At 71.3% G+C, this 53498-nt stretch carries 61 protein-coding genes and 1 tRNA gene (1 of these 62 running past the window's edge); 36 read left to right on the top strand and 26 right to left on the bottom strand.

Features of this window, described 5'->3' with window-relative positions:
- Together AB0J42_RS25055 and AB0J42_RS25050 are read right to left on the bottom strand one after the other, a co-directional pair.
- On the bottom strand, positions 1-441 hold the 5' end (the start) of the coding sequence (locus tag AB0J42_RS25055; RefSeq protein ID WP_364298379.1) for an AMP-binding protein. The gene continues 1029 nt to the left of window position 1, outside the view; only the first 441 of its 1470 coding nucleotides appear in the window; its start codon is at positions 439-441; the stop codon falls past the left edge of the window.
- A 7-nt stretch (positions 442-448) separates the two neighbouring features.
- Positions 449-1042 (bottom strand): biotin transporter BioY, encoded by a 594-nt coding sequence (locus AB0J42_RS25050; RefSeq protein ID WP_364298377.1) that lies wholly within the window; start codon positions 1040-1042, stop codon positions 449-451.
- A gap of 219 nt (positions 1043-1261) precedes the next feature.
- On the opposite strand from AB0J42_RS25050, the gene AB0J42_RS25045 reads away from it, so the two are divergent.
- On the top strand, positions 1262-1825 hold the full coding sequence (locus AB0J42_RS25045; RefSeq protein ID WP_364298488.1) for a DedA family protein: 564 nt from the start codon (positions 1262-1264) through the stop codon (positions 1823-1825).
- 2 nt (positions 1826-1827) lie between these two features.
- On the opposite strand, the gene AB0J42_RS25040 is transcribed toward AB0J42_RS25045, so the two are convergent.
- A complete protein-coding gene (locus AB0J42_RS25040; RefSeq protein ID WP_364298375.1) occupies positions 1828-2430 on the bottom strand; it encodes a hydrolase in 603 nt (200 codons plus the stop codon).
- Positions 2431-2499: 69 nt separating this feature from the next.
- On the opposite strand from AB0J42_RS25040, the gene AB0J42_RS25035 reads away from it, so the two are divergent.
- A complete protein-coding gene (locus AB0J42_RS25035; protein ID WP_364298373.1) occupies positions 2500-3696 on the top strand; it encodes an FUSC family protein in 1197 nt (398 codons plus the stop codon).
- A gap of 9 nt (positions 3697-3705) precedes the next feature.
- Here AB0J42_RS25035 and AB0J42_RS25030 read toward each other — a convergent pair whose 3' ends face one another.
- From AB0J42_RS25030 to AB0J42_RS25020, 3 genes are all read right to left on the bottom strand, one after another.
- A complete protein-coding gene (locus AB0J42_RS25030) occupies positions 3706-4074 on the bottom strand; it encodes a hypothetical protein (protein ID WP_364298371.1) in 369 nt (122 codons plus the stop codon).
- Between the two features lie 84 nt (positions 4075-4158).
- Positions 4159-7608 (bottom strand): tetratricopeptide repeat protein, encoded by a 3450-nt coding sequence (locus tag AB0J42_RS25025; protein WP_364298369.1) that lies wholly within the window; start codon positions 7606-7608, stop codon positions 4159-4161.
- A gap of 105 nt (positions 7609-7713) precedes the next feature.
- Positions 7714-8406: a response regulator transcription factor gene (locus AB0J42_RS25020; RefSeq protein WP_364298367.1), complete on the bottom strand. Its 693-nt coding sequence runs from the start codon at positions 8404-8406 to the stop codon at positions 7714-7716.
- 175 nt (positions 8407-8581) lie between these two features.
- Between AB0J42_RS25020 and AB0J42_RS25015 the strand changes: the two genes are divergently transcribed.
- From AB0J42_RS25015 to AB0J42_RS24965, 11 genes are all read left to right on the top strand, one after another.
- Complete coding sequence (locus AB0J42_RS25015; RefSeq protein WP_364298486.1) at positions 8582-8833, top strand: MoaD/ThiS family protein; 252 nt, start codon at positions 8582-8584, stop codon at positions 8831-8833.
- Positions 8834-8898: 65 nt separating this feature from the next.
- Positions 8899-9564: a DUF2993 domain-containing protein gene (locus AB0J42_RS25010; protein WP_364298365.1), complete on the top strand. Its 666-nt coding sequence runs from the start codon at positions 8899-8901 to the stop codon at positions 9562-9564.
- Between the two features lie 37 nt (positions 9565-9601).
- On the top strand, positions 9602-10114 hold the full coding sequence (locus AB0J42_RS25005; RefSeq protein ID WP_364298363.1) for a sigma-70 family RNA polymerase sigma factor: 513 nt from the start codon (positions 9602-9604) through the stop codon (positions 10112-10114).
- A complete protein-coding gene (locus AB0J42_RS25000; RefSeq protein WP_364298361.1) occupies positions 10114-10971 on the top strand; it encodes a zf-HC2 domain-containing protein in 858 nt (285 codons plus the stop codon). Before AB0J42_RS25005 ends, AB0J42_RS25000 begins: the two co-directional genes overlap by 1 nt.
- Positions 10972-11215: 244 nt before the next feature.
- Complete coding sequence (locus AB0J42_RS24995) at positions 11216-11548, top strand: thioredoxin family protein (RefSeq protein WP_364298484.1); 333 nt, start codon at positions 11216-11218, stop codon at positions 11546-11548.
- A 32-nt stretch (positions 11549-11580) separates the two neighbouring features.
- Positions 11581-11664 (top strand): putative leader peptide, encoded by an 84-nt coding sequence (locus AB0J42_RS24990; protein WP_364298482.1) that lies wholly within the window; start codon positions 11581-11583, stop codon positions 11662-11664.
- A gap of 62 nt (positions 11665-11726) precedes the next feature.
- Positions 11727-12140, top strand: a complete 414-nt coding sequence (locus AB0J42_RS24985) for a DUF4395 domain-containing protein (protein WP_364298359.1) — start codon at positions 11727-11729, stop codon at positions 12138-12140.
- Entirely contained in the window at positions 12137-12976 is an 840-nt protein-coding gene (locus AB0J42_RS24980) for a sulfurtransferase (RefSeq protein ID WP_364298357.1), read from the top strand. The genes AB0J42_RS24985 and AB0J42_RS24980 overlap by 4 nt, the downstream gene beginning before the upstream one ends.
- The gene (locus AB0J42_RS24975; RefSeq protein ID WP_364298355.1) at positions 12973-13272 is read left to right on the top strand and encodes a DUF1416 domain-containing protein; all 300 of its coding nucleotides are present in this window, start codon (positions 12973-12975) and stop codon (positions 13270-13272) included. Before AB0J42_RS24980 ends, AB0J42_RS24975 begins: the two co-directional genes overlap by 4 nt.
- Positions 13273-13417: 145 nt before the next feature.
- Positions 13418-13969 (top strand): sigma-70 family RNA polymerase sigma factor, encoded by a 552-nt coding sequence (locus tag AB0J42_RS24970; RefSeq protein ID WP_364298353.1) that lies wholly within the window; start codon positions 13418-13420, stop codon positions 13967-13969.
- Entirely contained in the window at positions 13966-14919 is a 954-nt protein-coding gene (locus AB0J42_RS24965; RefSeq protein WP_364298351.1) for a methylated-DNA--[protein]-cysteine S-methyltransferase, read from the top strand. Before AB0J42_RS24970 ends, AB0J42_RS24965 begins: the two co-directional genes overlap by 4 nt.
- Here the strand turns inward: AB0J42_RS24965 and AB0J42_RS24960 are convergent.
- The gene (locus tag AB0J42_RS24960; protein ID WP_364298349.1) at positions 14916-15122 is read right to left on the bottom strand and encodes a hypothetical protein; all 207 of its coding nucleotides are present in this window, start codon (positions 15120-15122) and stop codon (positions 14916-14918) included. The genes AB0J42_RS24965 and AB0J42_RS24960 overlap by 4 nt on opposite strands.
- Positions 15123-15127: 5 nt before the next feature.
- Complete coding sequence (locus AB0J42_RS24955; protein ID WP_364298347.1) at positions 15128-15550, bottom strand: hypothetical protein; 423 nt, start codon at positions 15548-15550, stop codon at positions 15128-15130.
- Positions 15551-15685: 135 nt separating this feature from the next.
- Between AB0J42_RS24955 and AB0J42_RS24950 the strand changes: the two genes are divergently transcribed.
- The gene (locus AB0J42_RS24950) at positions 15686-16378 is read left to right on the top strand and encodes a helix-turn-helix domain-containing protein (protein ID WP_364298344.1); all 693 of its coding nucleotides are present in this window, start codon (positions 15686-15688) and stop codon (positions 16376-16378) included.
- Positions 16379-16415: 37 nt separating this feature from the next.
- Positions 16416-17717, top strand: a complete 1302-nt coding sequence (locus tag AB0J42_RS24945; protein WP_364298342.1) for a hypothetical protein — start codon at positions 16416-16418, stop codon at positions 17715-17717.
- Here AB0J42_RS24945 and AB0J42_RS24940 read toward each other — a convergent pair.
- The 3 genes from AB0J42_RS24940 to AB0J42_RS24930 form a co-directional block, all read right to left on the bottom strand.
- Positions 17704-18315, bottom strand: coding sequence for a hypothetical protein (locus tag AB0J42_RS24940; RefSeq protein WP_364298340.1), 612 nt, complete (start codon positions 18313-18315; stop codon positions 17704-17706). The two genes, AB0J42_RS24945 and AB0J42_RS24940, sit on opposite strands and share 14 nt — an antisense overlap.
- 1447 nt (positions 18316-19762) lie before the next feature.
- On the bottom strand, positions 19763-20392 hold the full coding sequence (locus AB0J42_RS24935) for a hypothetical protein (protein ID WP_364298338.1): 630 nt from the start codon (positions 20390-20392) through the stop codon (positions 19763-19765).
- Positions 20389-21042: a hypothetical protein gene (locus tag AB0J42_RS24930; protein ID WP_364298336.1), complete on the bottom strand. Its 654-nt coding sequence runs from the start codon at positions 21040-21042 to the stop codon at positions 20389-20391. Before AB0J42_RS24930 ends, AB0J42_RS24935 begins: the two co-directional genes overlap by 4 nt.
- A 168-nt stretch (positions 21043-21210) precedes the next feature.
- Between AB0J42_RS24930 and AB0J42_RS24925 the strand changes: the two genes are divergently transcribed.
- The 4 genes from AB0J42_RS24925 to AB0J42_RS24910 all read left to right on the top strand — a co-directional run bounded on the left by AB0J42_RS24925 (position 21211) and on the right by AB0J42_RS24910 (position 28175).
- Positions 21211-23151 (top strand): hypothetical protein, encoded by a 1941-nt coding sequence (locus tag AB0J42_RS24925; RefSeq protein ID WP_364298334.1) that lies wholly within the window; start codon positions 21211-21213, stop codon positions 23149-23151.
- A gap of 82 nt (positions 23152-23233) precedes the next feature.
- A complete protein-coding gene (locus AB0J42_RS24920) occupies positions 23234-26194 on the top strand; it encodes an ATP-binding protein (protein ID WP_364298332.1) in 2961 nt (986 codons plus the stop codon).
- A gap of 48 nt (positions 26195-26242) precedes the next feature.
- Complete coding sequence (locus AB0J42_RS24915; RefSeq protein ID WP_364298330.1) at positions 26243-27472, top strand: MurT ligase domain-containing protein; 1230 nt, start codon at positions 26243-26245, stop codon at positions 27470-27472.
- Positions 27462-28175, top strand: coding sequence for a glutamine amidotransferase (locus tag AB0J42_RS24910; protein ID WP_364298328.1), 714 nt, complete (start codon positions 27462-27464; stop codon positions 28173-28175). The genes AB0J42_RS24915 and AB0J42_RS24910 overlap by 11 nt, the downstream gene beginning before the upstream one ends.
- A gap of 3 nt (positions 28176-28178) precedes the next feature.
- Here AB0J42_RS24910 and AB0J42_RS24905 read toward each other — a convergent pair whose 3' ends face one another.
- The gene (locus AB0J42_RS24905) at positions 28179-28541 is read right to left on the bottom strand and encodes a DsrE family protein (protein ID WP_364298326.1); all 363 of its coding nucleotides are present in this window, start codon (positions 28539-28541) and stop codon (positions 28179-28181) included.
- Positions 28542-28593: 52 nt separating this feature from the next.
- On the opposite strand from AB0J42_RS24905, the gene AB0J42_RS24900 reads away from it, so the two are divergent.
- From AB0J42_RS24900 to AB0J42_RS24890, 3 genes are all read left to right on the top strand, one after another.
- On the top strand, positions 28594-29082 hold the full coding sequence (locus AB0J42_RS24900) for an FABP family protein (protein ID WP_364298324.1): 489 nt from the start codon (positions 28594-28596) through the stop codon (positions 29080-29082).
- A 288-nt stretch (positions 29083-29370) separates the two neighbouring features.
- Positions 29371-29784 carry a Fur family transcriptional regulator gene (locus AB0J42_RS24895; protein ID WP_364298322.1) on the top strand — a complete coding sequence of 138 codons (414 nt, stop codon included), beginning with the start codon at positions 29371-29373 and terminating at the stop codon, positions 29782-29784.
- 10 nt (positions 29785-29794) lie between these two features.
- Positions 29795-30733: a glycine cleavage T C-terminal barrel domain-containing protein gene (locus tag AB0J42_RS24890; protein ID WP_364298320.1), complete on the top strand. Its 939-nt coding sequence runs from the start codon at positions 29795-29797 to the stop codon at positions 30731-30733.
- Here AB0J42_RS24890 and dtd read toward each other — a convergent pair.
- Positions 30730-31155, bottom strand: coding sequence for a D-aminoacyl-tRNA deacylase (gene dtd, locus AB0J42_RS24885; protein ID WP_364298318.1), 426 nt, complete (start codon positions 31153-31155; stop codon positions 30730-30732). The genes AB0J42_RS24890 and dtd overlap by 4 nt on opposite strands.
- A 59-nt stretch (positions 31156-31214) precedes the next feature.
- Here dtd and AB0J42_RS24880 point away from each other — a divergent pair, with 59 nt between their 5' ends.
- Positions 31215-32135, top strand: a complete 921-nt coding sequence (locus AB0J42_RS24880; RefSeq protein ID WP_364298316.1) for an asparaginase — start codon at positions 31215-31217, stop codon at positions 32133-32135.
- Positions 32136-32138: 3 nt separating this feature from the next.
- Here AB0J42_RS24880 and AB0J42_RS24875 read toward each other — a convergent pair whose 3' ends face one another.
- The 7 genes from AB0J42_RS24875 to AB0J42_RS24845 form a co-directional block, all read right to left on the bottom strand.
- Positions 32139-33749, bottom strand: coding sequence for a DUF2207 domain-containing protein (locus AB0J42_RS24875; RefSeq protein ID WP_364298314.1), 1611 nt, complete (start codon positions 33747-33749; stop codon positions 32139-32141).
- Positions 33750-33809: 60 nt separating this feature from the next.
- Complete coding sequence (locus tag AB0J42_RS24870) at positions 33810-34544, bottom strand: alanyl-tRNA editing protein (protein WP_364298312.1); 735 nt, start codon at positions 34542-34544, stop codon at positions 33810-33812.
- Positions 34545-34562: 18 nt separating this feature from the next.
- Positions 34563-34928: a DUF2516 family protein gene (locus AB0J42_RS24865; RefSeq protein ID WP_364298310.1), complete on the bottom strand. Its 366-nt coding sequence runs from the start codon at positions 34926-34928 to the stop codon at positions 34563-34565.
- 127 nt (positions 34929-35055) lie between these two features.
- Positions 35056-35499 (bottom strand): hypothetical protein, encoded by a 444-nt coding sequence (locus tag AB0J42_RS24860; protein WP_364298308.1) that lies wholly within the window; start codon positions 35497-35499, stop codon positions 35056-35058.
- Between the two features lie 6 nt (positions 35500-35505).
- Complete coding sequence (locus AB0J42_RS24855) at positions 35506-36057, bottom strand: helix-turn-helix transcriptional regulator (RefSeq protein ID WP_364298306.1); 552 nt, start codon at positions 36055-36057, stop codon at positions 35506-35508.
- A gap of 3 nt (positions 36058-36060) precedes the next feature.
- Entirely contained in the window at positions 36061-36966 is a 906-nt protein-coding gene (locus AB0J42_RS24850; protein WP_364298303.1) for a M56 family metallopeptidase, read from the bottom strand.
- Positions 36963-37319, bottom strand: coding sequence for a BlaI/MecI/CopY family transcriptional regulator (locus AB0J42_RS24845; protein WP_364298300.1), 357 nt, complete (start codon positions 37317-37319; stop codon positions 36963-36965). Before AB0J42_RS24845 ends, AB0J42_RS24850 begins: the two co-directional genes overlap by 4 nt.
- Before the next feature lie 54 nt (positions 37320-37373).
- On the opposite strand from AB0J42_RS24845, the gene AB0J42_RS24840 reads away from it, so the two are divergent.
- Complete coding sequence (locus AB0J42_RS24840; RefSeq protein WP_364298297.1) at positions 37374-37877, top strand: O-acetyl-ADP-ribose deacetylase; 504 nt, start codon at positions 37374-37376, stop codon at positions 37875-37877.
- 82 nt (positions 37878-37959) lie between these two features.
- On the opposite strand, the gene AB0J42_RS24835 is transcribed toward AB0J42_RS24840, so the two are convergent.
- Together AB0J42_RS24835 and AB0J42_RS24830 are read right to left on the bottom strand one after the other, a co-directional pair.
- Positions 37960-38781 carry a class I SAM-dependent methyltransferase gene (locus AB0J42_RS24835; RefSeq protein WP_364298295.1) on the bottom strand — a complete coding sequence of 274 codons (822 nt, stop codon included), beginning with the start codon at positions 38779-38781 and terminating at the stop codon, positions 37960-37962.
- 12 nt (positions 38782-38793) lie between these two features.
- On the bottom strand, positions 38794-39537 hold the full coding sequence (locus AB0J42_RS24830; protein WP_364298293.1) for an SDR family NAD(P)-dependent oxidoreductase: 744 nt from the start codon (positions 39535-39537) through the stop codon (positions 38794-38796).
- Positions 39538-39680: 143 nt separating this feature from the next.
- On the opposite strand from AB0J42_RS24830, the gene mshA reads away from it, so the two are divergent.
- The 3 genes from mshA to AB0J42_RS24815 are packed head-to-tail and all read left to right on the top strand — an operon-like array spanning position 39681 to position 42192.
- Complete coding sequence (mshA, locus tag AB0J42_RS24825; protein WP_364298480.1) at positions 39681-40919, top strand: D-inositol-3-phosphate glycosyltransferase; 1239 nt, start codon at positions 39681-39683, stop codon at positions 40917-40919.
- Between the two features lie 21 nt (positions 40920-40940).
- Positions 40941-41423 (top strand): YbjN domain-containing protein, encoded by a 483-nt coding sequence (locus AB0J42_RS24820; protein ID WP_364298291.1) that lies wholly within the window; start codon positions 40941-40943, stop codon positions 41421-41423.
- A gap of 25 nt (positions 41424-41448) precedes the next feature.
- Positions 41449-42192 carry a phosphoglyceromutase gene (locus AB0J42_RS24815; protein WP_364298289.1) on the top strand — a complete coding sequence of 248 codons (744 nt, stop codon included), beginning with the start codon at positions 41449-41451 and terminating at the stop codon, positions 42190-42192.
- A 1132-nt stretch (positions 42193-43324) separates the two neighbouring features.
- Here AB0J42_RS24815 and phoU read toward each other — a convergent pair.
- Entirely contained in the window at positions 43325-43969 is a 645-nt protein-coding gene (phoU, locus tag AB0J42_RS24810) for a phosphate signaling complex protein PhoU (protein ID WP_364298287.1), read from the bottom strand.
- Positions 43970-44093: 124 nt separating this feature from the next.
- On the opposite strand from phoU, the gene AB0J42_RS24805 reads away from it, so the two are divergent.
- The gene (locus tag AB0J42_RS24805; RefSeq protein ID WP_364298285.1) at positions 44094-45272 is read left to right on the top strand and encodes an ATP-binding protein; all 1179 of its coding nucleotides are present in this window, start codon (positions 44094-44096) and stop codon (positions 45270-45272) included.
- On the top strand, positions 45269-45961 hold the full coding sequence (locus AB0J42_RS24800) for a response regulator transcription factor (protein ID WP_364298282.1): 693 nt from the start codon (positions 45269-45271) through the stop codon (positions 45959-45961). The genes AB0J42_RS24805 and AB0J42_RS24800 overlap by 4 nt, the downstream gene beginning before the upstream one ends.
- Before the next feature lie 60 nt (positions 45962-46021).
- On the opposite strand, the gene AB0J42_RS24795 is transcribed toward AB0J42_RS24800, so the two are convergent.
- Positions 46022-46654, bottom strand: a complete 633-nt coding sequence (locus AB0J42_RS24795) for a copper chaperone PCu(A)C (protein WP_364298279.1) — start codon at positions 46652-46654, stop codon at positions 46022-46024.
- Between the two features lie 238 nt (positions 46655-46892).
- On the opposite strand from AB0J42_RS24795, the gene AB0J42_RS24790 reads away from it, so the two are divergent.
- From AB0J42_RS24790 to AB0J42_RS24775, 4 genes are all read left to right on the top strand, one after another.
- A complete protein-coding gene (locus AB0J42_RS24790; RefSeq protein ID WP_043624891.1) occupies positions 46893-47375 on the top strand; it encodes a CarD family transcriptional regulator in 483 nt (160 codons plus the stop codon).
- A 17-nt stretch (positions 47376-47392) separates the two neighbouring features.
- Complete coding sequence (gene ispF, locus AB0J42_RS24785; RefSeq protein WP_364298277.1) at positions 47393-47872, top strand: 2-C-methyl-D-erythritol 2,4-cyclodiphosphate synthase; 480 nt, start codon at positions 47393-47395, stop codon at positions 47870-47872.
- Positions 47873-48011: 139 nt separating this feature from the next.
- Positions 48012-48299: a GlsB/YeaQ/YmgE family stress response membrane protein gene (locus AB0J42_RS24780; RefSeq protein ID WP_364298275.1), complete on the top strand. Its 288-nt coding sequence runs from the start codon at positions 48012-48014 to the stop codon at positions 48297-48299.
- A gap of 97 nt (positions 48300-48396) precedes the next feature.
- On the top strand, positions 48397-48675 hold the full coding sequence (locus AB0J42_RS24775; protein WP_364298273.1) for a GlsB/YeaQ/YmgE family stress response membrane protein: 279 nt from the start codon (positions 48397-48399) through the stop codon (positions 48673-48675).
- 89 nt (positions 48676-48764) lie between these two features.
- Here the strand turns inward: AB0J42_RS24775 and AB0J42_RS24770 are convergent, their stop codons facing one another.
- Complete coding sequence (locus tag AB0J42_RS24770) at positions 48765-49991, bottom strand: DUF2637 domain-containing protein (RefSeq protein WP_364298271.1); 1227 nt, start codon at positions 49989-49991, stop codon at positions 48765-48767.
- Positions 49992-50101: 110 nt separating this feature from the next.
- Between AB0J42_RS24770 and cysS the strand changes: the two genes are divergently transcribed.
- From cysS to AB0J42_RS24755, 3 genes are all read left to right on the top strand, one after another.
- Positions 50102-51493 carry a cysteine--tRNA ligase gene (gene cysS, locus AB0J42_RS24765; RefSeq protein WP_364298269.1) on the top strand — a complete coding sequence of 464 codons (1392 nt, stop codon included), beginning with the start codon at positions 50102-50104 and terminating at the stop codon, positions 51491-51493.
- Positions 51494-51532: 39 nt separating this feature from the next.
- A complete protein-coding gene (gene rlmB, locus AB0J42_RS24760; RefSeq protein ID WP_364298267.1) occupies positions 51533-52489 on the top strand; it encodes a 23S rRNA (guanosine(2251)-2'-O)-methyltransferase RlmB in 957 nt (318 codons plus the stop codon).
- Positions 52490-52510: 21 nt separating this feature from the next.
- Positions 52511-52583 (top strand) — tRNA-Thr (locus AB0J42_RS24755).
- A 93-nt stretch (positions 52584-52676) separates the two neighbouring features.
- On the opposite strand, the gene AB0J42_RS24750 is transcribed toward AB0J42_RS24755, so the two are convergent.
- Positions 52677-53084, bottom strand: coding sequence for a hypothetical protein (locus AB0J42_RS24750; protein WP_364298265.1), 408 nt, complete (start codon positions 53082-53084; stop codon positions 52677-52679).
- Positions 53085-53498 lie beyond the last annotated feature (414 nt).

Here is a 53498-nt window from a genome sequence, read left to right as displayed (position 1 = left end):
CGGCCCGCAGTCAGGAAGCGACTCGACGAACAGATCCGCCGGGACCCCCTCCCGCAGCGCCGCCTCGTACAGCAGCGGCGTGGCCCCGACCAGATCGGCGGCCAGCACCGCGACCACCTGCTCGACCGGATCCTCCAGGCAGATTCCCACAACCCACCCAGGGCCCGCACCGCGCGCACCAACCTGGGGGTGACCGCCCGCAGCCCGCCCAGAGCCCGCGCCATGAGGATCGGACGGGTGGAGCCCGGCCGCCAGGTGTGCGGTCGTCTTCCCCACCGAGCCGTGCGGGCCGGTCTGGGGGAGTCCGGCCGCCAGGTGGGCGGCCGTTCGATGCATGCGCCGGGTCAGCTCGGCGTACGTGATCTCGCCGTACGGGCCGGAGACCGCGACACGGTCAGGCCGGGTGGCGGCGTGCCGGATGACCTGCGCTGCGACTGGCATGCCGCGGTCAGCCCTCCTCGCCGAGACGTCTGCCCGGTGCGGCGGGGATCGCGGCCGGGTAGGCGCGCTGCACGCCCCGGGTCACCGACGCGGCCACCACCGCCTTGATCACGTCACCCGGCACGAAGACCAGGGTGGACAGGGCCGCCGCCCCCAGGGACAGGTCGCCGATGACCGCCAGCAGCGGAATGCCGAACAGGTAGATGGCCCCCATGCCGCCGACCAGGCACGCTACCAGCAGCCGGACGAAGCTGGGCGCCTGCCCCGCGCGCGTCCCGCGCTCGGCGATCCACCCGGTCACGAACGCGCCCGGCAGCCACCCGATCAGGAAGCCGACGGACGGCTGGGTGAAGACGACCAGGCCGCCCCGGCCACCGGCCAGCAGCGGCAGTCCTACCGCAACCAGTACGAGCAGCACCAGCACCGCCAGTGCTCCCCGCTTGGAGCCGAGCAGCAGCCCGGCCAGCATGACTCCCAGCGTCTGGGCCGTGATGGGCACCAGGCCGCCGAAGAGGTTGACTCCGGGGACCAGCCCCAGCACCGCGATCAGCGCGGCGAAGACGGCCACCCGGGCGACGTCTCCTGGCGTGAACCACTTCATCGCTCCTCCTCCTTGTGGGTGCGGCTTCGATCCCACACCACCCGGGCCCGCCGCCGCATGGAGGGTTGCCACAAGGTTCCATGCCGAGGAATGTCGCAGGTGGATGGGCGGAACGGGGCGCGGAAGGACTACGCGCACCTGTACCGGCTAGAGAGTACGTGCGACGAAGGGATGGAAATGACCGGTCTGGGGGGAATCGCTGAGTGGGTGACCAGTCTCATGGAGACGCTCGGCGCCCCCGGAGCCGGTATCGCGGTCGCGCTGGAGAACCTGTTCCCGCCGATCCCGAGCGAGGTCATCCTGCCGCTGGCCGGGTTCACGGTGAGCCGGGGCGACCTGGTCTTCTGGCAGGTCCTGCTCTGGACCACGGCCGGTTCGGTGGTGGGCGCGCTCGCGCTCTACGGGGTGGGCGCGCTGCTGGGCAGGCGGCGCGTGCACGCGCTGGCCGCCCGGATGCCGCTTCTCAAGCTGGAGGACGTACGCAGGAGCGAGGACTGGTTCGCCAGGCACGGCCGCAAAACGGTCTTCTTCGGGCGGATGGTCCCGCTGTTCCGGAGCCTGATCTCCATCCCGGCCGGCATCGAGCGGATGCCGCTGCCCACGTTCACGCTGCTCACCGCGGCCGGCAGCTTCGTCTGGAACACCGTGCTGGTGACGGCCGGCTACCTCCTGGGCGAGCGGTGGTCGCTCGTCGAGAGGTATGTGGAGATCCTCACGTACGCGGTCATCACGCTGGTCGTGCTGGCCGTGGCGGTCTTCGTGTGGAGACGGGTGCGCGCCTGACGTCACCCGAGGTGGCGGGTGAACCAGAGCCGGGCCAGGCCGGCGACCTGCTCCAGCGCGCCGGGCTCCTCGAACAGGTGGGTGGCGCCGGGCACGACCTCCAGCCGGCTCTCGCAGCGCAGCTCCGACTGCGCCTGCCGGTTCAGCTCCAACACCTGCTCGTCCTGGCCGCCCACGATGAGCAGGGTCGGGGCCCGTACGGCACCGAGACGGGGGCCTGTCAGGTCGGGACGGCCGCCGCGCGAGACCACCGCCGCCACGTCGGAGTCGGGCTCGGCCGCGGCCCACAGGGCGGCGGCCGCGCCGGTGCTCGCGCCGAAGTAGCCGACCGGCAGCCCCGCGGCGGCCGGGGCAGCCCGCAGCCGCTCGGTCGCCGCCAGCAGCCTGCTCGCCAGCAGCCCGATGTCGAACACGTTCGTCCGGTCGGCGCCCTCCTCCGGCGTCAGCAGGTCGAACAGGAGCGTGCCCAGCCCGGACTCGTTCAGCGCGCCCGCCACGTACCGGTTGCGCGGGCTGCGGGCGCTGCTGCCGCTGCCGTGCGCGAACAGCACGACGCCGCGCGCCCCCTCCGGCAGCACGAGCTGCCCGGGAATCTCGGCGTCCATGGGCCTCACCTCCACTCCAGCAGGGTGTCTACCCAGCTTGAGCGGGTGTCTTCCTGCGACGATGCCGTAGTGGGGGAGGATCGATCGCGGCAACTGCTGCCGCCACTCGAACGGATCGTCACCAGTTTCAGGCTGAGCCTGGAGCGGGCGCGCCGGCTGGGCCTGGCCGGGTGGCTGCGGGCCGAGCGGGAGCCGCTGCTGCAGGTGGTGAAGGCGACGGTCGGGTGCGTGCTCGCCTACTGGGTCGCGGCGAACGTGCTGGAGGCCCGGCTGCCGGTGCTGGCGCCGATCGGGGTGCTCCTCACGTTCTCGGCGACCGCGTACAGCACGGTGGTGCGGGGCGTGCAGCAGATGGGGGCGGTGCTGGTCGGGGTGGCGAGCGCCGGCCTGCTGATCTGGCTGCTGGGGGCGAACGCGGTCACACTGGCGGTGCTGGTCGCGGGCGGGCTGATGCTGGGGCGGCTGCTCAACCTGCCGAAGCAGAACATGCAGATCCCGATCACGGCCCTGCTGGTGTTCGCGCTGGGCACCGGCTACAGCACCGAGCGCCTGATCGACCTGCTGCTGGGCGCCGTCATCGGCATCGCGGCCAACGTGATCGTGCTGCCGCCCCGGTACGTGGAGGAGGCGCGGCGGGAGATGGCCGAGCTGGCCGGTGACCTGTCGTCGCTGGCCGCGGACATGGGCAAGGGGGTGCGCGGCGACTGGGGTGAGGAGGAGGCCAGGTCCTGGCTGGAGCGGTCCCGCGAGGTGGAGGCCGGTCTGAAGGAGCGCCAGGAGGTGGCCGAGCAGGCCGCCGAGGCGGCGCGGCTGGTGCCGGGGCGCCGGCGCCGCGAGGACGAGCGGATCGAGCAGGTGGCCGAGGCCATGACCTGCCTGGAGCACGCCGGCCTGCAGCTGCGCGGCATCGCCAGGTCGCTCACCGACTTGGCGGCGGGCGTGCGCGGGCTGCCCTCGGAGGACGTGCACCGGGTGCCGTCGGTGCTCGGCGACGAACTGGTGGCCATCTCCCGGGCGTTCGCCGCGTTCGGCCGCCTCCAGCTCGGCCGGGGCAGCGTCAAGGACCTCGGCCGGCTGCGGACCGCGCTGCGCGAGGGCGTCGAGCACCAGGTCCTGCTGGCCGAGCGCGTGCCCGACACCGAGAACGTCCCGCTCCGGTCGCTGCTCGGCGCGATGCTGGACCAGTGCGCGGTGATCAGGCACGAGCTCGACCCGGAGAACGGGCCGCACCAGGGCGCGTTCCCGGGCTGGCTCATCCCGGGCTGAACCCCCCGGTCAGCCCATCACCAGGGCCGTGACGAACTGCAGCACGTGCCAGGCCACGTACGCGCCCGCCGAGGCGAACGCCCACTCCTTGGCCCTGGCGACCCGGGTGACCAGGCGCAGCGTCTCGACCGGCTCGCGGCGCCGGCGGGCCGACCTGGCCAGGAAGTACGCCCCCGTGAGCCAGGCCGCGCCCGACATCGTCACCAGCGCCGCCGACAGCACCAGCAGCAGCCCGGGGACGGCCGGTTCGGCACTCCCGGCGAGCTGGCGCGCCCACGCCGACGGGACCGCGACGAGCACCAGGGCGGCGATCCGCCTGTCCGTGCGCGCCTGTCGACGCAGCCATCGCAGGTCACGTCGTAGCTGGTTCTTGAGCATCCGGATCACCTCCGCTTTCCGTGGCCGGTGAACCCAGCTAAACGGCAGCGACCCGATCAGATCTGCGACCTGTCCCCGGGAAATTCACGACATCCGTCGGAGATCCTGGCCGGTCTTGCGCGCCTCGAACACGTCGCCCACCTCGTCGAGGGTGCGCAGCGCCTCACCCAGATGGGCCACCGCGGCGGGCACGTCGCCGCGCCGCCACGCGATCAGGCCCAGCGCCCGCAGCGCGCAGCCCAGGTCGCGCCGAGTGCCGCACGCCTGGTGGACGTCCCTGGCCTGGCAGGCGTGCCCGTACGCCTCGTCGGGCCGGTCCAGGTCCAGCAGGATCATGGCGAGCGTGGTCAGCGCCGCCGCCCAGCGGTCGCGCGTACCGGTCTCGTGCTGCAGGTCGGCCGTCTGGCGCGCGTAGGCCAGCGCGGCGGCCGGGCGGCCCGCCGTGTGCAGCGCCTGCGCGACCGAGAGCAGCGCGCTCGCCTTGTCGTCGCGCGTCTCCTCCCTGATCGCCAGCGCCCGCCGGGCCGCGCGGAGGGCGTCCTGGTGGCGGCCCAGCGACAGGTACGTGTTCGCCAGCGTCTCCTGCACGTCGGCCTCCGCCCTGCGGCTGCCGAGCGCCTGCACGATGTCCAGCGCCTCCAGCGCGTACACGAACGCCACCTGCACCTGGCCCTGCCGCCGCCGCACCCGGGCCAGCCGGTTCAGCATCCGCGCCTCCATCGGCAGGTCGCGGATCACCCGGCTGATGGCGAGCGCCTGGGTCAGGTACTCGTCGGCGCGCAGGTAGTCGGAGAGCCGCCAGTGCACCAGCCCGATGTCGCCCAGCGTCTCGGCCTTGCCCTGCTCGTGGTGGAGCTCCACTTGTACGAGGAGCGCCTGTTCGAAGCAGGCCAGGGCCTCGTCGTAGCGGGAGCCGTTGCGGGCGATGCGGCCCAGCGCGCTGAGCGCCCGCCCGGAGCCGTGCTGGTCGCCGGTCGCCGTGTAGCCGGCCAGTGCGCGTTCGGCGTCGCGCCGGGCGTCGTGCGGCAGCCGCAGCGTGTCGTACACCTCGGCCAGGCAGAGCAGCGTCTCGGCCTCGGCGTGCTCGTCGCCCAGCTCGTGGCAGATCGACAGCGCCCCCAGGCCCTCCGACAGCGCGGCGTCCGGCTCGCCGAGGCTCTGCCGCACCCGGGCCATCATGATCAGGCTCTGCGCGGTGCCGCGCCGGTCGCCCAGCTTCTCGCGTACCTCCAGCGCCTTCCCGGCGTGGTCGAGCGCCAGCTCGTGCCGGCCCTGCGACAGGTAGAGACGGGACAGCGCGTGCAGGCTGTCGGCCACCCCGGCCTGGTCGCCGATCTCCCGGTAGCCGTCGAGGGCCTCGCCCGCCGCCTTCAGCGCGTCCTGGAGGTTGCCCGCGATGCCGTGCACCTCGGCCAGGTCTATGAGCGCGCGGGCGTGGCCCGCCCGGTCGCCGAGCGTGGCGAAGTCGGCCAGCGCCTCGCCGATGTAGCGGGCCGCCCGGGTGGACGGGCCGATGTCGCGGTGGATGGAGCCCAGGTGGCTGCGCATCAGCGCGATGGCCCGCCGGTTGCCGATCCGCTGCGCGCACTCCAGCCCCACTCGCTGGATCTCCAGGTTGTTCTCGTAGTAGCGCAGCCCTCGAAGCGGTTCGAAGACGGCGTCGGCGAGCTGCCAGGCGACCCCGTACGCGCCGCTCTCCTCGGCCGTGCGGACCACCGACACCAGCGCCCGCCGCTCGGCCTCGAACCACTCGCGCGGCGTCGCCGGGTCCGCCGCGGTCACCAGATAGTGGTCGAGCAGCCGTACCCTGGCCTCCCGCACGCCCGCCTCGGCGTGCCTGCCCAGCTCCCGGGCCAGGTCCTTGACCAGGTCGTGCACCCGATAGCGGGGGCCGGGCAGCGGCTCGACCAGATACGCCCGGTGCAGCCCCGCCAGCGACGCCAGCGCCTCCCGCACCGGCACGCCGAGCGCCGCGGCCAGCACCTCCGGCGTGAAAGGACCGCCCGGCAGCAGCCCGACGTGCCGGAAGGCGCGCCGCTGCGACGGCCCCAGCGACTCGTACGCCAGATCCAGCGCCGACCGGAACGCCTGCTCCGGGTCGCCGGGGAAGCTGTGCTGCCGGTCCGGGCGGCGCAGCTCCTGCACCCGGGAGGCGACGCTCAGCTCCGGGTTCTCGGCCAGCTTGGCCGCCGAGACGCGCAGCGCGAACGGATGGTACGAGCAGACCCGGGCCAGCTCGGCCAGCCCGTCGCGGTCGGCGGCGCGCGGCGAGTCCTCGCCCAGCATCGCCACCAGCAGCGCCACCGCGTTGCCCGGGTCGAGCACGTGCAGGTCCATCAGGTCGGCCTGTCCGGTGGCGCGCAGCGCCGCCATCCTGGTCCTGCTGGTCACCAGCACCACGCAGTCCTTGCCGCCCGGCAGCAGCGACCGCACCTGGGCCGGGTCGGCGGCGTTGTCCAGGATGAGCAGCAGCCGGCGCCCGGCCAGTCGGCTGCGGTAGAGCAGCATCAGCTCGGCCTCGTCGGCGGCCGGCATGTGCGCGCCGATGCCGAGCGAGCGCAGGATCTGGCCCAGCGCCTCGGCCGTGGTCATCGGCGGCTGGGCGGGGGACTGGCCGCGCAGGTCGATGACGATCTGCCCGTCGGGGAACCGGTTCGCGTGCAGGTGCCCCCAGTGCGTGGCCAGCGCGGTCTTGCCGACGCCCGGCAGGCCCTGGATCACCATCGTGTTCGTCCGGCGGCGCCGCTCCAGCCACTCGGTGAGCAGGTCCAGGCTCTGCTGGCGGCCGGTGAAGTCCGGCACGTCCGCCGGGAGCTGCGCGGGGCGGGGCACCTCGGCGGGCGTCGGCTCGGCCGGCGCGCCCGGCGCGGTGAGGAACGGGGTGATCCGGCCCGACCACGGCGCCGCCAGATGCTCCCAGTCGCCGGCCAGCGTCCGCACCGCCGCCTGGTCGGCGACGCGTAACCGCCGGTAGCCGGTGCGCACCAGCCAGCCGCGCCGCACCCACTGGGCGAGCACCCGCTGCACCACGTCGGGCGCGCTGCCGACCAGGTCGGCCAGCGTCTCCGCCGACAGCGGCGGCGCCGACTCCGAGGCCAGCCCGTACCGGGCGTCCAGGTTGAGCAGCCACACCGCCAGCCGCGTCGCCACCGGCGCCCTGGCCAGCGCCTCGTGCCTGCGCGCCGCCACGTTCCTGGCGAACAGCTCCTGCACCAGCGCGGTCGCCACGGCCGTGCTGGACGCGGCGTGCTCCCGCAGCCGCCGCATGTCGATCGGCCAGGCGCGCACCTCGGTCAGCGCGTCCACCTTGACCTGCTCGCCCGCGTCCCAGAACGCCGGCTCGCCCACCAGATCGCCGGCGGAGCGCAGGTCGTGCACGATCTCACGGTCGCCGCCCGGCACGTACTCCCGGGCATAGCCGTCTTCGATCAGATAGACGCGCCCGGCGGGGCGGAGCGGCGAACACAGCCACTCGCCCCGGCGGTAGACCCGCGGGCGGGCGCCCTCGTCGACCAGGGACCGGAACACGTTCACCCGAACCACCCATCTCGGGACGGCGGTGTCCGCGGCGTGACAGCACGACCCAGGCCCGGGTCGGACCTGTCACAACAGTGCAACCCGGAGAAAGGTCGCTGTCAACTACACCTGTGCGGAATCCGCCCTGTCCGGGACGAAGCGGTAGCCGACGTTGCGGACCGTGCCTATCAGCGACTCGTTCTCGGTGCCGAGCTTGGCCCGCAGCCGCCGTACGTGCACGTCCACCGTCCTGGTGCCGCCGAAGTAGTCGTACCCCCAGACCTCCTGCAGCAGCTGGGCGCGGGTGAACACCCGGCCGGGATGCTGCGCGAGGTACTTCAGCAGCTCGAACTCCTTGAACGTCAGGTCGAGCACCCGGCCCCGCAGCCGGGCGGTGTAGGTGGCCTCGTCGATCGACAACTCGCCGCTGCGGATCTCGTCGGGCGCGTCCTCGGCGTGCGCCTGCGACATGCGCCCCACGGCGATGCGCAGCCGCGCCTCCACCTCGGCCGGGCCCGCGCTGTCGAGGATCACGTCGTCCATCCCCCACTCGGCCGTCATCGCGGCCAGCCCGCCCTCGGTGACGATCACCAGCAGAGGGCAGTCGATGCCGGTGGTACGGATCAGCCGGCACAGGCTCTTGGCCTGCACGAGCTCTTTGCGGGCGTCGACGAGCACCGCGTCGGAGGGAGGGGCGTCGATGAGGGCGGAGGCCTCGGCCGGCGCGACGCGGACCCCGTGGAGGAGTAGCCCCAGCGCCGGGAGCACTTCGGCGGACGGCTCGAGCGCATTGGTGAGCAGCAGCAGGTTGCTCATGTCGGCCTCCCCAAACAAGTAAGGACCCGGGGGCCACGTCGCCCGAGTCCTGTAGGTGAGGATATCCCAGGAGTATGCGGTGTTCCTTCGGCATCCGGCAGGTAAACGCCATGCCGAATGGAACAGCCAGGTAAACAGGAACGCACAATGCCGAAGAAGGATTGGTGAGGTGGCCATGGCCTCGGGAAAGGTGCGCTATTGGGCGGCGGCGAAGGCCGCGGCTGGTGTGGCTGAGGAGGAGTTCGAGGCGGCCACGCTGGGCGAACTCATGACGAAAATCACAGCCGGCCGTGCCGAGCTGGCCCGCGTCGTCAGCAGATCGTCATTTCTCATCGACGGTTCCCCGGTGGGTAAACGGCCTCATGAGGAGGTGGAACTTCACGACGGGGTGACGGTCGAGGTGCTGCCGCCGTTCGCCGGTGGGTGATCGGCCGGGTTAGGTGGGGAATGAGCCGATAAGCTTCTTGACCCCCACCCCATACAGGGAGTGCGATGCGCAAGCTGCTCGTTTTCCTGATCCTGCTGATCGTCCTCCTCGCCGTGCTCGACCGGGTCGCGGTCGCGGGCGTGCAGCGCGACCTCGCCAACCGGATCGCCGCCGCCACCGACGTCGAGGGCACTCCCGAGGTGGAGATCACCGGAATCCCCTTCCTGACCCAGGCGCTCTCCGGCCACTACCAGGAGGTCCGCTTCGACCTCGGCACGCTGCGCTACGGCGGCGTGCCGATCGAAGACCTCAAGGGCGCCGCGTACGACGTGACCGCCCCGCTCGCCGACCTCCTGCAGAACCGGGCCGACATCCGGGCCGGGCGGGTCACCGTCAGCGGCACCCTGACGAACGCGACCATCGACCGGTTCGCCCCGCAGGGCGTCAAGATCAGCGGCAACGGCGACCGGTTCGTCGCCTCCGGCGAACTGGCGGTGGGGGCGCAGCAGGTCAAGTTCACGGCGGAGATGAAGGCCGAGATGACCGACAAGGGCATCCGGCTGCAGGCGGAGAAGATCGAAGGAGTGCCCCAGCAGTTCGCCCGCTTCGTCAGCTACACCATCCCGTTCAAGGGGAAGCTGCCCTTCGACGTGAAGGTGACCGGGGTGAAGAACGTGCCCGCAGGTCTGCAGATCTCGGCCGAGGCGTCTGACGTGCCGCTCCGTGGATGACCGTGAACCACGGCGGCGTCCCGTACGTGATGAGGACGTGAGCTCAGCTGGCACCGCCGACGAGGAACTCGTGAGAAGCCTGTTCGACGAGCACGCCGGGCCCCTGTACGGATACGTGCTGCGACTGACGGGCGACTCGGGACGGGCGGAGGACGTCGTGCAGGAAACGCTGCTGCGGGCGTGGCGGCACCCGGGCGCGCTCAAGGACCGCCCGATCCGGGCCTGGCTGTTCACCGTGGCCCGCAACCTCGTCGTCGACCAGCACCGCGCCCGCAAGGCCCGGCCGCCCGAAACAGGCGACGAGGCGCTCGCCGTGCTCCCCGCCGACGACGAGCTGGAACGCGCGGTCGAGTCGTGGGCGGTGGCGGAGGCGTTAGCCGCACTCCGGCCCGAGCACCGCGACGTGCTGATGGAGGTCTACTACCGGGGGCGATCGGTGAAGGAGGCGTCGGCGAAACTCGGCATCCCGCCGGGGACGGTCAAATCGCGCACCTACTACGCGCTGCGGGCGCTCAAGCTCGCGCTGGAAGAGCGGGGGCTGGCGCCGTGATGACGTGCGAGGAGGTACGGACGGCACTCGGCGCGCACGCGCTGGGCGCCCTCGACCCGCAGGAGGCGGAGGAGGTCGACCTCCACCTGGCCACCTGCGAGGAATGCGGCGGCGAACTCGAGGAACTGGCCGGCGTCGCCGGATTCCTCGGCAAGGTGTCGGAACGGGACATCGAGCTGGTCGCCAGCCCGCCGCGGCGGGTCCTCGAACGGCTCCTGTCCGAACGCGCCCGGCGGCGCAGGCGAGGCCGCGTGCTCATGGCGGTCGCGGCCGCGGCGGCGGTCGCCGTCGTGGGCGGCGTGATCTGGTCCCCCCAGGGCGTTGTCGAGACGACCGCGGCCCAGGAATCCACCTCGCTCAGCGCCCAGGACGCCCCGGAGGACGCGCTCCGCCCGCTCGCCGAGAGCGCCGACGCGACCCCGGAACGCGGCACCACCGAGAGCGCCGCGCCCTCCGCACACAGCACCGCCGAGAGCGACGTGCCGCAGCCGCGCATGGCCGAGGACGACGGCACCGCCCAGCGTGAAGCGGCGCCCACCCCCACGCCCGTCGCCCAGGGCCGCGCGTTCGACGGCGCCGACAAGTCGACCGGCTACCGCGCCACCGTGACCGCCGTGCCCGGCGACCGCCGGACGGCCCTGACCGTGCAGGTCGAAGGGGTCCCCGCAGGCACGGAATGCAGGCTGGTCATCATCTCTCGGGACGGCTCCCGCGAAACCTCCGGCCCGTGGACGGTCACGTACGAGGAGAACACCGTCTTCCACCACGAAACAACCACACCGATCAGCGCCATCACCGCCTTCGAGATCACCACCGACGGCAAGGTCCTGGTACGGGTCCCGGTCACCGGGAGGTAGCGGTCCCGGTCGACGTCCTCCACCTCAGCCGTCTGCTTCCCGCTAGGACCCGCACCGGACTTGGCATCCACCCCTGCGGTGCCGAGGGAGGTCTGGTTGAAGGAAGGAATTCGGGACGCCGGTAGTTGATGTGGTGGTGACCGGATTGTGGGTTGCGCTGGGGACGCTGGCGCTGGGAACGGTGATCGGGGTGGTGAGGGTGCGCGCCGGGGGACGGTTGCGTGACGGCGATCCCGGGAGCCGGCTGGGGGCCGGTGACCTGGGGGCGGAGCTGGGGGAGCGGGCCACGCTCGTGCAGTTCTCGACAGCGTTCTGCCAGCCGTGCCGGGCCACGCGCGTGATTCTCGCCGATGTGAGCGCGCTGGTCCCCGGTGTGGCGCATGTGGAGATCGACGCGGAGTCCCGGCTGGAGCTGGTACGGCGGCTCGACGTGATGCGGACCCCGACCGTCTTCGTGCTCGACGCCCAGGGGAAGATCGTCAAGAAGGCGTCCGGCCAGCCGAGGAAGGCCGACGTGCTGAACGCGCTCGCGGCCGCCGTGTCTCACGATTCGTCTCACAAGCCGGACGAGAAGTGACAGATTTCGAGACGACGAGTAGTCTGCTGGGCATGAACCCCTGGACGGAGCTGCTGACGAAGCGGCGCGCGGTTGATTTCTGCCGCGTCGCGACCGCGCTCTGTCGCGCTGCCTGAGGACGGTCTCGCGCGGACTTCTCATCCGCCTCCCTTTTCGACCCCTTCAGGAGCATCCCACGATGCCTGCCGACCCTAGGGCGCTACGCTTCGGCGCGGCCATCACCACGTTCATCCTCTTACTGGTCCTGGTTACGGGCAGTCTTTGGCTGCTCGCCGCCCAGGCTGTGGTGTTCGCTCTCGGCATCGCGGGCAGATCCCCGTACGGGATGCTTTTCAAGGCGTTCGTCAAGAGCGCTCCGAAGGAGACGGAAGACTCCCGCCCGCCGCGTTTCGCGCAGGGGGTCGGGCTGGTCTTCGCGGTCGCTGGGCTGGCCGGGTTCATCGCCGGGATCACGCCGCTGGCTCTCGGGGCCACGGCCGCGGCCCTCCTCGCCGCCTTCCTCAACGCAGCCTTCGGATTCTGCCTTGGCTGCGAGACGTATCTGCTGATTCGCCGTATATTGCCCGCCGCCAAACTGGAGGTACCACAATGAGCCGCTCCGCCGTCCTGGTGGATGCCGACTGGGTCGAGGCCAACCTCGACACCCCGGGCGTCGTTCTCGTCGAGGTCGACGAAGACACCAGCGCCTACGACAAGGGCCACATCCGTGGCGCAGTGAAAATCGACTGGCGAGAGGACCTGCAGGACCCGGTCCGCCGCGACTTCGTCGACAAGACCGGCTTCGAGGCCCTGCTCTCCGACCGCGGCATCTCCAACGACGACACCGTGGTGCTCTACGGTGGCAACAACAACTGGTTCGCCGCGTACGCCTACTGGTACTTCAAGCTGTACGGGCACGAGAACGTCAAGCTGCTCGACGGCGGCCGCAAGAAGTGGGAGCTCGACTCCCGCGAGCTGGTCAAGGACGTGCCCGAGCGGCCCAAGACCAACTACGTGGTGAGCCAGGTCAACAACGACATCCGCGCCTTCCGCGACGACGTGGTCGGCGCGATCGGCAAGCTCAACCTCGTCGACGTCCGCTCGCCCGACGAGTTCACCGGCAAGCTGATCGCCCCCGCCCACCTGCCGCAGGAGTCGGCGCAGCGGGCCGGCCACGTGCCGACCGCGCGCAACATCCCGTGGTCGAAGGCGGCCAACGACGACGGCACCTTCAAGTCCGAGGACGAGCTGCGCACTCTCTACAGCGAGGCCGGCGTCGACTTCAGCAAGGACACCATCGCCTACTGCCGCATCGGCGAGCGCTCCGCGCACAGCTGGTTCGTCCTGCACGAGCTGCTGGGCCAGGAGAACGTGAAGAACTACGACGGTTCGTGGACTGAGTACGGCTCGCTCGTGGGCGTGCCGATCGAGCTGGGGGAGGCACGATGAGCACACAGGGTTGCGGAGCGCCGGAGCAGACCATCTCGCTGCCGGCCGGGATCGACCTGTCCAACCAGGCGGTGATCCAGGGCAGGGTCACCGGCGCCGGCACCGCCTACGCGCGGCTGCTCGACCACACCGGCGAGTTCACCGGCGAGGTCGTGGTGTCCGACGAAGGCATCTTCCGCTTCTTCGCGGGCCCCGGCGACTGGACCGTGCGCATCATCGCGGGCGGCGGCGTCACCCGCGACGTGCAGGTGCAGGCCAAGCTGGGCGAGGTGGCGGAGCTCGCCGTCGCCGTCTGACCCTCGTACGAGACGACAGGGCCCGCGTCCTCTCCTGGACGCGGGCCCTGCGCGTGTGACCGGGGTGGCCGCGCGCTGAGGCGCGGGTCGTTCGTTTCGGTGCAACCGGAGGGGTCGGCGCGGTGTTCCTAGGGTCGTGAGGGACATGGACTGTCTTGACCCGGTACGCAAAGCGCTCCTCGACGACCTCGACGAGGGGTTCGCCGAGCTGTTCGCCGCGCACCGCGCGCTCGTGTTCACCACCGCGCTGCGGCTCAGCGGCCGGTGGGCCGACGCCGAGGACCTGACCGCCGAGGCGTTCCTGCGCGCGTACCGGGCGCTGTCCGGCTACGACCGCGACCGCATCGCCGCGCTCCGGCCGCGGCCGTGGCTCGTCACCATCCTCATGAACATCTGGCGCAACTGTGCCCGCGCCAAATCCCGCAAACCCCCGCCCGACCTCCGCGAGCAACCCGTGGAAACCCCCGACCCCGGCGAAGGCGTGGAAGACGCGGCCACCCGCCGCGAAACCGGCGACGAACTCCAGGCCCTGCTCGCCCTCCTGCCCGACGAACAGCGCGCCGCCGTCGTCCTCCGGCACGTCGTCGACCTGCCGGTAGCCGAGATCGCCACCGCGCTGCGCATCCCCCAGGGCACGGTGAAGTCACACGTGTCACGCGGCCTCCGCCGCCTACGCGAACTGGGAGGAACCCCATGACACGCAACACACCCGACAACGGAACCGCCCGGACGGAGCCGATCGAACAGCGCGTGTCCGACGAGGGAAAGGTCCGGGCGGGCGAGGGCCCGATGACCGGAACCGCCTGGACGGAGCCGATCGAACAGCGCGTGTCCGATGAGGGACAGGTCCGGGCGGGCGAGGGCCCGATGACGCCGGAGACGCCCGACGCCGCGGGGGCGGGGATGACCGAGGACGCGCTGCTCGCCGGGCTGGCCGGGCTGGCTGTCGACGCGCCTGAGGGGCTGCTCGATCGGGTCGCCGCACGGTGGGTGCGCGTGCACGGGCCGCTCGGGGAGGTGTCCGTGGCGTTCACCGACCAGGGGATCGCGTACGTGCACGAAGGCGCCGAAGGGTTCGCCGAGGCGTTCAGGAAGCGGTTCGGGAGGCCGCTGCTGCCCGCCGAGCGCCCACCGGCGGGGCTGCTGCCTGCCCTGCGGACCGGCCGCGCCGGAACTCTCCGCTTCGACCTGCGGGACGTCGGCGACTTCCAGCGCGAGGTGCTGCTCGCCGCCCGCGCCATCCCGCGCGGCGAGGTCAGACCGTACGCGTGGATCGCCGCCCGCACAGGCCGGCCCCGTGCGGTCCGCGCCGTCGGCACCGCACTCGCCCGCAACCCGCTGCCCCTGCTCATCCCCTGCCACCGGGTGACCCGCTCGGACGGAGCGGTCGGCGAGTACGTCTTCGGCACCGAGGCCAAGGAACAGCTGCTCACGGCGGAGGGCGTCGACCTGGAAAGACTCCGCGACCTGGCGGCCCGCCGGGTGTTCTACCTGGCGAGCGACACGACCGGCGTGGTCTGCTTCCCGACCTGCCACAACGCCCGCCGGATCACCCCGGCCCACCGGCACGGCTTCCGCACCCTCGCCCAGGCCGGCTCGGCCGGTTACCGCCCCTGCCGGACCTGCCGCCCGGACCTGGCCGCCTAGCGGTCCGCGAGGACCTCCTGGAAGGAGCCCACAACCTCCTCCACCGTGCCGAACTCCCGCACGGCCGCCCGTTCCGCCTCCGTACGCCCGAGCCCGCGTCGAGCAGGCCGTCGGGCCTCGGCGAGAAGGTCCCGCTTGAGCCGCCGTGGCCCCCGCAGCGCGCGGCGCAAGCGGGACACCTGGTCGTCGATGTGACCCGCCACCCCGCTCACTCCGTCCGGGCGTGCCGCAGCCCGAGGAACTCCAGCCCCGCGTACACCGCGACCACCGCGGCTCCGGTGAGCATGAACGCCACGCCCAGGCCGCTGAGCGGGATCGCCCCGGCGAGCACCAGGACCACCAGAGCCAGGCACGACAGCGCGTTGCCCGCGACGACCAGCGCCACGTACCGCACCGGAATCCGGGGGTAGCCGGCGATCAGGCCGAGCGCGGTGGCGCCACCGAGCATGGCCACGCCGAACGGCACCGACCAGGAGGGCGGCAGTCCGAACCAGCCGGAGAACGGCCGCCAGGCGGCGAGCAGGGTCACGCCGAAGACGGCGGTGCTCCAGCCGTCGATCCGCAGGATCGTGCGGAGCCGTTCCGCCGCCGCGCCGCCGACCGTGGCACGCGGGGCGGTCGTCGTGTTCATCAGGTCACTCCTCCGTTTCCGGGCGGACCCCGGACGGGCCCGCCCGGAAACGACCATGTCACCGCCCTGATCACGGTCTCAATAACCTCCGAGGTCATGGCGGAGCCCACCCGGTGACGGCCTAGGCTGCCCCGCATGGACCCACGACAGCCGTCACCGGCGGGGACGCTGCTGCGCGAGTGGCGGCGCCGTCGCAGGCTCAGCCAGCTGGACCTCTCGCTCCTGGCCGACACCTCCGCCCGGCATCTGTCGTACCTGGAGACCGGCCGCGCGCGCCCGAGCCGGGCGATGCTGCTGCGCCTGTCGGCCGCGCTGGACATCCCGCTGCGGGAGCGCAACACCCTGCTGCTGGCCGCCGGCTACGCCCCCGCCTACCGGGAGAGCAGCCTCGACGACCAGTACATGGCCTCGGTCCGGTCCGCTCTGGAGACCATGCTGACCGCGCACGAGCCGTACCCGGCGGTCGTGGTGGACCGGCTGTGGAACGTACTGCAGGGCAACCGCGCCATGGCCGTCCTCATGGACGGCGTCCCGCCACACCTGCTGGAGCCGCGCCCGAACGTCTTCCGGCTGGCGCTGCACCCCGAAGGGCTCGCCGCGCGGCTGTCCAACCTGGACGAGGTGCGCGGGCTGTTCCTGGACCGGCTGCTGCGCCAGGTCAACGCCACCGGCGACGCCGACCTGCGCGCCCTGTACGAGGAGGTGTCGTTCGGCGCCCCGGCCGACGTGACGCTGTCGGAGCTGGCGATCGAGCTGTTCTACCCGCTCGACGACTTCACCGCCGGCACGCTGCGCGCCCTCGCCGGCGCCGGGAGCTCGTCCGGGTAGCTGCGGCCGGTCGGGGCATCCCGCTACCATTCCACCGATGTCCGGATCTACTGGCGTGATGGTGCCGCCCCGGTCTGGCCCCGCGCCGGGCAGGCGGGTGCCGTCGCCGTTCTCGCTGCCCCTGCACACGCTGCGGCTGGCGGGCAAGTGCGCGCTGCCTCTGATCCTCTGGTTCTCCGCCGGCGAGCTGGTCCGCTACGTGCTGCTGTACGCAGGCACGGAGGTCGCGTACGGGGACTTCCGCCAGGTCCGGCTCGTGGCCGTGATGACGCTGCTGACCCTGGTGGTGCTGGCGGCGATGACGGTCACCACCGGCATGCTCCACAGCATGCGCGGCGCGCTCTGGGAGATCCGGGCGCGGGCCGCCGACGGGGTCCCGGACGAGCGGTTCTTCCGCACGCTGGACCGGATGGCGCCCGCGTTCGCCGTGCTCTACCTCGCCTGGAGCTTCCACACCGAGGACGCGCGCGAGTTCCAGCAGATGGACATGGTCCGCCACTTCTACGAGATGACCGAAGCCCAGTGGTTCGGCGAGGAGACCTTCGTCGGCAGGAGCCTCGCCGACCTCGACTGGCGGGTGTCGCTGGGGGCGATGGCGGTCACGTTCCTGCTCAAGGAGCTCTTCGCCAAGCTGGTCGAGAGGGGCAGGGGCCGCTTCTACGGGTTCGCCGCCGCCTTCTCCGAGTTCGGCTTCGTCTTCTACGGGCTGAACGCGACGATCGCCTTCGCCGACGCCCGCTCCGAGTGGACGGACAGCCGCGCGGCCGTGGTCGGCACCAGGCAGCTGCTGGAGAACGCGAAGGAGACGGTGCCGGCCTGGGAGGCGTTCACCGAGGCGTTCGCCGCCTTCTGGCCGCTGTTCCTGGACGCCGTGGCGGTGCCGCTGGCCTGGCTCACCGTGGCCATGCTCGTCTTCGGCGCCTTCGCCGACGACCCCCGCTCGCTGGTCAAGGGCACCCGCCTGGAGAAGGGCGTGGACCGGCTGGAAGGCAGCCACGAGATCACCAGAAGGTCGTTCGACCACGTCACCAGCGGCTTCACCGACCGCTGGCTGCCACTGGCCAACTCCCTGCGCATGATCATCAAGGGCGGGGCGCCGCTCTTCGGCATGATGTGCCTCTGCTACGTGGCCCTCGACGTCGGCTCCCGCTACGCCGACCGCGCGGTCCGCACCCTCATCGGGTCCGAGTCCGACTGGACGTGGATGTTCCTCGGCGCGCCGGTCAACTTCCTGCGCGACATGCTGGTGACCGTCCTGACCATGGCGCTCCTCGCCGCCACCTACGACATCGCCGCCACCCGCGCCCGGCTCCGCGGCCGGCCGCTCACCGGCGCTTGAACCTCAGCTCGAACAGGTTGTCCACCCGGACCGCCTCCGAGTCCTTCTTGAACAGGTCCTCCACGGGCGTGTCGGAGCGGTACGTGCTCGGCCGGAACGACAGCTCCACCTCGTCCTTCACAGCCGCCGGGACCACGGCCACGCCCTCGATGCGGTACTCCCTGCCCACCTCCAGCCGGTCGGTCGGCCGGTCGCCCGGCCTCAGCTCCACCACCCAGGTGCGGCCCGCCCTGTCGGTCAGCTTGACCTCCTCGGGCTCGGCGACCATCGTCGCGCTCTCCTCGTCCAGGACCTTCCTCCTGATGTCGACCGACAGCCAGGCGACCTCGGGGCCATACCTGTTCTCCTGCGGCGGGTCGGACTCCGCGACGCTCGCCTTCCACTCGGTGTCATAGACCTCGTACGATCCACCGGCCGGAACGGTCACCCGCTTCGGATACAGCCCCCGCGTGGTGACGGACTCGTAGAACTGATACCCGTCGTACGCGTAGGCGCCGGTGGCCAGCAGGGTCACCACAGCGGCCCCCACCGCCACGACCACCCTCCGCCCCTTCCGCTTCCCACCCGCCCCCGCACCGCCGCCGGGCTCCGCCGCCATCCTCGCGACCGTCGCATCCGGGTTCGTCGGGTCACCGTCACGTGGTGAGGGCTCCGCTTCGCCGTCAGAGCCTGCACGTGGGGACGCCGTTTCGCTGGAGTGCCCGGCGCCTGCGCGTCGGGACCCGGGATCGCCGTCGTGCCCGCCGCCTGCGGGGGACGCCGTTCCACCGCCGCGCCGGGCGCCCGTGGGGGGCGCCGTTTCGCCGTCGTACCCGCCACCCGCGCCCGAGGACGCGGGGTGACCGTCGTGCCCGGCTCCTGCGCCTGAGGGCGTCAGATGACCGTCGCGCGCGGTGCCTGCGCCCGGGGGCGCCAGGTGACCGTCTCGGCCGGACTCGCCCGGCGCGGCTCCACGCGCTCCGGACTCCGCCGAGCCGCCGGCGATTCCGCCCATGCCGAATGCGGCGTCGGCATCGCCACCCGTCCCGGAGAAGCCGCCTCCAGAGGCCCTGCCGACTTCACCGGCTTCCTCCGCCCTCGGTACGGCTCCTGCGGCTCCCGGTACGGCTCCAGCGCCTTCAGAGGCGGCTCCGGCGGTTCTGGGTACGGCTCCAGCGCCTTCAGAGGCGGTTCTGGGTACGGCTCCGGCGGCCCCAGGCGCGGGTCCACCGGCTGCGGGCGCCGCACCGCTCGATTCGGCGCCGGTTCCTGAGGTACTTCGACTTGGTCCGTCGGCCGTGGTTGGTTCGGCGGCTCCGGGCGGGGCGGCTCCGGGCGGGGCGGCTCCGGGCGGGGCTGCGCCGGGCGCGCCCGGAGGGGCCGGGGTGCCTGCAGTTGCCCGAGAAGCCGGGCTGACGCCTGGGACGCCGGTGGGCGGCAGGGGCAGGCTGTCGCGTACGGCCGGGATCGGCTGGGTGGCGGCCATCGGCGGGGTCCGGCGCGGGACGGGAGGCCAGACCTGCTGGTCAGGGCGGACGTTGCGGCCACGAGCGGGACGCATGATGTCGATCTCGGGCTGCCTTCTCGGGGGCCTGTACCCACCCGCAGGGGCACCACCTCCCGGGGGAGCGCCCTGCCCTGAGGGAACGTTCTGCCCAGGGGGAGCGGTCTGCCCTTGAGGAGCTGCCTGACCGGCTTGCGGCTGCCCCGGGCCTGCCTGGGCCCGGGCTTGGCGCCGGGCCTGCCGCGCCTGCCGTCGCGCACGTCCCGGGCTCGTGGGAGGAGCCTGCCCCGCGGGCTCGCCCGGAGCGGGCCGGTCAGAGGGCTGGCCGTGCGATGGAGCGCCTGCCTCGTACGGACCGCCCGTTTCGTACGGACCGCCAGGCTCGTATGGACGGCCCGCTTCGTACGGACCGCCCGCTTCGTACGGAGCGCCTGGCTCGTACGGCGGGGTGGGCTCGGCGGAGGGGTCCTCGGGACGCCGGTGATCCTTCTTGGGCGCGAACCAGTCACGCTCGTCACTGCTCATCGGACTTCCTTCGCTGAAACCCCGGCGGGCATGCGGATCACTTCTCGGCGGTGGAGTAGACGGCCTCGGCCGAGCGGACGAGGTCGCGGGCGCCCGCTTCGTCCAGCCCGAGGTCGATCTCGGCTTCCGGTTGGTAGGGCTCGACCAGCGCGGTAGGGGGCAGCCCGACGACCACGCGCGCCCCCGCGAGCACGGAGGCGGGCACTTCGAAGAAGTACGGCCCGCTGGCCCAGATGTCGGGCTGCACCCATTTCTGCGCCATCGTGGCCGTCCGGTCGATCCGGTCGGTGGCGGCGAACTTGCGGCCGTCGGCGGTCAGCAGCACGGCCGGGCCGAGCTTGTACGGCTGGAGCTTGGATTTGGCGGACATGCTGAGCACGAGGAACACGTCGTCGGTCAGGTGGGTCTGGGCGCCGTGCTGGATGCTCTTGGCCGCGGTGACGGAGTTGAGCCGGACGGTGAACCGGGTGGCGTCGACGTCCTGGCCTCTGCCGCCGACGTAGGTCAGCGGCGCCCGGTACTCGTTGTGGTTCATGTCCAGCGACTGCACGCCGATGGCGGCGCCCAGGAGTACGAGCCCGGCGGCGGCGTTGAGCAGCCGCGACTCGCCCCGCTTCCGCCCGGGCGGCCGGGCGGGGGCGACGGGGCGTTCGGCGGTGGCGGTCATGCCGGGCCTCCGGCCTTGACGGGCAGCGTCACCCTGGCCTTGACGGCCGGCTGGAAGTCGTCGCCGTCCCGTTCGACGACGGGCTGCCATTGAATGGTCTGGTCCTGGAACCCGGGGACGTGCTCGAAGGCGGCCACGTCCAGCGTCACCTTCTCCGGCGGCCGTTCGCCCTCGTCGAGCCGGAAGCGGACCACGACCTTGGTGGTCACCCCCGGGTGGAGCTGCGAGGTCTGGCCTTCCTTGGCCAGCGCGTAGGTGAATGGGCCCTTGCCGTCCTCGATCGGCGGCGTGATCTTGATCAGGGAGTTGGCGAAGCCGCTGCCGACGATGCTTGGCTTCTCGGGCGGGGCGCCGACGTGCATGGTCTCGTCGCCGAGGTTGGTGACGTCGAAGAGCAGCTCGACGAAGCGCTTGTCCTCCTCGAAGGAGAACCCGCTCTCCTCGACCGCGACCCGCGCCTCGACGAACTTGGTGGAGTAGAGGCCCTGGTCGAGCACCGCGCCCTGGCTGAGCGGCTGCGGAGGCTCCTCGACCTCCTCCAGCCCGCCGAGCAGCGCGGTGATGCCGACGGCGGCGACGATCAGCAGGGCGGCGACGGGTACCGCGACCGGCCGTCTGGGCATGCCGCTGCCGCCGGAGGGTTCCGTCATGGTCAGTGATGGTAATAGGTCAGCCTTGTCCCACCCACCCCAATGCGCCCATCGGGCAGGCGGAATTGCCGATAACCCTGCCGCTGCGGGGGTGGTAGCTCATACGCTGTCACGGAACGAAGGGAACACTAACCCTGCTAACGACATAGCGCAGCCGGAGGGGGTCACGTGGCGGACGTGCATCCCGATCACGCGCAGCTCCAGGCCGACCGCATATACCTGGGCTGGCAGTACATCCTGCCGCACGCCGACCCCGGCCCGCCCCCGAAACGGCCTTCACCGGCGGAGGATCCGCCCCCCGCCGAGCAGGACGAGGAGGAGCGGGCCGAGCTGCTGCGCCGCGAGCGGCTGCAGGAAGACATGCTGAACCGGCCCGTCCGGCTGGTGCGCATGTTCATGCTCGTGCTGGCCGCGCTGATCGTGACGCTCGCCCTGGTCGGCTACCTCGCCTGGCAGTTCGCGCTGATCGGCGTGCTCGCCGCGGGAGGTGTGGCCGCCATCTGCGCGTACGCGCTCGTACAGGGAGACCGCGCGGTCCGTTACCGCGTGTCGGAGCAGCAGGCCCGGAACGACCGCCAGCGCCAGGAGCGCGACCGGGAGCTGTTCCGGGCGCAGGAGGAGCACGCCCAGCGCTACCGGGAGTGGCAGGAGGAGAAGGAGCGCTTCGACCGGCAGCTCACCTGGTACGCGGTCGCGGTGCCCGACGAGATCGACCGGGTCGACGTGGCGGGCGGCACGCTGCCCGGCTGGTCGGCGCTGATCACGCTGCTCGGTGCGACCCGCCTCTACAGCGGCGGCCATCTGACGGTGCTCGACCTGTCGGAGGGCGCGATCGCCAAGGACCTGATCGAGCTGGCCCGTAAAGGCGGCGACGACCCGCTGGTCTGGGTGCTGCCGGTCGACCTGCCCCGGCTCGACCTGGGGGCGACGCTCAAGCCGGAGGCGTTCGCCGACGTGCTCGCGCACGTGGTCAGCGTCAGCGAGGAGCACCGCACCACCCGCGACCTCAGCTTCGACAACGCGATCCTGGAGCGGGTGCTGGAGGTGCTGGGCGAGAACGCCACGATCAGCCAGGTGACGGCCGCGCTGCGGGCGCTGGCGCAGGTCGGCGACCCGCGCGAGGACCTGCGGTTAGGTCTCATCACCGCCACCCAGCTGGAGCGCATCGGCACGCTGTTCGGGCGCGGCGTGAGCGACCGGGTGGTGATAGAGCGGGCCTGGGCGCTGGAGTCGCAGCTGCGCAAGCTGGAGACGCTCGGCACGCAGGCGGTCCGGCTGCCGCCCGCCCGGCTCCGCGTGGTCAGCATGGACCGGCAGGCCGGGGTGTTCGGCAACCGGGTGCTCGGCACGTACGTGGCGACCGCGCTCACCCACATCCTGCGCCAGTCGCCCGCCTCCGACCGGCCGTGGTACCACACGATCATCGTGGCGGGCGCCGACAAGCTCCGCGGCGACGTGCTGGACCGGCTCATGGACGCCTGCGAGACGTCCCGTACCGGGCTGGTGCTGACCTACCGCTCGCTCACGCCGACGGTCCGCGAGCGGCTGGGCCGCGGCCACGCGGCCGTGGCGTTCATGCGGCTGGGCAACGCCGAGGACGCCCGGGTGGCCAGCGAGCACGTCGGCACCGAGCACCGGCTGGAGCTGGCCCAGCTCACCGAGACGATCAGCGAGTCGCCGCCCCGGCTGGACGGCGGCTACACCTCCACCATCGAGCAGCTCGACGAGGCCGCCGGGCGGGGCGGCGAGGGCGACCCCGACCTGGCCGAGGACATCACCGAGTCGACCGAGTGGGGCCGCACCGCCGACAAGATCTCGGAGACGGAGCGGGTGCTGCAGCGCTCCCGCGAGTTCCTGGTCGAGCCGCACGAGCTGCAGCAGCTCCCCACCACGTCGGTGATCGTCACCGACGCGACCGCGCAGGGCAGGCGGGTCCGCCTGGCCGACGCCAACCCGGCCATCCTGACCTTCCCCAAGACGACGCTGGCCGAGCTGGAGGAGGTGCGGGAGCAGCCGATCCCGCGGCCAGCCGAGAACGGCCAGGATGAGCCGCCGCCGAACCTCGGCCCGCCACCGGCGCGCCTCGACTGGCGCAAGGACAGGCAATGAACGGCAATGATTCGGTCAATGTCCACGTGATGAGCTGGCCTTCGGCGGGAGTTTACTGAGCAACCGTCTGTGGGGGGATGAGATGCAGCCGAGAGTGTCGCTGAGCGGGCCCTGGTACCGGATCCAGTCGATCGCCGCTCCCTCTCGAAGCTCGTCGGCCGAGTGGGACTTCGTCACCGTGCTGCCCGCCGCGCTGTCGGCGGCGGCGCGGGGCAGGCCGTTCGTCATCGGCTGGCTCTCGCGCGGCTCCGGCGCGCCGCTGGAGCTGATCACGAACGCGGGCCCGCTCTCGCCGCCCCGGCAGCCGCGCCGCTCGCCGGAGGCCCCGGACCGGCAGGCCGGGCCGCAGCCGCTGCTCTTCCCGGGCGGGGCGCGCGGCGTCGAGCTCGACGAGGGCTACCTGGCCGACCTGGCGGACCTGGTGTGGACGCCGTGCCCCGGCCGTCAGGCGCCGCCGCTCGGGGGCCGCAGGGAGCCGGACGCCGACGAGCTGAAGAGGCCGACGCTGTTCGAGGCGACGCTCGTCACGCTGATGTCGCGGCCGTTCGCCTGGCTCGTCGTGGCCGAGCCGACCGACCTGCTCGACGCCGAGGTGGCGCACCTGCGCACCCAGCTCAACGTGCTCAGGCAGTACGGGGACGCGTCCGAGCGGTCCAGGTTCGACGCCGAACGGGCCGAGCGGCGCATGCAGGAGCTCGACGCCTTCCGCGAGGCCGGGCTCTGGAACGTACGGGTGCTGGCCGGCGCCGCCAACCCCGACGAGCTGCGGCAGATCGCGCCCGTCCTGGTCGGGTCGGTGGAGATGAGCCATCACCCGTACCGGCTGCGCAGCGCGCACGGCGCGGTCCACCCGCTGGCGGAGGCGCTGGAACTGACCATGCAGGACCAGTCCGACGGCGCGGCGGCGCCGTTCGCGGCCACGGCGGGGGCGCTGGCGGCGCTGGCCGGGCTGCCCAGACGCGAGGTGCCCGGGGTGCGGGTGCTCGACTCCGGGTTCTTCGACGTGACCTCCGAGGCCGGCGAGGGCGAGCTGGAGCTGGGCGAGATCCTCGACGGGCAGGACCGGCCGGTCGGGACGTTCCGGGTGCCGCTGGCCACGCTCAACCGGCACGCCTTCGTCACCGGCGCCACCGGGTCGGGCAAGTCGCAGACCGTCCGTCACCTGCTGGAGCAGCTCAGCCAGGCCGGCATCCCGTGGCTGGCCATCGAGGCGGCCAAATCCGAGTACGCGGCGATCGCGGGCCGGGTGGAGCCCGCGCAGGTCACGGTGATCAACCCGTCGGCGCCGGACGGCGTGCCGTTCAGCGTGAACCCGCTGGAGCCCGAGCCGGGCTACCCGGTGCAGGCGCACATCGACATGATCAGGGCGCTGTTCATGGCGGCGTTCGACGCCGAGGAGCCGTTCCCGCAGATCATGTCGCTGGCGCTGCAGCGCGTGTACGAGGCGACGGGCTGGGACGTGGTCACCGGCGGCGCGGTCCCCGGCTCGAAGGTGCCGCCGAGCGTGCCGACGCTGGAGCAGCTCCAGCAGCACGCGATGGACGTCATCCAGGAGATCGGCTACGGCCGCGAGGTGCAGGCCGACGTGGAGGGCTTCATCTCGCTGCGGCTGCGCTCGCTCCGGGTCGGCTCGGCGGGGCGGTTCTTCGAGGGCGGCCACCCGGCCGACATCGGCGGGCTGCTGCGCCGCAACGTGGTGCTGGCGATCGAGGACGTGGCCAACGACGAGGACAAGGCGTTCCTGATGGGCACGCTGATCATCCGGATCGTGGAGCACCTGCGGATGCGCGCCCGCCAGGAGAAGAGCACCGAGCTGCGGCACGTCATCGTCATCGAGGAGGCGCACCGGCTGCTCCGCGACCGGGGCACCGGCCGGGCCGCCACGCACGCCGTGGAGCTGCTGGCCGGCATGCTCGCCGAGATCCGGGCGTACGGCGAGGGCATCGTGGTGGCCGAGCAGATCCCCACCAAGCTCGTCTCCGACGTGGTCAAGAACACCGCGCTCAAGGTCGTGCACCGGCTGCCCGCCGAGGACGACCGGCAGCTCGTCGGCGCGGCCATGAACCTCAGCGAGGAGCAGTCCCGCCAGGTCGTCTCGCTGCCGCCCGGCGACGCCGCCGTGTTCGCCGACGGGATGGACCGGCCGCTGCGGGTGCGCGTGCCGCTGGGGGAGTCGCGCGAGAAGCCGCTGGCGAGCCCGCCGCCGCCGATCAGGGGCCGCCGCTCGGCCGCCTGCGGCGCGCCCTGCCGCACCGGGCAGGCGTGCACGCTGGTGGAGCTCCGCGAGGCCGACGTGCTGGCCGACGCGCCGGAGTGGGCGTGGCTGCGCATCTGGTGCGACACGGTCGTGCTGGCGTTCGTCAGCAACCGGCCGCTGCCGGGCGTGCCGCGCGCGCTCGCCTCCGCCTGGTCCGAGCTGCCGGAGCGGCGCGCCGAGTGCCTGCTCGCCACCCTGACCGAGCGGTCGGTGCGGCGCCGCGCCTGGGCGCTGCGCAGCTGGTTCGACCCGGCGCTGCTCACCGAGAAGGCCGCCGCGGCCGCCACCCGCCTGCTGGGCGGGCAGGGCGGCGGCGAGCGCCCCGGCGCCTCGTGGGTGCTGCCGCAGGTGCGCTGGCTGCACGAGGTCGACCGGCTCTTCCCGTACGGGCGGCCCGCGCCCGACCTGCGCACCCCCGCCCCGCCGATGGAGTACGCGATCTTCCACCAGAACGGCGCCGGCCCGGACCGCCACGGCGAGCTGCTCGGCCACCGGGCCAAGGCGCTGCGCCACCACCCGCTGTCGATGGAGATGGACCACAACAGGGAGCTGGCCTGGCGGGTCATCCTCGGCGACGACGAGCTGGAGAGCTTCCGCCGCGACGTGGACGCGGTCGCCATCGGCGTGGAACCGCAGGCCAGGCTCCGGCACGTCGGCCAGACGATGGGCGCCGCCTGGCTGGAGGGGGTGCTGGCCTGGCCGCACCGGTTCGTGCTGCCGTTCGGGCACGAAGGCGCGCCGGAAATCTCGTTCCCCGAGCCGCACCTGGCAGAACAGACTCGGTGATCGCCGGAAGCGGTGTGGCAGGCCCGATCAGGACTAGGATCTGTCAGCATGACCCAGCTTCCACTGCGGGCTCAGCTCGCGAGCGCCCTGGGACGCAGTGCCGCCACGCTGTCCAGGATGACCGGGCGCGGCGACGGCTCGGTGATCGGCGGGCGGGTCGGCCTGATGCTCGAACCCGACCTGCTCCGCCAGCTCGCCCGTGACCGCAAGCTGGCCCTCGTCAGCGCGACCAACGGCAAGACCACCACGACGCGGCTGATCACCTCCGCGCTGCTGGAGCTGGGGGAGGTGGCCACCAACGCGTTCGGCGCCAACATGCCCGCCGGCCACGTCTCCGCCCTCTCCCAGCACAAGAACGCGCCCTACGGCGTGCTGGAGGTCGACGAGAAGTACCTCCCCGAGGTGCTCGACACCACCGGCGCCAGCGTCATCTGCCTGATGAACCTCAGCCGCGACCAGATGGACCGGGCCGCCGAGATCTGGCTGCTGGCCCAGAAGTGGCGCAAAGCGCTGTCCGGCAAGCCCACCCACGTCATCGCCAACTGCGACGACCCGCTGGTCAGCTGGGCCGCCTCCACGGCCGCCAAGGTCACCTGGGTCGCCGGCGGGCAGCGCTGGAAGGAAGACTCCTGGAGCTGCCCCGAGTGCGGCGGCCCGCTGGAGCGCAAGGACGTCGACTGGGCCTGCCGCGAGTGCACCTTCCACCGGCCCGAGCCGCAGTGGGTGCTCGACGACGACGCGGTCATCGACCCGGGCGGCCGCCGCTGGCTGATCGACATCCAGCTCCCGGGCCTGGCCAACCGGTCCAACGCGGCGATGGCGCTGGCCGTCGCCGACGCGTTCGGGCTGCCGGTCGAGCGGGCGCTGCCCCGGCTGCGCGAGGTCAAGTCGGTCGCCGGCCGCTACACCACGGTCGAGCGCGACGGCCGCCAGGCGCGGCTGCTGCTGGCCAAGAACCCGGCGGGCTGGCTGGAGGCGTTCGACGTCTCCGACCCTCAGCTGCCGATCATCCTCGCGGTCAACGCGCGCGGCCCCGACGGCCGCGACACCTCCTGGCTGTGGGACGTCGACTATCGCATCCTGCGCGGCCGGCCGGTCTTCGTGACCGGTGAGCGCCGCCTCGACCTGGCGCTCCGGCTGGAGGTCGCCGACGTGCCGTTCACGCTCTGCGCCTCGTTCGCGGAGGCGCTGGCCATGCAGCCGCCGGGCCGGGTCGACGTGATCTCCAACTACACCGCCTTCCAGCAGATCCGATCGGAGTTCGGCCGTGCCGTCTGACAGCGCCCTGCGCATCGTCTGGATCTACCCCGACCTGCTGAGCACCTACGGCGACCAGGGCAACGTGCTCGTCCTGGAGCACCGCGCCCAGCGCCGGGGGATCCGCACCGAGACGGTCCACGTCCGCTCGTCCGACCCGGTGCCGGAGACCGGCGACATCTACCTCATCGGCGGCGGCGAGGACCGGCCGCAGATCCTCGCGGCCGGGCGGCTGCGCCGCGACGGCGGCCTGAAGCGGGCTGTCGACCGCGGCGCCTCCCTGCTCGCCGTCTGCGCCGGCTACCAGATCATGGGGACGTCGTTCGCCGGCGAGGAGGGCCAGCCGGTCGACGGCATCGGCCTGCTCGACATCTCCAGCGTCCGCGGCCAGGCGCGGGCCGTCGGCGAGCTGGTGGCCGAGGTCGACGCCGCGCTCGGCCTGCCGACCCTGACCGGGTTCGAGAACCACATGGGTGTCACCCGCCTGGGCCCGGGCGTCCGGCCGCTGTCGAAGACGGTCAAGGGCGTCGGCAACGGCGACGGCTTCGAGGGCTGCTACACCGGCCACGTGATCGGCACCTACCTGCACGGCCCCGCCCTGGCCCGCAACCCGGCCCTGGCCGACCTGCTGCTGTCGTGGCGGGTGGGCGAGCTCGCCCCGCTCGACGACACCCGCTACGAGCAGCTCCGCCAGGAGCGGTTCAGCGCCGTCATGGCGCAGTAGCCGTCAGTAGACGAGCGCCTGCGCGCCCTCGGTCATCACCTCCTCGACGAACGTGGGCGCCCCGGCGATGCGCACGCCCTCGATCACGTCGTCGACCGTGATCTCGCGCCGGGCCGCGCACTGCGTGCAGAGCGTCACCTTGCCGCCGACCAGCACCGCGTCGAACAGTTCGGCGAGCGGGACCGCGTGGGGCAGCTCGAACTCCTTGGCCCGGCCGGGCAGCGCGAACCACGCGGACTCGCCGGTCAGCCAGAGGGAGACGGGAACGCCGCTCGCGAGCGCCGCCGCCGCGACGGTGAACGCCTGGTTGCACCGCTCGGCGTCGTCGGCGCCCGCCGTCACCTTGATCACCAGTGATCGTGCCATGCCGCCACCCTAGAACGTCGCGGTCCCGCCACGCGCCACTAGGGTTGCCGGTATGGAGGAACCACAGGTGCACCCTGACCTGGAGCCGATCGCCTTCCTGCTCGGCCGGTGGGAGGGCGCCGGCGTCGGGGGCTACCCGACGATCGAGAGCTTCAACTTCGGCCAGGAGATCGAGTTCGGCCACAACGGCAAACCCTTCCTGACGTACGTGAGCCGCACCTGGCTGCTCGACCAGGACGGCGCCCGGGTCAAGCCGCTGGCCACCGAGTCGGGCTACTGGCGGGCGCTGCCGGAGCGGCAGCTGGAGGTGGTGCTGTCACACCCGACCGGCATCGTGGAGATCTACGTCGGCGAGGTCGTCTTCCACAAGATCGACCTGCACACCGACGTGGTGGCGCGGACCGTCACCGCCAAGGAGTACACCGCGGGCCGCCGGCTCTACGGGCTGGTCAACGGCAACCTGATGTGGGCCTACGACATGGCCGCGGTGGGGCAGCCGCTCACGTCGCACATGTCGGCGGAGCTGAAGAAGGTCGACTGAGAGAAAAAAGAAGGGCCCCCGGCGGCGCTCCGCTCCCGTAAGGAGCGGGCCGGATGGACCAAGGGCGGCGGCGGACGCCGCGCCCTCCGGCTGCCTGGGGCCCCGGTGGTTGCCTCGTATTCGCGAACGACTGCGAGACAACAGCCCGCGTCATCAGCGGACAACCACCTCGCTGGTCCTACTATGACTACCCATTGTGTGGACCACCTCCTTTCCGCGTACCCCCGAAGCTATGCGGTCGTCCTGGAACAGGGCAAGCGATTAAAGTCCGGCCTTAGACTCGATGGCATGACGGAGACGCAGTGGCACGAGGAGCTTCGCGCCAGGGGTTACCGGGTCACGCCGCAGCGCCAGCTCGTCCTGGAGGCGGTCAAGGAGCTGGAGCACGCCACCCCCGAGGAGATCTGCGGCAAGGTCCGCGAGACCGCCCGCGGGGTGAACATCTCCACCGTCTACCGCACGCTCGAACTGCTCGAAGAGCTCGGCATGGTGACCCACACCCATCTGGGCCACGGCGCTCCGACCTACCACCTGGCGGCCGAGGCCGACCACGTCCACCTGGTGTGCCGGGGCTGCGGCGAGGTCATCGAGGTCCGGCCGGAGCTGGCCGAGGGGCTGGTCAGCGGGCTCGACGCGGAGCTGGGGTTCGCCGCCGACGTCCACCACCTGACCGTCTTCGGACGCTGCCGGGAGTGCCGATAGCCTGTGGGGTATGCGTAGCCCACTGCTGGACCTGCCCGGAGCCGTCGCCGCCGAGGCTCCCGACGCCGACGTGGCGGCTCACTACGGCGACCTGTTCGCCGAGCAGCGTGCGCTGGCCAAGGGCGAGGCGGTCGTCGACCGCAGCAACCGCGAGGTGGTCCGGATCACCGGCGCCGACCGGCTGAGCTGGCTCAACGACCTGACCTCGCAGAAACTCGACGATCTTCAGCCGGGCGAGTGGACGCAGACGCTGGTGCTCGACCCGCAGGGCCGCGTCGAACACCACCTGACGCTGGTCGACGACGGCGAGTCCCTGCTGGCCCACGTCGAGCCCGGCACCGCCGACGCGCTGGTCGGCTACCTCGACCGGATGCGGTTCATGCTCCGCGTGGAGGTGTCGCGGGCCGACGACCTCGCGGTGCTGTCCACCTCGACCGAGGACTTCTACGTGCCCCGCGCCGAGCTCGGCGACCACCTGGGCAAGCCTCTGGCGGGCCTGTGGGCGTACGAGGCGCTGCGCATCGAGGCGCACAGGCCGCGGCTGGGGTTCGAGACCGACCACAAGACGATCCCCCACGAGGTGGGCTGGATCGGCGCGGCGGTCAACCTCACCAAGGGCTGCTACCGCGGCCAGGAGACCGTCGCGCGCGTCCACAACCTGGGCCACCCGCCGCGCCGCCTGGTCTTCCTGCACCTCGACGGCAGCGTCGACACGCTGCCCCCGCACGGCGCGCCGGTGGTCTTCGAGAGCCAGGAGGTCGGCACGGTCGGCTCCAGCGCCCGCCACCACGAGCTCGGCCCCATCGCGCTGGCGGTCGTCAAGCGGACGGTGCCGGTCGACGCCCAGCTCCTGGCGGGCGGCGTCGCGGCCGCGCAGGAGGTCGTGGTGCCGCCGGACGCCGGGCGGAACGTCACCATCGACCCGGCGCTGCGGCGGCGCATCCGCTAGACGTCCAGGATCAGCGTGATCGGGCCGTCGTTGACGAGCGACACCTTCATGTCGGCCCCGAAGACGCCCGTCTCGACGTGCGCGCCCAGCTTCCGCAGCTCCTCGACCACGGCGTCCACCAGGGGCTCGGCGACGGGCCCGGGCGCGGCGGCCTGCCAGGTGGGCCGCCGGCCCTTGCGCGCGTCGCCGTACAGGGTGAACTGACTGATCACCAGGAGCGGCGCGGCCACGTCGGAGCACGACTTCTCGCCGTGCAGGATGCGCAGGCCCCACAGTTTGGCGGCCAGCTTGGCCGCCTGGGCTGGCGTGTCGGTGTGGGTGACGCCCACCAGGACGAGAAGGCCGGGCTCGTCGATCGCGCCGACCGTCTGCCCGTCGACGACCACCGAGGCGGAGCTCACCCGCTGCACTACTGCTCGCATGGGATCCCATTCTGGCCCAGACGCGGAACTCCGTAGACTCGTGACGAAAGGGGTGTGTGATGTCGCTGGTCGTGGAGGTCGTCCGGTCCGGGTTCGTGGAGTCGAGGCACGAGGTGCGGATGCTCGCGCTCGACGCCGAGGGCAGGCCCGTGGAGGTGCACGGCGGTGTGCACGTACCGGCCTCGCCCCGGTCGGCCATGAAGCCGCTGCAGGCGCTCGCGATGCTCCAGAACGGCCTGGAGGTCGAGGGTGAGCTGCTGGCGCTGGCCTGCGCCTCCCACGCGGGTGAGCCCTTCCACGTCGAGGGCGTCCGGAAGATCCTGTCGGAGGCGGGGCTGGACGAGTCGGCGCTGCTCTGCCCGGAGGACTATCCGGAGGACCGCGCGGTGACCGACCACGGCCGCGCCTACATGAACTGCTCCGGCAAGCACGCCGCCATGCTCGCCACCTGCGTCGCCAACGGCTGGCCGACCGACGCCTACCTGGACGTGAGCCACCCGCTGCAGCGGGCGATCCGGGCCACGGTGGAGGAGCTGACGGGGGAGCGGACCACCGCCTCGGGCGTCGACGGCTGCGGCGCGCCGCTGTTCTTCATCTCGATGCTGGGCGTGGCCAAGGCGTTCCGGTCGCTGGCGCTGAGCAAGCCGGAGAGCCGGGAGCGGGCCGTGTTCGACGCGATGCGCACCCACCCCGACTGGACGTCCGGCACCCACCGGCAGGAGGCGGCGCTCATGCGGGCGCTGCCGGGCCTGATGGTGAAGGCGGGCGCGGAGGGCTTCCAGGCGTTCGCCTACGAGGACGGGCGGGTCGGCGTCATCAAGGTCGAGGACGGTTCGGGCCGGGCCCGCGGCCCGCTCACGGTCACGGCGCTGCGCGCGCTCGGGCTCACCTCGCCGGCGCTCGACGCGCTCGGCGTCGAGCCCGTGATGGGCGGCGGCCGGCCGGTGGGCGAGCTGCGCGTGCGCGCCATCCACCGCTGACGGTCAGAGGGTGCGGAACTGGCGGGTCGCCGAGATGGCGCCCGACGTGGTCGTGGTGAAGGTGCGCATCGACCCGGCGAACTTGGACAGGTCCCACTCCGCCGGGCCGTGGTACCAGTAGAGGTTGTCGGCCTGCCGCCCGTCGCCGGTCACGGTGGCCACCAGCCGCGACCAGTGCTCCACCCCGTCGAAGATCACCGCGTACGGGAGATAACGGGAGAACAGCTCGACCCGGTCCTTCTCCGGCACGTCGCCCACGTCGCCGGAGAAGAGGAAGTCGCGGAAGCCGAGCGTGTGCGCGAGCGCCGCCGACCCCTTTGCGGTCTTGGCCGGCATGTACTGGCCGCCGACCGCCAGCGCCGCCCCGGCGATGATCCCCGCCAGCCCGAGCAGGCCGTAAGAGGTGAACCAGGCGAGCACGCCCGTGGCCACGACCCCCGCGATCATGAGCACCACGCCAATGGTGGTCCACTGGGTCCGCTCGGTGTCCGGGCGGCGGGCGAACCAGCCCTGCCGCACCACGTCCGCGTAGAGGGCGTCGCGGACCTTGCCGAGATGCGCCGCGAACGTGCCCGACAGCTGCGACAGCAGCACCGCGTCGCGGCCGTCGAAGATCGCCTCGTACAGCGCCCGCTCGTACGGCAGCAGCGTGTGGGCCGGCGCGTGCGGCAGCCGCACCAGCATCCAGTCGGGGGCGTCGTAGGCCTGCCTCGGCTGCTCGTCGATCCGCAGGTAGCCGCGGACGGCCAGATCCACGATGGTCGCGGTGACGTCGACCACGTCGGCCTGCTCGTCGATGAGCGTGCCGATCTGGCCCGGGCGGACGCCGTCGGGCGGGGAGAAGTGGCCGTCGCGCACCGGGCTGACCGCGCCCTTCTCGTGGCCGATCACCCGGGCGTCGCGCCCCCGCGTCCAGTAGAGCAGGCCGACGCCGCCCAGCATGAGCACCAGCAGGGCGATCAGGGCGCCGCCGGTGACCGGGGTCAGCGCGAACGCGTGCGCCAGCGACCAGCGCTGCTCCAGGATCGGCCGCCCGCCGCTGGCGCCCTCGGGGAAGCCCACCACGACGGTGAGGGTCTGGCCGGGCGCGAGGCCCTCCTGCTCGAAGTCGGCCTGGGTGCCGGTGTGGTCCATCGCCGCCGACGTGCAGCCGACGGCGGAGGTCAGGTCGCCGGCGAAACAGGAGAGGTTCTGCACCAGGCCGGGGCCGGTGACCTTGACGGTGGCCCGGTCGACGGGGGCGTTCCAGCCGTCCACCGCGAACCAGCGCAGCTCCTCCGCCTGCCCGGCGGGGGCGACCGCGCCCTTCACGTCGTACTCGACCGTGGCGGGGGCGGTGACCGTCAGCACGCCGTCGGCGTAGCCGCCGCCCTTGACGTTCGCGATCTCGTACAGCCGGTCGTGGGTGTCGTCATGCCGGGTACGGGTGAGGAACGTCCGCTTCAGCTCGCCCGAGCCGCCGGAGATCTTCTCCACGACGTGGAGGGTGCCGTCCTCGCCCAGGGTCATGGTCACCTCGTCGGTGATCCCGGCGCTCTCCGCGGCGGCGGGAGCGGCGGTCAGCGCGGCGGCGGCTGTCGCCAGTGCGGCCAGCATGATCCTGAAACCCGTCATGGGCGGTCATGGTATCGGGTTCGCCTGACGTGTCCGTAGTCGCCGGATTACGGGCGATGATCAATCGGAGACGGCGATGCGCAGCCGCCGGAAGCCGCGCCCCTTGCTCTCCACCTTGGTCACCCTGATGCGGCCGATCTGCTTGGTGGAGGCGACGTGCGTGCCGCCGTCGGCCTGCGTGTCGAGGCCGGCGATGTCGACGATCCGCACGTCCCGCACCTCCGGCGGCACCAGGTTGGTGGCGGTGCGGATGATGCCGGGGATCGCGAACGCCTCCTCGCGCGGCAGGACCCGCACGTCGATGCGGCGGTCGGCCAGGATCTCGGCGTTGCAGGCGTCCTCCACGGCCTCCTTGAAGCCGGGCGGCACCTCGGGCAGGTTGAAGTCCATCCGGGCGGTCAGCGGCTCCATGTTGCCGCCGGTGACCGGGCAGCCGAAGTCGCGGAACACCACCCCGCACAGCACGTGCAGGCCGGAGTGGGTGCGCATCAGCGCGGAGCGGCGCTCGTCGGCGACGGCGGCCCGCACGACCGTGCCGACCGGCGGGACCGGGTCGTCGTCGGCGGGGATCAGGCAGAGGTCGTCGCCCTTGCGCACGCCGACGATGCGGGTCTCGACGCCCTGCCAGATCAGCACGCCGTGGTCGGCGGGCTGGCCGCCTCCGCCGGGGTAGAAGGCCGACCGGTTCAGGACGATGCCCTCGGGGGTGGCGTCGAGCACCACGGCCTCGAAGTCGCGCAGCGTCTGGTCGGCCAGTTCGAGGCGCTCGGTCCGCCCGTACAGGTCAGAAGTCATGACCGGAGCCTAGACCGGTCACCAGGGCCCGTAGGGGCCGCCGCCGCCCCGGCCGCCCATGCCCTTCACCGCGGGCTTGACGTCCACGATGTAGATGGTGGCGGCGATCACCGCGGCGATGGAGAAGATGCCCATCCCGATGCCCATGAACTTGGCGCCCCCGACGATCAGGAAGGCGATCACGTACTGCCAGGCCCCGGCGGCGGAGAACAGCGCGGCCAGGATCAGGATGATCAACCAGATGTTCTTCTGCAGCTTGCCCGCCGAGACGAAGGCGTCGGCCGGCACCCGGACGGCGTGCAGCAGCGCGTAGGCCGACATCCCGAAAATGATCAGCGAAAGCACCGAGAAGAGGAGGTTGAAGACCAGGTTGATGAAGTGCATGTGTTGGCTCCGCCCAATGCCGCGATGAGTCGGCTTCAGCCTAATAGGCGTCCGCGGCTCGCGGACACCGGAAAACCAGGGGAAAGCGAAGGCCCGCCTCCGCGGGGAGACGGGCCCTGACGACGGGTCAGTCCTTGGACTTGGTGGTGCGGGTCTTCTTGGCGGCGGCGGGGGGCTCGGCGTTCACCGAGACCTCCTCCAGCTCCAGGGCGGCCTCGCCGCTCGTCCGGCTGACGACCTTGCGGCCGCGCACCGCGAACTCCTCGTAGACCTTCACGAGCTGGTCGGCGTAGCCGCGGGCCTTCTCGGGCAGTTCCTTGGCGATGTCCTCGGCCTTGCCGGCGTAGGAGCGGGCCTTCTCCGGCAGCTCCTTGGCGATGTCCTCCGCCTTGCCCGCGTACGCGCGCGCCTTCTCGGGCAGCTCCCGGGTCAGCTCGGCGCGGCGCGACTGCAGCTTCTGCAGCTGGTCGGGCAGCTCGCGCAGCTTCTCGACGGCGTAGTCGCCGGCCCCGGCGACCGCGTAGAACGGCTTGGAGTCGGTGAGTTTCTTCACTTCGGTGGCGAGCGTCATGATGGGTTAACCTTCCTTCGTTTCCTGGTTGGCGGCGCCGCCGCCGTCGCTCGCCGCGTAGGGCTCGAGTGCGGCGAGGAGTTCGGGCGGCAGCGGCTCTTCGTCTTCCGGAGCGGAGGCCGGCCGGGGGTGGGCTTTCTGGGAGGTCTGCTCGTCCCCGGCTGGTGCTTCTTTACGGAACGACTCGTAGATGTCGATCAGCACCTGGCGTTGCCGCTCGGTGAGGTGCGCGTCCTCCCTGATCGCCGTGATGACGTCGCTGGGAGGCTCGTGATCCTCGATGAGACCGGCCTGCACGTAGAGCACCTGCGATGAGATGCGCAGGCCTTTGGCGATCTGGTTGAGGATCTCCGCGCTCGGTTTGCGCAGACCGCGCTCGATCTGGCTGAGATAGGGGTTCGACACTCCCGCCGCGGCAGCCAGCTGGCGCAGCGAGATCTTCGCCTGCTGCCGCTGCTCGCGGATGTACTCGCCGATCGAGCCGACTTTGGGAAGTGCCATGCCTCCATTATCGCGCCCGATGCTTGCAAGTGCAAACACCGTGGTTAACAGTTGCAAGCGCTAGAGCTGGATAATCCAGAGGAAGGGCGTCGATGTGACCAAGCTCACGGACAGCGCGACGATGCCCGCACGCGCCCTGCACGGCAGGTCGGGAAGGGGATTGATCAGGCGGTCGACCCTGGCCATGACGTTGCTGGCGTGCAGGCCCAGCATCCCGCTGGGGGCCGGCATGGCGCCCGCCGTGCCGAACCGCAGCAGGGCCGTGGCCAGCCGCCGCGGCGAGCAGTAGCGGCGCGCGCGGTCGTCGGCGGCCATCTCGATGAGCAGCTCGACCTGCTCCTGCGCCTCACGCACCACCTTCGACCAGGGCAGCGCCCGGCGCAGCGCGGTGAACGGCAGCAGCACCAGATCGTGCCGCTCCCGTACGTGGGCGGCCTCGTGCGCGAGCACCGCGTCCAGCTCGTCGCGCGACCAGAGCCGCAGCGCGCCCTCGCTCACCACCACCTGGGAGCGCAGCCCCGGCACGCTGTAGGCCGCCGCGCCCGGGTGGTCCAGCACCCGCACGCCCGGCACGCCGGGGTCGTCGCGGGAGATCAGCGCCAGCAGCGAGCGGTGGCGCCGCCGCGCGCGCAGCGTGTGCGCCCCCGCCGCGATCAGCACGGCGATCAGCACGGCCAGCGCGGTGAGACCGGCGATCATGGCGAGCACGTGCAGCGGGTCCCACGGCACGAGAGGAGGCTCGCCCCGGACGAAGGCGACGAGGCCGGGCAGCACGCCTATCCCGTAGGGCTGCACCCCGAAGGCGAGCATGGATCCGGTGGTGGCCAGACCCCACGCCACGCCCAGCGACTGCCACAGGATGATGGCCAGCCGGGGCGCGCGGGCGGTCCAGCGAGCGGTGGTGAGACGCCAGGAGCCGATCGCGCACGCCGTGGCGAGCGCGGCCAGCACCAACGCCGTGATCACTCTTCCTCCAGCTCCTCAAGGGCTCTGCGCAGGATCTCCGCCTCGTCGCCGGAGACGGCCTTGGCGAAACGGGCGAGGGCGGCGGAACGGTCGCCCGTCATGTCCAACGCCCCCAGCATAAGCTCGGCGATGTAGCTGTCGCGGCTTTCGGCCGGTTCGTAACGCCAGGCGCGCCCGTCGCGGGTCCGCTTGAGGAAGCCTTTGCGTGTGAGGCGGTCGAGGACGGTCATGACCGTGGTGGGCGCCAGATCGCGCTCCGCGATGCGCCGGCCGACCTCGCGGGCGGTCAGCGGGGTGGTCTCCGCCCACAGGATGTCCATGATGCTGCGTTCAAGCTCGCCAAGACCCTTCACACTCTCTAGCGTAGTACTACGCAGCGTCGAGCATCTATTCAGGATCCTGGTGAGATGGACATCACGTTGGTGCAGGGCGACATCACCAAACAGCACGTGGACGCCATCGTGAACGCGGCCAACTCCTCCCTCATGGGCGGCGGCGGGGTGGACGGGGCGATCCACCGCAACGGCGGCCCCGAGATCATCGAGGAGTGCCGCCGGCTCCGCGCCACCGAGTACGGGGCGGGCCTGCCCATCGGCGAGGCCGTCGCCACCACCGCGGGCCGGCTGCCCGCCCGCTGGGTGATCCACACGGTCGGTCCCGTGCACTCGCCGTTCGAGGACCGCTCCGAGCTGCTGGCCTCCTGCTACCGGCAGTCGCTGCGGGTGGCGGAGTCGCTGGGCGCGCGGACGGTCGCGTTCCCCGCGATCGGCACGGGCATCTTCGGCTGGCCGCTCGCCGACGGCGCCCGCGTCGCGATCGACGCCGTCCGCGCCTGCGACGCGGCGGTGACGGAGGCGCGGTTCGTGCTCTTCGACGCGAGCGCGTACGCGGTCTTCGAAGCGGCCCTGTGACCCCGGCGGCTGCCTAGCGTGCCCGCGGGCCGGTCGGGCCGACACCGCCTGCCAGGCGCGCCTGTGCCCCCCCTGCGGCTGTTCAGCGCGTCGGAGAGCTGGTCGGGTCGACCGCCTGCCAGGCGACCGTCAGCTCGCCCAGCCGCCACCGGGCCCGGCCGCCGAACGGCGGGCGGCGGACTATCGGCCACGAGGCGGCCAAGGTCTCGGCGGCGGCGAGCCAGCGCTGGCGGGCGCCGTGCGAGCCGTACGGGGCGCAGACCGCCCAGGCGTGGTCCCAGTCGCGCAGGAAGGCGTGTATCGGCTCCCCGGGCACGTTGCGGTGGATGAGCGTCTTCGGCAGCCGGTCGGCCAGGTCGGACGGCCGCCGGAACGCGTCGAACCGGGCCGAGAACGTCACCGTCCGCGCGCCGTCCGCGTCCAGCCCCACCCAGACCGCCCGGTGTCCCACCTCCGAGCAGGTGCCCTCGACCAGCACGCCCCCGGGGGCCAGCCGCTCCCGCAGCACCCGCCAGTAGTGCCACGCCTCCGCCTCCTCGTACTGGCGCAGCACGTTGAAGGCGCGCACCAGCACCGGCGGCCTGGCCACGGGCATCTCGAAGCCGCCGAGGACGAAGCTCAGCCCCTCCCGCTCGTACGGCTTGGCCGCCGCCACCCGGGCCGGATCTATCTCGACGCCGACCACCTCGACGTCCGGGGCCACCTGCCGTAGCCGGGTGAACAGCTCCAGCGTCGTCGCGTGCGACGCCCCGTACCCCAGATCCACCACGAGCGGCCGGGAGGCGGCGCGCAGCAGGCGGCCGTGAACGGCGGTTATCCACCGGTCGGCGCGGCGCAGCCGGTTGTGCGCGGTGGTGCCCCGGGTGATCGAGCCGACGGGTCTGGCGGTGCGTGCTCCGCTCACCGGTGTGGTCCGTCAGTCACTGACTCTGTGCACCTTGTGCTGGGCGGCCTGGGCGCGGGGGCGGATGACCATGCGGTCGATGTTCACGTGCGCGGGCCTGGTGACGCACCAGGCGATCGCGTCGGCGATGTCGCCGGAGGTGAGCGGGTCGGGGACGCCCGCGTAGACCTGCTCCGCCTGCTCGGCGTCGCCGCGGAACCGGGTGACCGCGAACCCTTCGGTGCGGACCATGCCGGGCGCGATCTCCACGATCCGCACTGGCCGGCCGACCAGCTCCAGCCTGAGCGTCTCGGTCATCGACGTCTGGGCGTGCTTGGCCGCGCAGTAGCCGCCGCCTCCCTCGTACGAGATCAGACCGGCCGTGGAGGTGAGCATCACGAGCACGCCGTCGCCGGAGTCGATGAGCTTCGGCAGCAGCGCCTGGGTCACGCGGAGCGACCCGAGCACGTTCGTGTCGTACATAAGCTGCCAGTCGTCTACATTGCCCTCGGACACCGGCTCCAGACCGAGTGCGCCGCCGGCGTTGTTGACGAGCACGTCACAGCGCCCGACCGAGGCGGCCAGCGCGTCCACCGAATCCTGGGAGGTCACGTCCAGCGTCACCGGAGTGATCCCCGGCACCTCGGCCGCGAGCTTGTCCAGCCGATCGCGCCGCCTCGCGCCGGCCACCACGTGGTAGCCCTCGGAGGCCAGCCGCCGCGCCGTCGCCTCGCCGATCCCGCTGCTCGCACCGGTCACCACAGCCGTTCTGCTCATACCCCACATCCTGCCAGGGCTCGCGGAGTGCACCCCGCCGTGTAGTCGATTCGGGAATGTCGGAAAAATCAGGACAGTTATAAGTCACTTGGAGGTGATGTCGGGTGAGGCGACGACGGGTCAACCGGGTCGCGACGATCAGCATGCACACCTCACCGCTCGACCAGCCCGGAACGGGCGACGCCGGCGGCATGAACGTGTACATCGTCGAATCCGCCAAACGGCTAGCCCAGCTGGGTGTGGAGGTGGAGATCTTCACCCGCGCCACCGCCCGCGACCTGCCGCCGGCCATCGAACTGGCGCCCGGAGTCCTGGTCCGCCACCTGACCGCCGGACCGTACGAGGAGATCGACCGGGCCGACCTGCCCGGCCAGATGTGCGCCTTCCTGTCCGAGGTGCTGCGCACCGAAGCCATGTACGAAGCCGGGCACTACGACGTCATCCACTCCCACTACTGGCTCTCCGGCCAGGTCGGCTGGCTCGCCAAGGAACGCTGGGGCGTCCCGCTCGTCCACACCATGCACACCATGGCCAAGGTCAAGAACCGGCTCCTCGCCGAAGGCGACAAACCCGAACCCCAGGCTCGCGTCGTCGGCGAGGAACAAGTCGTGCAGATCGCCGACCGCCTCGTCGCCAACACCGCCGACGAGGCCCGCGAACTCATCGACCTCTACGGAGCCCCCGAACAGCGCGTCGCCGTCGTCAACCCCGGCGTCAACCTCAGCGTCTTCCAGCCCGCCTCCCAAGGCGCCGCCCGGCGCCGGCTCGGCCTGCCGCAGGACGCCCGCGTCCTGCTGTTCGTCGGCCGCATCCAGCCGCTCAAGGCCCCCGACGTGCTGCTGCGAGCCGCCTCCCGGATGTTCATCGACGACCCCTCCCTGCGCGGCCGCCTCGTCGTCGCCTGCGTCGGCGGCCCCTCCGGCAACGGCCTCGCCCGGCCCTCCCTCCTCACCGAACTCGCCGCCGAACTCGGCATCGCCGACGCCGTCCACCTCGTGCCGCCCGCGCCGCAGCACGAACTCGCCGACTGGTACCGGGCCGCCGACCTCACCGTCGTCCCCTCCCACAGCGAATCGTTCGGCCTCGTCGCCCTCGAATCCCAGGCCTGCGGCACCCCCGTCGTCGCCGCCGCCGTCGGCGGCCTGCGCACCGCCGTCCGCGACGGCGCGTCCGGCCTCCTCATCGAAGGACACGACCCCCACGACTGGGCGCAGGCGCTCCGCGGCCTCCTCGCCGAACCCCGCCGCCTCGCCGCCCTCGCCGAAGGCGCCCGCGAACACGCCGCCGCCTTCGGCTGGCAGGCCACCTCCGCCCGCCTCATGGACGTATACGCGCAAGCCGTCGCCCGGCTGCACCGGCAGCCCGTCGCGGTCAACTCGTAGAGCTTCTCTTAGGGTTACGGCATGCGCGACGTCATCGAAGCCGCGCTCAAGGCCGCGGACGTCGACTACGACGAACCGCGGCCCGGAGCGTTCCTCGCCAAACTCCCCGGCAAGCACAAGCTCGCCACCATGACCTGGCTCATCGCCGGCGAACGCGTCCTCCACATCGAGGCGTTCTTCTGCCGCCGGCCCGACGAGAACCACGCCGAGTTCTACCGCTGGCTGCTCGCCAAGAACGGCGCCATGTACGGCGTCCACTTCTCCGTCGACTCGGTCGGCGACGTCTACCTCGTCGGCCGCCTCCCGCTCACCGCCATCACCGAAGACGAGATCGACCGCCTCCTCGGCTGCGTGCTCACCTACTCCGACGAATCCTTCGACCGCGCCCTGGAGATCGGCTTCGCCACCTCCATCCGGCGCGAATGGGAATGGCGCAAGAAACGCGGCGAATCCCTCGCCAACCTGCAAGCCTTCGCCCGGTTCGCGGACCCCGAGCGAGCCTGAACCAGCCCGCCCTAGGATGGGCACCATGGCGACTTTGGTGCTGCTGCGACATGGCGAAAGTGACTGGAACGCGAAAGGCCTCTTCACCGGCTGGGTGGACGTGAGCCTTTCGGCCAACGGCGAAGACGAGGCCCGCCGCGGCGGCAAACTCCTCGCCGACGCCGGCATCCACCCCGACGTGGTCCACACCAGCCTGCTCAACCGGGCCATCCAGACCGCCCAGTTCGCGCTCGCCGAAGCCGACCTGCTCTGGCTCCCGGTCAAGCGCTCCTGGCGGCTCAACGAGCGCCACTACGGCGCCCTCCAGGGCAAGAACAAGGCGCAGACCCGCGAAGAGTTCGGCGACGAGCAGTTCATGCTCTGGCGGCGCTCCTACGACACGCCCCCGCCGCCCATCGCCGACGACGACGAGTACTCCCAGGTCGGCGACCGCCGGTACGCGCTGCTCCCGCCCGAGCTGATGCCGCGTACCGAATGCCTCAAGGACGTGGTCGAGCGGATGCTGCCCTACTGGTACGACGAGATCGTCCCGGACCTGGCCGCGGGGCGGACCGTGCTGGTGGTGGCTCATGGGAACTCGTTGCGGGCGCTGGTGAAGCACCTCGACGGGATCGGTGACGAGGACATCGCGGGGCTGAACATTCCTACGGGGATTCCGCTGCGGTATGAGCTGGACGAGCAGTTCCGGCCGGTGAAGCGGGGCGGCGAGTACCTGGACCCGGAGGCGGCCAAGGCGGCGATCCAGGCAGTGGCGAACCAGGGGCGCTGACGAGCTAGGGCCGCTGGCGAACCAGGGCCTCTGACGGGGTCTCTGCTTTTCGGGGTTTTGCAGCACTGACGGGTGCTTGTGGGGGTTTGTACAGAAGCGAGCCGCCGTCGGGGTGGTGAAAACCCCTAAAGCTCTTTGGGAAACCCCTCGGCTGGGCGCCGTTATGCGTGCCTGGCGGCCCGCTCAGCCCGCCGTAGGCGGTGGAGAGCTGCGCGATCGTCAAAAGCGCGGCCTTCGCCGCAGCAGGCGCTTCGCGCCTAGCAGCTCAGACGGTGCTGTGTGGGGGCAAGCCCCCACACCCCCTGGCGAGGGGGCTACCGCCCCCTCGCGCTCCCCGGTCCCCAGCCTGTGGACACTGCTGGAGAGTCGCCCCGGGCGAAGAACTGACCCCTGCGCCCGGGCCGTACGAGGGAACTTGGCCCCAGAGGCCCGGAGACATACCGTCCCCACAGATGCCCGGGGTGTGCCGGCCACCCGTTGTTGATCAACAGGGCTGTGGAGGAAGCGCGACGTTGCGCTCTGCATCTTGTGCTCGACGTTGCGATGTCCGATAAGGCGGCGGCAGCCTTATGAGGGTGATGCTGTTGCTGCGTGGGTGCCGGGCTGCGGTCGTGCTGAGGAACAGGCTCACGACTACGCAGAAACTCCGGCCAACGTTGATGATCGAGATTAATGGCCTTGGACCGGGGAGCGCGAGGGGGCGGTAGCCCTCTCGCCGGGGGCGTGGGGGCTTGCCCCCACACAACACGTCTGAGCCGAAAGGCGCGAAGCGCCCCTCCCCGCGCAAGGCCACGCCTTTTCCCGGGGGGCGCGGGGGCGAAGCCCCCGCACAACACCGTCTGAGCTGACAAGCGCGAAGCGCCTGCTGACGTGAAGGCCGCGCTTTTGACGATCGCGCAGCTCTCCACCGACAGCGCAGCTCTCCACCGCCTACGGCGAGCTGAGCGGGCCGCCAGGCACGCATGACGGCGCCCAGCCCGAGGGGGTTCCCAAGAGAGCTTTTAGGGTTTTCACCACACCGACGGCGGCCCATGCGGACCCAGAGCCCAAGCCCGAAACCTAGAGCCAAGCCCGGAACCCAGAGCCCACAACCCAGCCCCCGCTTAGCAGACCATCACTGCCTAGCGGATCATCACTCGGGCCGCGTCCCCGTCACCAGATAGACCACATCCCGCGCCACGCTCACCGCATGGTCCGCGTACCGCTCGTAGTACCGCCCGACGAGTGTGATGTCGATGGCCGGTTCCACCCCGTGCTGCCAGTCCTTGCTGAGGATGTTCCGGAAGAGCCGCCGGTGCAGCCGGTCCATCGCGTCGTCGTCCTGCTCGAGTTCGAGGGCGGATTCGACGTCGCGGGTGGCGATGCAGCCGCCGGCCTTGGTGACCAGGTTTTCGGCGATCTGCCCCATTTCGATGATGGGGGCGCGCATTTCGGCGGGGATGGCGCTGTCGGGGTGGCGCAGGCGGGCGACTTTGGCGACGTGTACGGCGTGGTCGCCCATGCGTTCGAGGTCGCCACCCATGCGGAGTGCGGTGATGACGAGCCGCAGGTCGACGGCGACGGGTTGTTGTCGGGCCATCAGTTCGAAGATGGAGCTTTCGATGTCGGCGTAGAGGGCGTTGACCGCTTCGTCGCGGCTGATGACCTGTTCGGCGAGCTGGAGGTCGGCGTCGAGGAGCGCGGTGGTGGCGCGGGAGATGGCGGAGCGGACGAGCCGGGTCATTTCGACCAGCTTGTCGGTGAGGGCGTCGAGTTCTTCGTGGTACGCGTCGCGCATGCTGTCACCGTAGGCGGGCGACTGTGAACGAACCCCGACTCCCAGGTGAACTTTCCGGGAAAGGGTGCTTCGTCCCCCAGGTGAGGGCGCCGGCGGCTCGGAAGCGCCACCTACCATCGGGAACATGAGTGAGATGGCCATGAGCTTCGCGGCCCTGGCCGGCTTCGTCGTGGGGGCTCTGGCAGTGTTGTTCTACCGTAACCAGATCGAGGCGCCCAGCAGGAAGAGCGAGGTGGCCGATCCGGGGGTGGCCGCGCTGCCGCCGGGCATCGCGTCGGTGCTGTCGGTGCTGCCCTCGTCGGCGGTGGTGCTGGACGCGCACGACCGCGTGCTCCGGGCCAGCTCGGCCGCCCGCGCGTTCGGGCTCGTCAAAGGAGACCGGCTGATGGTCGCCGAGCTGCTGGCGCTGGCGCGGCAGGTACGGCGGGACGGCGAGATCCGGGAGACCGAGATCGAGGTCTCCGGGAACAGGTTCGGCCAGGAGACGACGAGCTTCGCGGTCCGGGTGGCGCCTCTCGGCTCGTACGGCCAGGTGCTGGTCCTGGCGGAGGACCAGACCGAGCGGCGCAGGGTCGAGGCGGTGCGCCGCGACTTCGTGGCCAACGTCAGCCATGAGCTGAAGACTCCGGTCGGCGCGCTGAGCCTGCTCGCGGAGACGATCCAGGACGCGGCCGACGACCCGGAGGCCGTCACCAGGTTCGCGGCCCGCATGCAGCACGAGGCGGCCCGGCTCAACTACCTGGTCCAGGACATCATCACGCTGAGCCGTATACAGGGGGCGGAGCCGATTCCCGCCCCCCAGCAGATCTCCATCGACGAGGCCGTCGGCATCGCCGTCGACCACTGCAACACCCGCGCCGACGCCAAGGACATCACGCTCGTCACCGGGGGCGCGGAGGGGCTGCGCGTCTGGGGTGACGAGGAGCTGCTGGTGACCGCGCTGCGCAACCTCATCGACAACGCGATCGTCTACAGCCCGGAGCACACCCGCGTGGTGGTCAGCACCCGCGCCGCGGGGCAGTGCGTCGAGATCAGCGTCAGCGATCAGGGCATCGGCATACCGGAGGAGGCGCTGGAGCGGATCTTCGAGCGTTTCTTCCGGGTCGACACGGCCCGTTCGCGCGCGACCGGCGGCACCGGCCTGGGCCTGGCCATCGTCAAGCATGTGGCCGCCTCGCACGCCGGCGAGGTGTCCGTGTGGAGCAAGGAAGGCTCCGGTTCGACCTTCACTCTGCGCCTGCCCGCCTTCGGCGGGACGGCCATTCCGGCACAACCTGCTATCCCTCTGGAGGCCGCCCCGTGACCCGTGTACTCGTCGTGGAAGACGAGGAGTCCTTCTCCGACGCCCTGTCCTACATGCTTCGCAAGGAGGGTTTCGAGGTCTTGGTCGCGGCGACCGGGCCCGAGGCGCTCGACACCTTCGACCGCGAGGGCGCCGATCTGGTGCTGCTCGACCTGATGCTGCCAGGCCTGCCGGGCACCGAGGTCTGCCGGACGCTGCGGCAGCGCTCCAAAGTCCCGGTGATCATGCTGACCGCGAAGGACAGCGAGATCGACAAGGTGGTGGGCCTGGAGCTGGGCGCCGACGACTACGTGACCAAGCCGTTCTCCTCGCGCGAGCTGGTGGCGCGGATCCGCGCGGTGCTGCGCCGCCAGGGCGACGCGCCCGAGGAGCTGGAGACGTCGGTGCTGGCCGTCGGCCCGGTGCGCATGGACGTGGACCGGCACGTGGTGACGGTCCGCGGCGAGCCGGTGCAGCTGCCGCTGAAGGAGTTCGAGCTGCTGGAGGTGCTGCTGCGCAACGCCGGCCGGGTGCTCACCCGCGGCCAGCTCATCGACCGCGTGTGGGGCGCCGACTACGTCGGCGACACCAAGACGCTGGACGTGCACGTCAAGCGGCTGCGGGCGAAGATCGAGGCCGACCCGTCGAGCCCGCGCTGCATCCTGACGGTGCGCGGCCTGGGCTACAAGTTCGACCACGCCGAGGAATGACAGAACCCCTTGTTCGTACGAGACCTCGTACGAACAAGGGGTTCCGGCGTGTCCAGGGGGTCAGCTGGCCTCTTCCTCGGAAGCCTCCGACTCCTCCGAAGACTCCTCAGCGGACTCCTCAGAAGACTCCTCGGACTCCGTCGGCGTGGCCGACGGGGACGGCGCGGGGATGGCGCCCTCGACCTTCGGGTAGGCGGCGTATTCGGGGCCGTGCGGCATCACCGGGACGTGCATGGTGATGGTGCCGGCGTTGGCGAACTGGAGCTCCAGATCGATGCTCTCGCCGCCCCTGAGGGCCCGGTTGATGCCTTCCAGGACGACGTGGGGCTTGCCGGGCTCGACCAGGACGAGCTCGCCGGGCGGGAGCTGGACGGGCGTCTCGATCTTGGCGGTCGCGAAGTCACCCGCGCTGACGGACTGCAGCGTGTCGGCCGACTCGCCTTCGTTCAGCATCGTCAGGTAGACCGGGACGCTGCCCCGCCAGGGGATCTGGCCGCCCGACTCGGGGCCGAGGATGAACCCTTGGGGGATGTGGATGTTCTGCTTGCCATAGGCGCCCTCGTCGATCAGGGCGGCCGCCTCCACCGGCGCGTACGGCTTGAGGGTGTTGGCGTCGAAACCAACAGCACAGCCGGCGAGTACGGGGGCCACCAGGAACGCGGCAGCGACGACAATCCGGCGACGGCTGGTCACGTGCGGGTTCTCCTTGGTCTACACATGGGGATGGGCAGCGCCTACCATATCCACCTGTTTCCAAGGTCATTTCCACACCCCCGCAGGTCATTAGCTATGCCCGGATATGCGATTCACAGAGTTGACCTCCTGTCAATCCCCCATATGCGGCTTTGACCTGCAGTTATGAGGATTTCACTGTTCCGGGACCCTGTGGATGCGTGGTACTCTGGAGTACAGCGGAAGGGGTACTTGTCACATGACTTTCCAGGTCGGCGACACTGTCGTCTACCCCCACCATGGGGCTGCTCGGATCGAAGCAATCACGAAGCGATCCATCAAGGGTGAGGAAAAGACCTACCTGGTGCTCAAGGTCGACAAGGGCGACCTTACCGTCCAGGTGCCAGCAGAAAACGCAGAACTCGTCGGGGTGCGCGACGTCGTCGGCCAGGAGGGCTTGGAGCGCGTTTTCGACGTGCTGCGCATGCCGCACACCGAGGAGCCCACGAACTGGTCGCGGCGCTACAAGGCCAACTTGGAGAAGCTCGCGTCCGGTGATGTGAACAAGGTCGCCGAGGTCGTCCGTGACCTGTGGCGCCGGGACCGTGAGCGCGGGTTGTCCGCCGGTGAGAAGCGCATGCTCGCCAAGGCTCGCCAGATCCTCGTCAGCGAGCTCGCGCTCGCCGAGAAGACCAACGAGGACAAGGCCGAGGCCCTGCTCGACGAGGTTCTCAACAGCTGAACACGATAATTCCCCGGGTGGGCGTCGGTGTCGACGTCCACCCGTTCGCGTCGGGCCGGGAGATGCATCTCGCCGGCCTCCACTGGCCAGGCGAGACCGGCCTGGCAGGACACTCCGACGGCGACGCCGCCGCGCACGCGGCGTGCGACGCCTTGCTGTCGGCTGCGGGCCTGGGCGATCTGGGCGGCCTGTTCGGCACCAACGATCCCCGCTGGGCAGGCGCGTCCGGCACCGCCCTGCTGGAGGAGACCGCGCGCCGGGTGCGCGCGGCAGGCTTCCAGATCGGCAACGTGGTCGTCCAGGTGATCGGTAACCGGCCGAAGCTGGCTCCCCGGCGCCTGGAGGCGGAGAAGACGCTCAGCGCCGCTCTGGGGGCTCCTGTGAGCCTCACTGCGACCACCACCGACGGGCTCGGGCTGACCGGGCGCGGCGAGGGTGTCGCGGCGGTCGCCACCGCGCTCGTGGTCAACCTCATGCCGGGAACAGGCGTCATCTAAGCGGCGGGCAACCTGCCGCTCGCCTGTCCCATGGTCGGCGGCGGTCCGCTCTGGCGCGGTGCGGATCGCCGTCTACCAGGGGTAATCACCCAATTTGCCGGGTAGGGCCCTCTGAAGACGCTTTCGGGGGGAGCTATACATGATCGGCGCGATCGTTTCCGCGATAGTCATCGGCGCCATCGTCGGTGCCCTGGCCCGGCTCATTCTTCCGGGCAGGCAGAACATGTCCATCGGGCTGACGCTGATCGTCGGCATCGTGGCGGCCCTGATCGGGACGTTGATCGCCCAGCTGTTCGGCTTCGCCGACACCAGAGGCATCGACTGGCTCGAACACATCCTCCAGCTCGTCCTGGCCGTGATCGGCGTGTCGATCGTGGCCGGAACGGCCAAGGGGCGAGGCACCGGCAGAGGACGAACCACCACCTGACCTGCCTGTTCGTAGATTTCCGGCATAAAGACCGGAGATCGGGTATCCACTTCCCCGCAAGGATGAACCGCTCATCCTCGCGGGGAGGTTGTGAGTCATGACAATCCAGTCCATCCTGGGCGCCATCGTCATCGGCGCCGTCATCGGCGCGATCGGGCGTCTGCTGCTTCCGGGCCGGCAGGCCATCGGGTGGATCCTCACCATCGTCGTCGGCATCGCCGCGGCCCTCGTCGGCACGCTGATCGCCCAGGGCATCGGCGTCGAGACGACTCCCGGCATCGATTGGATAGAGCTGGTGCTCCAGGTCGTCCTCGCCGTCGTCGGCGTAGGGATCGTCGCGGGCCTCAAGCGCGGGTCACGCGGCACCGGCGTCTGACCGGAGCCGGCCGTGCCCCCGGAGAGCACGCGGAAACACGCGCAGAGCCCGCCCGGCGTGAGTCGCCGGGCGGGCTCCGCGTATCCGTCTCAGTCCTCCGGCGGCCGGGGCGTGCTGCGCAGGCGGCCCGACGGGGCCTCGCTCGGCGGGATGTCGTGCTCCTCCACGATGGGGTGCGGCGCGGTGTCCTCCATCAGGTCCGCGTCCCGTTCCCCGGCGTCGGCGGCTTCCGGACCGTGACGCGGGTCCGGCCCGTCGTCCTGCACGACGGGGACGGGCTGGGTGTCGGCCGTCCGGTCCGAGCGGGGATGCACCAGGACGTCCCTCGGCTTCACCCGATCACCCCACCGCACCGGGCGCGTGGGCTCGTGGTCCGGCTCCGGTACGGACGAGGCCGCTGTTTCCTCGGGCTGCTCAGGCTGCACGTCGTCAGGCTCGGCCGCGGGCTCTTCCGCGCCCGGCTCCGGCGACGAGGACCGGGCCACCGGGACCGTGGCGGGTTCGGCGTCCGGCTCGGGAGAGGGGGTCCGGTCAGCCGCAGGAGGCGTGGAGCGCTCGGCGGACGCGGAGTCGGCGACCGGCTCGGCGGCGGAGCGTTCAGCACCATTCCTCGGGGACGGCTCTGCGGCGGCCTGTGCCGTCCCGGACTCGGCTAAGGACGCGGATCGGGCGGTCTCACGTTCCGGCTCGGGGGTCTCGGGAGCCGGGGTGGGGCCTACGACCGGCGTCGTCTCCAGCACAGCGGGCGAGGCGGCCTCCAGCGGCGGCGGCTCCTCGGTTTGACGCTGCCCGGCCGCCGGGCGTGGCAGCTCCGCCGTCCGGTCCGCCTCCGGCTCCCGGTGGAACGGTATGACGTCGTGCTCCCTCGTACCGTCGTCGTCTCGTACGTAATCGCGCCCGGCCCGTACGTGCTTGATCAGCAGCAGCCAGAGCCACAGCGCCAGCGCCAGCATCACCCACGGCGCGACGGCCACGCCCACGGCCGTCGGCGCGGCCGGGAACGGGTAGGACAGGGCGGTGGCGACGTTCACCGCGGCGGCCGCCACGATGAGCAGGACCAGCACCACCGCGGCCTGGGCGCGCACCAGCGCGCGGGCGGAACGCAGCAGCAGCACGCAGATCAGCGTCACCACGAGCAGCGCGTCGAACGCGGCCGGGTAGAGGTAGGCGAGGTCGGCACGGCCTCCGCCGTGGACGGCCAGCGCCCGCAGGTCGTCGAACGAGAGCACGCACGCGGCGCCCGTCAGGGCGGCGACGGCGAGTCCGGCAAGGGCGATGCCCAGGCGCCGGAGCAGAGAGGGGGGAGTCACGTCCATGGCGGGTTCGAGCCTACAGAAGAATGCGGTTCCGGGCCGATCCCCGGCGAGTTGGCCAGGTGGCCCCGTATCAGGTCCAAGACGTGTGCGAAGGCGTTAGCCTTGCCTACGTGAGCCTGCACTTTTACGACACCGCCACTCGTGGCATTCGTGAGTTCGTCCCGCTGGAAGCCGGCCGTGCGTCGATCTACCTGTGTGGTGCCACCGTGCAGGCCCCGCCGCACATCGGCCACATCCGTTCCGGGATCAACTTCGACGTGCTGCGGCGCTGGCTCATGCGTTCCGGCTACGAGGTGACGTTCTGCCGCAACGTCACCGACATCGACGACAAGATCATCCAGGTGTCGGCCGAGGAGGGGGTGCCCTGGTTCGTCGTCGCCGAGCGCAACCAGCGCGCCTTCACCTGGGCCTACGACACGCTCGGCTGCCTGCCGCCGACCGTCGAGCCGCGCGCCACCGGCCACGTGCCGGAGATGATCGTGCTCATCCAGCGGCTCATGGAGCGCGGCCACGCCTACGCCGCCGGCGGTGACGTCTACTTCGACGTGCGCTCCTGGGAGGACGAGTACGGCTCGCTCTCCAACCAGAAGCTCGACAACATGCGCGCCGCCGCCGACACCGACGACGAGTCGTGCAAGCGCGACCCGCGCGACTTCGCGCTGTGGAAGGGCGAGAAGCCCGGCGAGCCCACCTGGCCGACCCCGTGGGGCCCCGGCCGCCCCGGCTGGCACCTGGAGTGCTCGGCGATGGCCACCAAGTACCTGGGGCCGACGTTCGACATCCACGGCGGCGGTATCGACCTGATCTTCCCGCACCACGAGAACGAGATCGCGCAGTCCCAGGCGGCGGGCGACGGCTTCGCCCGCTACTGGATGCACAACGGCCTCGTCAAGATCGGTGCCGAGAAGATGAGCAAGTCGCTGGGCAACTCGCTGCTCATCCCGGAGATCGTGCAGAAGGTCCGCCCGGTCGAGCTGCGCTACTACCTCGCCGCGCCTCACTACCGCTCCGCCATCGACTACTCGGAGGAGGCGCTGCTGGAGGCCGCGGCCGCCTACCAGCGGATCGAGGGCTTCGTGACCCGCGCCGCCGAGGTCATCCACGACGTCGACGCCGACGCGCCGCTCCCGCAGGCCTTCGCCGATGCCCTCAACGACGACCTCGGCACCCCGCAGGCGCTCGCGGTCGTCCACGAGGTGGTCCGCGAGGGCAACGTCGCCCTGGCCAAGGGCGACAAGGAAGCGGTGGCCCGGCTGCTCGCCGAGACCCAGAACATGCTCGACGTGCTGGGCCTCGACCCGCGTTCGCCGCAGTGGCGGTCCGAGGGCTCCGACCTCAAGCCGGTGGTCGACGCGCTGGTCGAGGTGGCGCTGGAGCAGCGCAAGGCGGCCAGGGCACGCAAGGACTACGCCGCCGCCGACGCCATCAGGGACCAGCTCGCCCAGGCCGGCATCACCGTCGAGGACACCCCTCACGGGCCCCGCTGGGAGCTGCGCCGCTAGCCCGCCCATCCACTCCCCGCCACCAGTACTCTTGATTCCATGGCAGCAGGGGGTAAGGCGGGCAGGCCCGCCAAGAAGAAGGGCCCGACCAAGGGCACCGGCGGACACCGTCGCCGCGGGCTCGAGGGCAGGGGCGCGACCCCGCCTGCCGAAATGCGCCACTGGTACAAGGACAAGGCCAGGAGCGAGCGCATCGCCCGCGAGGAGCGCGGCGGCGAACGCCGCGCCCCCGCGCGCGCCAGGCGCTCCGAAGACGCGCCCGAATACATCGGCGGCCGCAACCCCGTCCTGGAAGCCCTCCAGGCCGGGGTCCCGGCCAACGCCCTCTACGTGGCCTACCGCATCGACAACGACGACCGCGTACGAGACAGCATCAAAATCGCCGCCGACCGCGGGATCGCCCTCATGGAGGTCACCCGCGACAAGCTCGACCGGCTCACCGAGGGCGCCGTCCACCAGGGCATCGCCCTGCAGATCCCGCCCTACGACTACGCCCACCCGTCGGACCTCGTCGACCTGGCCCACGAAGCGGCCGAAACCCCGCTCATCATCGCCCTCGACGGCGTCACCGACCCCCGCAACCTCGGAGCCATCGCCCGCTCCGCCACCGCCTTCGGCGCCCACGGCCTCCTCGTCCCCTCCCGCCGCTCAGCCGGCGTCACGGGCGGCGCCTGGAAGACCTCCGCGGGCACCCTCGCCACCCTCCGCGTCGCCCGCGCCGCCAACCTCACCACCGCCCTGCGCGAATACCGCGACGCCGGCCTCTTCGTCATCGGCCTCGACGGCGAGGGCGACACAGAGATCGCCGACGTCAACCTCCTCACGGAGCCGCTGGTCGTGGTCGTCGGCTCGGAAGGCAAGGGCCTGTCGCGGCTCGTCCGCGAACACTGCGACGTGGTCGCCCGCATCCCCATGCGCGCCGCCGCGGAGTCCCTGAACGCGGCGGTGGCAGCGGGTGTGACCTTGTACGAAGTCGCTCGTCATCGACGGCCGTGAGCGTCTACACTGATAGGTCGTGCCGACGTAGCTCAATTGGCAGAGCATCTGTCTTGTAAACAGAAGGTCAGGGGTTCGATTCCCCTCGTCGGCTCGCAGCTAGAAGGCCCCTTCCGGGATTCGGGAGGGGCCTTTTCGATCTTGTACAGCAGCGATGTACAGCAACGGCTTCGCACCGATGCGACACCTACTGCACGCGAAGCTCCTTGCGCACTGCACGGACGTAGGTGTCGAAGGCAGCTTGAAGTTCATCCAGATGCTTGAATCCATCCGAGTTCATGTAGATCAGTAGTTGGTCCTTTGCCTTCTCCGCTGCTCGATAGCTTGTCTCCGAGGCGAAGACCTGGACCGTCAGCAGAGCATTGACCAGGGCCTCAAACTGCTCTGGTTCAAGCTCAGATGGGGCTGGGCTCTCGTCGTACGGGGTGTGGAACGCCGTCGCGTTCCAGTAGCGGTTGAAGGTCTTGAGGAACTGGGCATGAGCCTCTCGACGGTGCTCGTAGGAGCGAGCCACGGTCTCCCTGCGGTCTTGCCAGAACTGGGTCAGCGCGACGCCGCCGAGTGCGGTCACTGCTCCGAGAATGACCTGCCACATGTCATCCTTCTTCCATCGGAAGCTGCTTTCACCTAAGGTGCCAGCACAACGGGTGGTCTCAGTGCAGATGAGAGAAATTCCCTCGCTTCGAGCAGCGGGCAAGCGTGAGTGGCCGGCCTAGACCTCAGGTCAGTAGGTGTCTGTATGAGTGGATACAGAGGCTTACGGGTTAACTTGGGTGGAGGTCGGCGGCCGGGGAGGGCACGTAAGTGGTCGTGCAGCTCTTCCCGAAACAGCTGTCCATTATCGCAGTTGAGTAGTTCTGACGGGCTTGGCGCTCCTACGATCCTATACGTGACCACCTCCGACGTGATCGCGTCCCTCTCTGCCAGACTGGTGTGACACATGAGGACAAGCAGACCTTAAGTGGCACAAGCAGGGCGAGAACGGGATCTTCTTCACAGTGACGTTGAG

Origin of the sequence: Nonomuraea sp. NPDC049649, from assembly GCF_040675175.1 — a bacterium.
In the GTDB taxonomy this organism is placed as follows: Bacteria; Actinomycetota; Actinomycetes; order Streptosporangiales; family Streptosporangiaceae; genus Nonomuraea.
The sequence above is the reverse complement of the archived record's forward strand: the minus strand, read 5'-3'. Positions and strand labels throughout refer to the sequence as shown.

Coding starts and splice junctions, on each gene's coding strand:
- AB0J42_RS24955 (WP_364298347.1), bottom strand. CDS start 15,550: ATGAACACGACGACCGCCCCGCGTGCCACGGTCGGCGGCGCGGCGGCG.
- AB0J42_RS24875 (WP_364298314.1), bottom strand. CDS start 33,749: ATGACGGGTTTCAGGATCATGCTGGCCGCACTGGCGACAGCCGCCGCC.
- AB0J42_RS25000 (WP_364298361.1), top strand. CDS start 10,114: ATGACGTGCGAGGAGGTACGGACGGCACTCGGCGCGCACGCGCTGGGC.
- dtd (WP_364298318.1), bottom strand. CDS start 31,155: ATGCGAGCAGTAGTGCAGCGGGTGAGCTCCGCCTCGGTGGTCGTCGAC.
- AB0J42_RS24915 (WP_364298330.1), top strand. CDS start 26,243: ATGACCCAGCTTCCACTGCGGGCTCAGCTCGCGAGCGCCCTGGGACGC.
- AB0J42_RS24975 (WP_364298355.1), top strand. CDS start 12,973: ATGAGCACACAGGGTTGCGGAGCGCCGGAGCAGACCATCTCGCTGCCG.
- AB0J42_RS24840 (WP_364298297.1), top strand. CDS start 37,374: ATGGACATCACGTTGGTGCAGGGCGACATCACCAAACAGCACGTGGAC.
- AB0J42_RS24935 (WP_364298338.1), bottom strand. CDS start 20,392: ATGACCGCCACCGCCGAACGCCCCGTCGCCCCCGCCCGGCCGCCCGGG.
- AB0J42_RS25045 (WP_364298488.1), top strand. CDS start 1,262: ATGGAGACGCTCGGCGCCCCCGGAGCCGGTATCGCGGTCGCGCTGGAG.
- AB0J42_RS24945 (WP_364298342.1), top strand. CDS start 16,416: ATGTCCGGATCTACTGGCGTGATGGTGCCGCCCCGGTCTGGCCCCGCG.
- AB0J42_RS24820 (WP_364298291.1), top strand. CDS start 40,941: ATGCGCGACGTCATCGAAGCCGCGCTCAAGGCCGCGGACGTCGACTAC.
- AB0J42_RS24830 (WP_364298293.1), bottom strand. CDS start 39,537: ATGAGCAGAACGGCTGTGGTGACCGGTGCGAGCAGCGGGATCGGCGAG.
- AB0J42_RS24920 (WP_364298332.1), top strand. CDS start 23,234: ATGCAGCCGAGAGTGTCGCTGAGCGGGCCCTGGTACCGGATCCAGTCG.
- AB0J42_RS24805 (WP_364298285.1), top strand. CDS start 44,094: ATGAGTGAGATGGCCATGAGCTTCGCGGCCCTGGCCGGCTTCGTCGTG.
- rlmB (WP_364298267.1), top strand. CDS start 51,533: ATGGCAGCAGGGGGTAAGGCGGGCAGGCCCGCCAAGAAGAAGGGCCCG.
- AB0J42_RS24985 (WP_364298359.1), top strand. CDS start 11,727: ATGCCTGCCGACCCTAGGGCGCTACGCTTCGGCGCGGCCATCACCACG.
- AB0J42_RS25020 (WP_364298367.1), bottom strand. CDS start 8,406: ATGAGCAACCTGCTGCTGCTCACCAATGCGCTCGAGCCGTCCGCCGAA.
- AB0J42_RS24865 (WP_364298310.1), bottom strand. CDS start 34,928: ATGCACTTCATCAACCTGGTCTTCAACCTCCTCTTCTCGGTGCTTTCG.
- AB0J42_RS24950 (WP_364298344.1), top strand. CDS start 15,686: ATGGACCCACGACAGCCGTCACCGGCGGGGACGCTGCTGCGCGAGTGG.
- AB0J42_RS25050 (WP_364298377.1), bottom strand. CDS start 1,042: ATGAAGTGGTTCACGCCAGGAGACGTCGCCCGGGTGGCCGTCTTCGCC.
- AB0J42_RS24770 (WP_364298271.1), bottom strand. CDS start 49,991: ATGGACGTGACTCCCCCCTCTCTGCTCCGGCGCCTGGGCATCGCCCTT.
- AB0J42_RS24860 (WP_364298308.1), bottom strand. CDS start 35,499: ATGACGCTCGCCACCGAAGTGAAGAAACTCACCGACTCCAAGCCGTTC.
- AB0J42_RS25030 (WP_364298371.1), bottom strand. CDS start 4,074: ATGCTCAAGAACCAGCTACGACGTGACCTGCGATGGCTGCGTCGACAG.
- AB0J42_RS25040 (WP_364298375.1), bottom strand. CDS start 2,430: ATGGACGCCGAGATTCCCGGGCAGCTCGTGCTGCCGGAGGGGGCGCGC.
- AB0J42_RS24940 (WP_364298340.1), bottom strand. CDS start 18,315: ATGGCGGCGGAGCCCGGCGGCGGTGCGGGGGCGGGTGGGAAGCGGAAG.
- AB0J42_RS24815 (WP_364298289.1), top strand. CDS start 41,449: ATGGCGACTTTGGTGCTGCTGCGACATGGCGAAAGTGACTGGAACGCG.
- AB0J42_RS24750 (WP_364298265.1), bottom strand. CDS start 53,084: ATGTGGCAGGTCATTCTCGGAGCAGTGACCGCACTCGGCGGCGTCGCG.
- AB0J42_RS24930 (WP_364298336.1), bottom strand. CDS start 21,042: ATGACGGAACCCTCCGGCGGCAGCGGCATGCCCAGACGGCCGGTCGCG.
- AB0J42_RS24890 (WP_364298320.1), top strand. CDS start 29,795: ATGCGTAGCCCACTGCTGGACCTGCCCGGAGCCGTCGCCGCCGAGGCT.
- AB0J42_RS24980 (WP_364298357.1), top strand. CDS start 12,137: ATGAGCCGCTCCGCCGTCCTGGTGGATGCCGACTGGGTCGAGGCCAAC.
- AB0J42_RS24880 (WP_364298316.1), top strand. CDS start 31,215: ATGTCGCTGGTCGTGGAGGTCGTCCGGTCCGGGTTCGTGGAGTCGAGG.
- AB0J42_RS24965 (WP_364298351.1), top strand. CDS start 13,966: ATGACACGCAACACACCCGACAACGGAACCGCCCGGACGGAGCCGATC.
- AB0J42_RS24990 (WP_364298482.1), top strand. CDS start 11,581: ATGAACCCCTGGACGGAGCTGCTGACGAAGCGGCGCGCGGTTGATTTC.
- AB0J42_RS24870 (WP_364298312.1), bottom strand. CDS start 34,544: ATGACTTCTGACCTGTACGGGCGGACCGAGCGCCTCGAACTGGCCGAC.
- phoU (WP_364298287.1), bottom strand. CDS start 43,969: ATGCGCGACGCGTACCACGAAGAACTCGACGCCCTCACCGACAAGCTG.
- AB0J42_RS25010 (WP_364298365.1), top strand. CDS start 8,899: ATGCGCAAGCTGCTCGTTTTCCTGATCCTGCTGATCGTCCTCCTCGCC.
- AB0J42_RS24900 (WP_364298324.1), top strand. CDS start 28,594: ATGGAGGAACCACAGGTGCACCCTGACCTGGAGCCGATCGCCTTCCTG.
- mshA (WP_364298480.1), top strand. CDS start 39,681: ATGCACACCTCACCGCTCGACCAGCCCGGAACGGGCGACGCCGGCGGC.
- AB0J42_RS24895 (WP_364298322.1), top strand. CDS start 29,371: ATGACGGAGACGCAGTGGCACGAGGAGCTTCGCGCCAGGGGTTACCGG.
- AB0J42_RS24775 (WP_364298273.1), top strand. CDS start 48,397: ATGACAATCCAGTCCATCCTGGGCGCCATCGTCATCGGCGCCGTCATC.
- AB0J42_RS24905 (WP_364298326.1), bottom strand. CDS start 28,541: ATGGCACGATCACTGGTGATCAAGGTGACGGCGGGCGCCGACGACGCC.
- AB0J42_RS24790 (WP_043624891.1), top strand. CDS start 46,893: ATGACTTTCCAGGTCGGCGACACTGTCGTCTACCCCCACCATGGGGCT.
- AB0J42_RS24970 (WP_364298353.1), top strand. CDS start 13,418: ATGGACTGTCTTGACCCGGTACGCAAAGCGCTCCTCGACGACCTCGAC.
- AB0J42_RS25015 (WP_364298486.1), top strand. CDS start 8,582: ATGGCCTCGGGAAAGGTGCGCTATTGGGCGGCGGCGAAGGCCGCGGCT.
- AB0J42_RS24780 (WP_364298275.1), top strand. CDS start 48,012: ATGATCGGCGCGATCGTTTCCGCGATAGTCATCGGCGCCATCGTCGGT.